This window comes from Candidatus Methylomirabilota bacterium (assembly GCA_028870115.1).
GTDB lineage: Bacteria > Methylomirabilota > Methylomirabilia > Methylomirabilales > Methylomirabilaceae > Methylomirabilis.
This window is the reverse complement of record JAGWQH010000104.1, coordinates 1-55859: the sequence shown is the minus strand read 5'-3', so window position 1 is coordinate 55859 and position 55859 is coordinate 1. Positions and strand designations below refer to the sequence as shown.

Genomic DNA, 55859 nt, shown 5'->3' with positions numbered 1-55859 from the left:
GGTCTTGGCCATCTGCATCATCTCCTTTCGCGTGGATTGTATGAATAACGGAATCAACTTCCGGGTTTCGGCTGGTCAACCATGATCTCGCTGTTACTCCACAGCTAAAGACGCCATCGCCCGTTTATTTTCACGGCGATAGTCGTACCACCGCCGGTTTCTGATTTTGTGTGAACGAAATTCTATCACTTGCCCTATCATCTGTCTAGCGGTTGTTTCGATCCAAAAACAGAGATAGCCATTACTGAGATCACGTTGTAAGCCGATCACGCCGTGTTACGACTCCGTGACCAGCATGGCTCGCCAAGGGCGAGAAGCCTTGCAGGGGTTCACCAGCTCCCGCCAGAGCGTTGTCGCCCCAACCCTCACGATTCGCCGCACGACCGTGGTCGGGCACTGAGCCGAGCGCACTCCTCTATTCTCCTGGGTCATTGCGAGTGCCAGACGGGCGCGAAGCAATCTTGTATCCTACTTACACTCCACCGCCTTGACCGAATCCGAGCCCCGGATCTGCTTGCATGAGCTGGATTGTCAACCGCCTCCTGACGGCTGCACTCCGGGAGCCTCGCCGAGTCACCATCGAGGAAGTGCTGCCCGAAGACCCTGACTGGGAAATCATCCAGGCGCGCCGCCACGAGCCGCTAGCCAACTTCGACATTTATCACCGGGAGCGAGTGAAAAAGAGCGGGCTACGAAAGACCGCACGAGATAGCTGAGGTCTACAGGGTCCGTTTCCGCAGCCGCTCCGTGCGCAAGGAGTTGGACGGGCTGGATGATGAGACTTATCTGCGTATTGTGGCAGCGATCCATCGCCTTCGGGAGAACCCACATCCGCATGGGACCAAGAAGCTCATCGACCGAGAGATCTACCGAATCCGAATAGGCGACTACCGGGTCCTCTACCCGGTAGATGACAAAGCGAAAGAGGTACGGATTGAAGCAGTCCGCAGGCGGGACGAACGGATATATGACTGAGGGCAAGCGCGCGACCTCTCGAAGATCTTCTGGTAACCGGACCGAGCTTTATGCGAAGTGATGTAGCGTTCAGGGGCGTACACGGACGCGATCGCGAGTCACAACGATCATTGCGCCGGACTCCAGCTCAGCCTGATACCGCTCCAGAAGTTCTCGCATCGCGGCTACTTGTTCGTCAACCCGCATCTCCACGAACCGCACGATTGTCTGATGAGGACTACCGTAGACAAAGACGAGCTCCCCGAAGTCCTTGTCCGCGGTCACGGCGATTCGGCTTTCCAACAAGGCGAGATCAAGCAGCGTTTGGTCGTCAGCGCGTGGATCAATGTCCGATGCCAGTCGGACATCATGTTTCAGATCGGTCAGTAGTCGGTGCAGCGAGCGGGAACAGACGCAGACATCGAGCGGGAACTTCATCAGCGATTGGCGACAGGTACCCACTCATGGATTTGCTCACCCGTCACAGACCGGTAAGCAAAGAGCAAACAAGCCTGAATATCCTCTGCTTCCAGAAATGGGTACTCCTTAAGGATGGTCTCCGCCGTCTCACCTGCTGCGAGCATCCCCAGGATGTGCTCTACCGCAATCCGCATACCCCGGATGACGGGCTTCCCGCCGAAGATTTTTGGGTTGACTTGAATCCGCGCCAACAATTCGGCTTCCGCCATGCCTCGTCTCCTCTTCTCTTTCTGCCTCGGATCGCCTTTGATGGTAGCAGCTTTAGGGAGTTTTCACAAACGCGAATAAACTCCGGGTATCAGGTCGTGCAAATCGAACGTGCTTTCGATACGTTGTAGCCTGACCACCATCTCTTCTTCCTTCTATCACTGCAGCGAAGGGTGGTCAAACGGGCTCGTGCCGAGTCGGGTAGCTCTCACGCAGTCCGCCAAGCTTCTTGAATGCACAAGGGGAACGCATCCAGAGGACTACTATAGCAGGCAACCTCAAGATCCGCCGTCTGACCGTCGACCGGCATTGAAACCATCGCATAGACTCAGACGCCAGTCGAGCGCATGGTTGGTACCCGTGCGAGCTGGGACTAGCGCGCTTGACGCTGCTGCCGGTTCCTGATAGGCTCATGGTGCATGAGGAGGATGAGGCCATGACCGTCCAAGTGAAGTTCACCTATAACGATTACCTGCTGTTCCCCGATGACGGCAAACGTCATGAACTCATCGATGGAGAACACTATATGACCCCATCGCCGTCCGAGGGCCATCAGCGCATCGCCATGAATCTCTCGGGGACGCTGTGGCAGTATCTCACCACCCGGCCTATCGGAAGAGCCTACGCTGCCCCATTCGACGTCGTGCTCTCCCAGACCGACGTCGTCCAGCCTGACCTCCTCTTCGTGTCGGCGGCCAAGACGTCCATTCTCACCGCCCGGAATGTCCAAGGTGCTCCCGACCTCATCGTGGAAATCCTCTCCGACACCACCCGCAGGACTGACGAGATCATCAAGCGAAAGCTCTATGAGCGCTTCGGCGTGCAGGAATACTGGATCATCGACCCGGAGCTTGAGACCATCAAGGTCTACCGCATCACCGGTCAGGGCTACCAACGGGTCGCCGAACTGAGCCGCGAGGCAGACGACACCCTCACCACGCCCCTCTTGCCAGACCTGAGGCTCCCACTCTCCAAGATTTTCGAGTAGGTCGGCCAGTCCCCATAGCCTTTGGACCTCCAGACTTCGACAGATCCATCCCTCGCCGGGATTCGCTCGTTGTCATCTCATATCGTTCTCGATCAGCCGCCTCCCGATCACTCTGTCTCTAGCCGCGTCGTCGTCCCTACCTTCAAGATCCGCCGCATGACCGTCGCTGGGCACTAGCCATGCGCGTTACCTGGGGAGTCATTGCGAGGGGCACCGCCCCGAAGCAATCTCAAGGACGTGTCAACCATTATCACTCTTGGCCGCCGATGGTTTCCAGATCGGAAGCGCAATATGGTGGGCCATCAGGTCGAAGTGCTTATCGCAATGAAGAAGGCGGCACGGGTAGCTCAAGACAACAGCAGCGATGAGAAGATCCGTCGTGGGAATTGATAAACCTTTACGTCGCACCGCGTGGGCAATCCCGTAGGCCGATCTCCAGACTGACTTGGTAATCGGGAATTGTTGTAGCGCCTCTAAGTCTTCGCAGATCTCCCGAAACTCCCCTTCTGTCCGTGTGCCGCTGGTAAGTTCCAGGATGATCATTTCACACGTGACTGTCCGCCCCTCAGTGAGCAAACCGTAAACTTGTTGCCGGACAACGGGATTCCCGGTAGGCCGCAGGGCATGGATCCAGGCTGAGGTGTCGATCAGGACCCATCCATCAGCCATCGGCACGCAGCTTGGCGAGTTTTCTCGGAGTTAAGTTCAGTGGAAAGTGGCCCAGTTTTCCAAGGAGACGCTCGATCCGCTGCTGGCGGATAAGGGCCTCCAGGGAGCGGTGGACAACCTCCTTCTTTGTCTTGGCCTTGGTAAGAACCTGCGCCTGCTTGAGGAGCTTCTCGTCAATCTCTAGAGTTGTTCTCATCGCGAACCCTCCTGCATGCAGAAAACTAGACCGACTTTTATGCTATGTCAAGTGTCTTCGGTATTGTTGGTTAGGCCCTCATCTTTCAGCGGGACGTCGGCATCCCCACCTTCAAGATCCGCCGCATGACCGTCGCCGGGCATTTATCCGAAGGTAAAGCCGCCCGGCTACTCCTCTCTCAACCTGGACAAGTACTCACGAGGACTGACGATCTGGATACCCTGAAAGCTCTTGAGTCTTTTTAGATGCTGATCGCCAGAGATGAGATAATCTGCGCTGGTTTCAACCGCACACTCGATGAACATGTTGTCGCTGGGATCATCGCGGATCACGTGAAGACGTCTGGAGGGGAAAGCCAGAAGGATGCGATCGGGATCCTGAAAGAGCGAGAACAGTGAGGCAAGCAGGTCCGCCGATAGGCCTGCCCGCTGCAAAACGACAAGGTACTCGTCCAAGATTGGCGGCGAGACACAGAGCAGGTCCAGGCGATCACGAATCCTGTTAACAATCAGTCTTGGAGGGCCGGCACTGATGAAGCTGGAGAGGATGACGTTGGTGTCCACCACCAACTTGCTCACCGGGCGCTGGCCTTTTCAGTGCCCTGGCCTTTCCCTGCACGAACCGCTCTTACCAGGTGGTCGACATCTCGTGGAGTTCGCACACCCACCTGTTTGAGGGAGCGACCGACTTCCCGCCAAATCCGGTCAAACTCTGTCGCGTATGGCTCCCCCCGCTCAAGCCTGGCCTTGGAGAGCCGGAAGGCTTGCCGGAGCAGCCATGAGACGCTGCGATCCTGTTGAGCGGCAAGACGCTTGAGTTCCGCGAATTCTTCTTCAGCAAGCGTAATCGTCGTTCTCACCATCACTCCAACCTCCTACATCAGTGATATGACTCGATCATACTATATCCTAACAGCTAAGGGTGGTCAAACGGACTTGTGATTTACCGCACGACTGTCTCCGGCCACTAATGCGGATAGAACACACGCGCCGTTGCTAACGTTCAGGAAATCTCAGGAGCAAATCCTACTTTGAAATCAGCGGTTATCCAAATGCCGCCCGATCAACGCCCATCGTTACCCTTCGACTTCCACGGAGCGCGGCGCAGCGCCGCGAGCGTCGGCCACGGGCATTTTGCCGGCCACCTGCCTTCTCCGTGCAGTTCCGCCCTACCCCGGGCGAGCCGGTAAGCGCTCTTTATTTGAGCCGCGGCGGTCTTGACGAGGCTTGGACTGTGCCTGAAGGCGAGATCCAGCATGCTCGATTCATACGTCAGATCATTCCAATCGCCATAGACGTACTCCGGTCTCTTCAGGATCCGGAATGACCGTTCCGCGTGTTCCTCGACCGCATAGCGGTATGTTGCCACCCAGCCTTGCAACTCGTCGCCCAAGGCCTCCACGTCCAACTCCTCGAAGCGGCGAGCGCGGAACGCCTCGAGCTGTCCCTGAAGCCACTTCACGAAATCTACAGGCGATTTCTTCCTTGGCATGTTTTCCCCTGACAGTTGATGTGGACGGTTCTTTGCGCCAGGATATCTTATCGCCCCAGTTTATGAGCCAGCGTGTGTGGCGGCCAACCGGCTGAGCCACGTCAAATGTTCTTGGTGCCCTGCGACCGCAGAATCGAGAAAGGCCTGTATGGTCCTCGTTGCACTGCCGAAGGTCTCAACTCGGCGCGGACACCCGTTGCGATTCGTGAGAATCTCGTCGCCTAGCCGAAACAGTCGCTCATGGGGATCATAACGTCCGCCGAAGAGATGAGCCGCGACTTCCGGCGTTACCTGCAGCCCACGGTCGAACCGGAACGAGCCCGGTCGGCGGCCGGTAATCACGCGAAAGGCACTCCGATCCCCTGCGCCCGCCCATCGTTTGTAATGGGCGTTGGCCTGAATGCGCTGCCGGACGTCGGCGGAGAAGCTCTCTGGCTCGGTTTCTTCCTCCACGAAGATGTTGCTCTCGACTTCGAATAGCCCAATGAAGTAGAAGTTGCTCCCCTGAGCCCAACCCGCCTCGTCATAATTCCAGAGTCTCGCGAGGAACCACAGTTGATCCCCTTTCGTCGCATCACGCAGATTCGCCGATCGAGAACTGACGATATCGCCGTAGGTGAAGGTGTTGAACTCGGGATCGAGATGAGCACGATAGAGGGCAACGCTCTTCGGGACATACGCGGCTAGCGAGTCGGCGCGTCTGGTGTAAGTAGGCAGGTCACAATACCTTGGGATACGTGCGCAGTTAACGAAGTTGCGGTGTTCTTTGATCGGGACGAATTCGAACGTCCCGTCGGGGAAAATGGGGCTCCGTAGACCTCGCCGTGACGCGTCCGCCATGTTAACGCCTACATTTACAACGAATAGTCGCATGAGTACTCTACAGCTCCGTCGCGGTTAGGGTGCCGACGAAGTCGTTGTCAACCACAAGCCCTTTCGGATATCCTTTCCGGCCCAGAACAATCTTCATCCGTTTTCCCAACTCGGGTCGTTCGGAGGCCACTTATGCGGCGCGGCAGCCACTCCGCTTCGGAAGCGGCCATGGACCCACTCAACAAAGGCCCTTGCGCGTGCCTCATCGTGGGTCATAAACCCATACCGCGCCTGGCCACTCGGAATGGTGGGGCGTGCCTCCAGCGGCACCTCACGCGGCTTCCCACCGAAATAATAAAAATTCGAGGAGACAAGTACCCGCCGACCCGACAGATCCTTGATCTTATGGTCTCTATCCTCACAATCATCGGTGGGATTCCAGTGGTTGGGATTCCTGACCTGCTCAAAATCGTCGGGGCCCTGAGGATGGTTTGTCAACGGACGGTAGATGTTATCCCCGGCCCGATAGCGACACTCGGGCCTTACAAGATCGGGAATCTTGGCCTGAAAATCGTGGAGACCAAAGTACTCGTACTGTTCGATTATGTCCGTGATCTGCATCAGAAAGATTAGTCTTTCGTTACCCACCCCATCACCGTTCAAGCTCTGTGAGGTGAATCCTGCTATCCAATCCCCACACCTCTTTGCCTTCCGGATGCCTGGCTTACACGTAGCGAGTGTCAACACTCCAAAAAATGGATTTGGTGCGAAACCGGTATCGTCAGTCAGTTTGTAGGAGAATAGCCTCATAGCGCCCTCCATGCGTCAAGCTACGCGAGGCGTGCTCGACAAGCTTCTGCCAAAGCCTCTATGATCATCCCATTCTGACACTGAGCTGCCGAAGACGTTCCAGGAGTCTGACCAGGCCCCAGGTGTCCTGGTGGCAATAGCGGAGCAGGTTGCTCCGGAGGCGGCCCTTCGCGTTCGGCTCTATCCTGTCCCCATTGAAAAGTAGCCGCTCCAGCTCAAGACTCGCTGTTCCTCCATCAGCGATTGCGAGGTTACTGTAATGAAGCTCAGGCACGAGTGCCGGAAGAACGCTCTTCAGGCTAAAGCTGCCTCCGAAGTCCGGGTGGTACACGTGGTTACGGACAACCGGGAGCGGGTCCACCAGGCGAGCGACGATGCTCCGCAGCGGCGTTGCGAGGGCCGGCAGAGCGTCGGCCATCTGCTCGATGCACCCACGCTCGAAGCTGGCGTTGTAGGCAACGACCGTTCGAGCGGACTCGCACCCCTGGACCAGGCGCTCCGCAAGCGTCGGCCTTGGATCTTCAGGCCCTTCAGCGAGCCACTCGTGATGAGTGACGCGGTCATCGGCCTCCTGGACGTGGCAACTGAACTGGACCGGCACGGCATCGTAGGGGTGGCACCCCTCCCAGACTGGAATCGCCAGGCCCACGGTCTCGAAGTCGAGAAAGGCGATCGGGGGCACGAAGACGTCCAGCGCTCTGGCGAGGGTCGCCTCCACGATAATTCGGCCTTCTTGTACCGCGCGCCGCTGTCGGTCCGCAACCTGTCCGAGCGATACCTCTTTCGGAAGGTCATAAATCGTCCGGTAGCCCTGCCTTTCGAGCTCCGGGGCCCGGCGTTTCATGGCGTAGAGCATGCTCACGTGATGGGGCGGAAGCGTCGGCCAGCATCGCGCCATGAATGGGCAGTCGTGGGGCATTGTGCAATGAGGCCCGATGGCCACGTCAGGAACCGACCCTTCGAGCATCTCGATCTGCTCGGCCACCCACCTCAGCACACTCTCCTCGACCGCTCCAACCGTCTCCGTCACGTCCGACCGCACGAAGAGGTTCGAGAGGTCCGGATAGGCGCATTCACGGTTGAGATGCATCACCTCGCTGCCCACGAGGTCGAGCCCGTTCTGTCGCAGAACGTGCGCCTGGATGGCCACGTCGGAAATGTAGTGGTCCTTGACCGATGTGCTTGACTTCACCTCAATAAGGCGGAAACCATGAGTGTCCCGCTTCAGGATGTCCACCGCAACGAAGACGCCGTCTGCGCGGAATGATGCCTCATAGACCGCCGGCGCGCCGTCTTCGAGTGCCTGCCGGGTCAGTCTGATACGCTCGTCATAAGCATTGTATGGCAGATCGATGACAAGCCCGCCGGGAACATAGGTTCGGGCGAGTTGACCGACGCGGATCCCTCGATCCATCACCGCCTGCGCCATCTCATCCGGTTGAAGCTCGGGCGCTGTCGGCTCGCGCACCATCCACCAGAGGCGCTTATGACACTGCAGCCCCGCCATCACTCGGGACTTCGAGAGACCAACTTGGCGGCTGTGCCCCATCTGTCCTACGGCCTGCTCAGACGGCAAATTTCGCCCCGACGAAGTCGGCGTGGACACCAGCCATCTCCAGCAGGCCTGGGCTCCGGTAAGGATCGATCAAGAGGCATGTTGTCTCGATGCGCGCACTTGAGGAGCGGAACCTACTTGTCACAAGCCCCCGCGCTTTGAGCAAGGCTTCGAGAGTCGCGGCGACATCCTGCATCCGACGCAGATCGTCCGCCGACTTATCTTTCTTGTAGAACCTCAGGCTGATCCCCCACATGCCAGCCTGCCAGTCGAGGCGATAGAAGAAATCGTCGGCTCCTGGGGCGTCGAAATGATACTGAATCCACCAACGCCCCCGGCTCGTACCCTGGAGTAGATACTCCTTACGAGCGCGGTTGTAAAAAGGATGGAAGTAGACAGTACGGTACCCATCGTCTTCCTTCACTTCGACAATGTCACCGAGTTCGACGTGGAAGAGTCGCTTGAACAGGTTGTACTGGTATATGGGATTCGCCCACTGACTATCCCAGAGCTTGTTATCAACCCACTTCCCGCTTGCGATGTCACCAACGTGGACCGTCGCCGCTAGTACCTTCTCCTCGCTTTCTCGATAGCCTCGGTAACACCATTCGGCCCAGTTCGTCAGAATGTCGCTGACTTCAAGGCTTCGCGCCAATAGACCCTCCACCCAGTCCTTGAAGTCGAGGTGGGTCAGCATTGTATAGCTTGGTGGGCACCGAAAATCGAAGTCATAGCCCGTTTTCAAGAGTAACCCCATGATTCGATCTCGCTCAACCCCGCACAGCGGTGGCCACTCATCGGCGTGCGTGGCCGTGTTCTCGATGTTCCGCACGAGTTGATCGTTCCCTGTGAGCAGCGCATCGACCTTGTCCTCAATGACAAGGCAGATCTTCGGTTGTGACACCAACTCGAAGACAACAACGATGTCGACCCCGTGGAACTGTCGCCTGATATGCACCGCGGCGATACCGTCTCGCTGTACGGCCAAGCCCCTCGAACCAAATACCTGCTCGAACAGGCGCCAGCTTGCTTCCGCCACAAGTTGATTGGGATCGTTCAACCAATCCAGGAGCCAACAGAAAAATGCGTCCTGACTCAACTCAGATGTAGCGTACTCGAAAAGGTTTGGCTTACCCATGCAATCCCCTCCCCTCGCGCTTATAGATCGATGCTGCGCTAGATAAGATGCGCTTCACCTCGCGCCTCAGCGCGGCCGGCAGCACGACCTCAGCCGCATCCCCCCAACCGAGGATCCACCGCGCAATCTCGAATCAGCCGCCGGCGCGGAAGGTGAACTCGACCCGGTCGTCGCGCCTATCCCCTCACTGAGGGTGATCAGGGCACTTCAACAGCAACGCAGGCACGTTATTTGGGGAGATTCTGCGTCCGAGCTGGTCGAAGGTTCCATTGCGACCTGCGTGCCCAAGAGGTCTCCCCAAGGCGTCGTACACCCTCACTTCTCCATCCGGGTGCCGCTCGAATCGTCCGATCGTTCGCCCGAGATTATCCCTGATGTGTTCAGACATAGTCTCAACCAGTCGGCCAAGCGATTCTTCGGAGGCCCGCACCACCTGTCCGTCCGGCGCGAGGACAACGGCATGAATAATAAGTGCAACCATGCATGAGGCGATAGACGTGGATATCGTCCTCGCTCCGTACTTTTCGTCGAACGCGAACAGGTTAGCTCCCATCTTATTAATCGGTCTCCATCGTTTCCTACATTACCCCATAGCTGTGGCAGGTAACGTCACACTATTGACGATAGAGGCGGCTTGCGGCCTGGAGTTCTTCGGCCACCAGCCGGCGTAGGGACTTTGGCTGAAGAAGCGTTGCGGCGCTCCCCCAGCTCAGGATCCAGCGGATGATCTCGAAGGCGCCCCCCGCTCGGAATGTCAGTTCCACGCGGCCATCGCGCAGGGTGCGGATCGTCTGGGTGGGGTGCCACTCCCGCTCGCGGACGTAGGGCGCTTGATCTGCGCTGAACCGGACGACGACCTTCCTGGGCTTTTCCCAGACCACTCCGAACGCCTCGGCCTCGTACCGCTTCCAGTCGAACCCAGAGTCCACTGCAAACATCTCGCCAGTCGGCTCAATGGCCTGAATCCTCTCAACAGCAAGCGTGGTCGTGCCCCCATACGCGGATACCTGGCCAATGCAGTACAGCCTTCCTTGAAAATTGAAAAGCCGGTACGGGTCATAGGGAAACCTGCTCGGCTTGTCGCGCCAAGGGGCATGATACGTGGCGAGGCAGCGCCTCCGCTCCACGATTGCCTTCACCAAGTGGAGGATAACGGCCTCGAGCCCCACATAATCCTTCACGCCGCGATCCCGTTCCTCAATCGCCCCGTCTAAAGCCATCGCGAGGCGCCCTTCCTTTGTCGGAACGAGGGCCTGTAGTTTGCAAAGGGCGCTTGAGAGGGAGGTCCTGAATGGCTGCCGACCGCCTGTCTGCTTCACTGCCCAGAGCAGCGCGGCGACTTCCTCGGCATTGAGCGGAACCGGCGGGAGAAACCGTCGGAACGTAGGATCTAGTCGCGGGCGGCTGAATCGCCCAGACTCGTCAGGCATGACCGGGAAACCGGCCTCGTTCAGGGTTCGGAGATCACGGTAGATCGTCTCGCGGCGGGTCTTAAAGCGGGCGGCCAGTTGGTAGACGGTCTGGCTGCTCCCTCCCATGAGCAACCTTGCAAGCGAGATGATGCGCACCATCTGTCGGTCGCGGCGGGAGAGCGCATTCTCTACCATGAGCGCGAGTCTATCTTTACGGAATCGAATAAGTCAAGCGGCCACCGACATTCCGTGGCGTTAGACCGCACAGACCTTCACTACAATAAGCTTAACGTGAGCGTACCTGAGCGGAGCGCAAGGACACCCGCTGGAGCAGGACCACGCACCGCCCTGAAGGACCTGCTCGGAGGAGGTCCCCGAGGGAGAGGGGACTCCTGACACTGACAACTCGGCAATCCCGCACAGAGAAAGGACGTGACATGCTGACCAGACGCCGGTTCTTGAATCTTACCCTTGGAACTACCGTTTTGACCCTCTCTAAGCCCCTCACTTGCTCGACACCAGCGAGCCTTGACCGCGGCAGCATCAAGCGTCGGTGCCTCAAGGTCATCAGCGCAGCTCTTGAAGGCGCCGTGAGACCCCGAGCGCGCTACCACTCGACGATCACACGTGGGGACCATTCCACACGGCCCGGCGCGCACTGGGCGTCCTCGACGCCTATCCTGCCTTTGCGCGCCAGGAAGTGATCATCTCGCATTTGCGTGCGTTGTGCGCCGACCCGCTCCCCGAGCTTCGACTTCGGGCGGCATACCTGTTGGCCAGAAGCGGAGATCCGAAAGGCTTCGACATACTCCGAACCGCCGGCGCAGAGCCGGGAAGCCCTGAGGCGCTTCTCCGGACGGCCTTGCTCGTCAAGGCCGGAGACCGGGCGTCCCTGCCGATCCTCATAGACTTGACGCGGGAGACGCCCGACGCTCTCGAAGACGAGTGGGCCGGATCTTGCGCGATCGACGCCTTGCAGGAGTCCGGCGACCCCAGGGTACTCCCAGTGCTTGGCGAGCTGGCCGATACGGCCTCCGACTACATCAAGGTGCGCGCGGTCATTGCGCTCCGCACCTTCCCGTCTCAGCGCGGTTGCGAGTTCCTGCGGGCGGCCGCGCAGAGAGCGAGTTCGCTACGGACCCGAGTGTACCTCGCGATGGATTGCCGGCGCGACGGGTACCGAGACCTGGAAGCCCTCCTCGAGCCTGCCCTGCTCAGTGACGAGGCGACGGAAGCCGGGCTGGACGCCGTTACCTTTTTAGGTGCCCGTCAGTACATCCCAGCGTTGCGCCGCCTGGTTCTCGACCACAAATGCTGCCCGTATCGGCATAGTGCGGCGCGGGTGCTTACCCTTTTCGGCGATCCCGCCGGTATCACGCACATGCAGATGAAGTGGCAAGACGCTTTCGACGTGGAGGACGTCATTGGCTGCGCCACCCACCTGGAGGATCACTTCATCACCACGTTGACGCAGTCGCCTCACTGGTACCGCCCCATGGTGGGGTTACTTATCAGGACCACCCGCCGCGACCAGACCGCCTTCACACAGCTCCTCACAATCGCCAGGACCGGGCAGACCGGGGAGCTCGAGGGTCTCGCGATTGTCCTGGGACGCGGGGACTGGCGTCGGCCAGAGGTCCTTCCGATATGTGCTGAGATGCTACGGCGTCCGCTTTTCCCAGATACCCTTCGATCCCGACTCTGGGTCGTCATGATAGCCTTGGACACGTTAAGCGGCCAGTTCCACGGTTTCCCGCCCGACCTGGCGCTGTACCCGCATCCCTTTATGCTCACATGCAACCGACGATATGGAACGCCTCGCAGTTGCCGTCAGGTGACGGGCGGCGAGTGTCGGCACCGTGAGGTGTTCACGAGCACAAGGAACCTCTGACGACTATCTACTCACCCGACGATTGAAAGGAGCACCACAGTGGTTACTGGAACGGAGTTGCGTTTTGCCCCCACTGTTGCCGCGATGGAGGCCTTCATCGAGCCACACCGCCCCTGGTTGGAATCTGCGCTGGGATGTCCCTTGTCCGAATCTGTGACTTTCGAGCTCGAGGTGGCGTTTGGCCAACTCGCCGCAGAAGATCTGCGGGGCGGGGTCCCCCTGGACCGGCAATGCCTGGCCGGCGCGGACGCCCTGCGTCCGGCGGTCTCGCGCTGGGCTATTCCGCCTGTGAGCCCCAGGATCACCCTGCGGCCCGGACGAAACCGCCAGGCCCCGATTCTCGCCCGGGACCTCGCATGGGATCCTCATTGGAAGGACACCCCGGTTGTCTTATGGTTTCACGGGCTGAAACACGGTATCGTCGCGATCAACATACCCCATGTCTCGTTCGATAGAGGCCTGAGCCACGACTGGCAAGCTTGGCTGCTCGTGAACCGGACCGAATTGGCTCCAGCCCTAAGCCTGCTGAGAGGGCTGCTCGTTAAGTCTCGCAAGAGTGTGCAGATATTCCTTGGCCAGGATGTGCCACTTCCCCTGAATGGCTACGACTGGAACCAAGTCGTCCTCGACCCAGCCGTCACGCGCTTGGTGCGCGATGACTTCGAGACCTTTCTCCAGCGGGAAGCCTGGTTCAAACGACATCGGTTGCCCTTCCGACGCGGCTACCTGTTCTACGGACCGCCGGGAAACGGCAAAACGAGCGCCCTCCGGGTGATGGCGTCGCATCCGGCGATTTCCGCCCACAGCCTGGATTTCTCCGACAAAGATCTCCGGAACCAGGCACTCACGGCGGTCTTTGAAGAGGCGAGCTATGATGCCCCTTCTCTCGTGATCTTTGAGGATCTCGATCGTCTCTATGGAAAGACTGATACCGGGGACAACCGAACGAAGATTACGCTTCAACACCTCTTGAACTGTCTGGACGGGCTTGCCGAGTACGAGGGCGTGATCGTCGTGGCGACCGCGAACGACCCGACGGCCCTCGATTCAGCCATCCTGCGACGGCCAGGTCGGTTCGACAGGGTTGTACCTTTCCGACCCCCAGCCGCCGGCCTGCGTCACGAGTATTTCCGCCGATTGAGCGCCCGGTCCTTCGACGAGGAGACTCTTGCGAGGGCGGCGAGTGAGGCTGACGGGTTCTCGTTCGCCCAGCTTCGGGAAGGCTATATCCTCGCCGGCCAGCTCGCCTTCGGGCGCGAGGGCGAAGAGGTCCGCCCGGAAGACCTCCTGGAAGGGATCCGCATGGTCCGGGTTGAGGCGCAGACGGTGGGCAGCCGCCTCGACGGTCGAGGCGTTGGCTTTGGGCTCGCCGCCAGCCAAACGCCAGCCGCCTGACCGCACTGGGCGTTTGGGGTTACGAGTCCCCTGTTGGTGCGGAAGTACTGGGCGCCTGGTTTGACCGGGTGGGCTCGCCTTCGGCGGTCCTGGGAATGACGCTGATCCCGCCGTTCTCCTCCAAGACCGCGAAGCGCGCCTGGGCCGGTTCGACCAGCCCGTTGCGCCGAAGCGCCGCCAGCAGTTCGTCGAGGGTGATCCGTTCGCGTCGCAAATTCTCCTGGAGGATGCGTCCGTTGTGAATCAGGAGCGTTGGCTGAGCCTCGAGCAGGCGGCGCGCGCGCTTGGAGCGATACGCCACTTCGGTCACGCCGTAATTCAGCGCAAGGATGGTCACTGCCCCGATGAGCCCGCCCCCGAGCGAGTTGTCGTTGCCGATCACGGCGTTCTGGACCACATTCGAGATAATGAGCAGGACAACCAGGTCAAAGGGGGTAAGCTGGCCCACTTGCCGTTTCCCGGTGAAACGAAAGGCCAGCAGCAGAAAGAGGTAGACGACACCTGACCGCAGTATCTTTTCAGCGATGGAAATCTCAGGAATGAAGAGCGTCCACATGGCGTCTCCCTTCAGGTATGGTTGGGAGGCAATGGATGCCCACGGGAGGGTATATCCTCGCCGGGGGGAGGTTATGCCGAGGTCACGCTCCGGTGATCGTGCCCGGACCCAACAGGGCCTCCACCTGTTGCCTGAGCGACTCGTCCGCTGCCACGGTCATATCCGGCGAGGCGGCAATGGTGACCTGGGCGCCTGGAGTAACGGTCAGGTGGAGCCTGACAGGAACGGGTCCCGGGAATCTCAGCAGCAAGCCTTTTAACTGCTCAAGTTGTGGGTCGGACAGGTGCGCCTCGTCTACCGTAATCTCCACCACCGACCCTCCGTTGCGCCTGGCGGTCGAGAGGGAGCTGACTTCCGTCAAGAGCAACTTGACCACCTCTTCGCCGACATCCACCTGTCCCTTTGCCATAATGGCCGCACCCTTCACCAGATGGAGCAGGTTCGCCTTATACAGCTCAGGAAATGCCACCGCCTCCACCGTCCCCGCCATGTCCTCGAGCGTCACGAAGGCCATCCGCTCGCCGCTCTTTGTGGTAATCTCCTTGACCGCGGATACGATGGCGCACAGCGTGACGGTCTCTTTGTCCTGGCAGGCCGCGAGGCGATCGGTCGTAACGGCCGCAACCTTTGCGATGACATCCCGATAATCGGCCAGCGGGTGGCCGGTGACGTAGAAGCCCAATGTCTCCTTTTCGGCGGACAGGCGTTGACCGGGCGACCACTCCGGGATATCGGGCAGCGCTGCCGCCTGGTGGCTGAGCCCACCCTTCGCCTCCAAGACGTCCAGCAGCGAGACCTGACCCTGGATCCGCTCCCGCTGTGCGCCGGCGCCGGCCTCCATCGCCTTATCGGCCACAGCCATAAGCTGAGCCCTCGCCGCCCCAAGGGAGTCAAATGCCCCGCACTTGATCAGGCTCTCGATGACACGCTTATTCACCAGACGCAGGTCCACCCGCTCGCAGAAGTCAAAGAGAGACCGGAAAGGACCCTTATCCCGCCGTGTAGCCAGGATCGACTGGATGGCCGTCTCGCCGACATTCTTGATGGCCACCAGCCCGAATCGAATCTGCTCTCCCACCACAGTAAAGCGGCTTTCCGACTCGTTGACATCTGGCGGTAGGACGGTAATCCCCATCTGCTTGCACTCGTCGATATACTTGACGATCCCGTCGGTATCAGCCATCTCTGAGGTGAGGAGGGCCGCCATGAACTCAACCGGGTAATGGGCTTTCAGGTAGGCGGTCTGATAGGCCAAGAGGGCGTAAGAGGTCGCATGGGGTTTGTTGAAGGCATATCCCGCAAAGGGGGCCATCTTGTCGAAGATCTTTTCCGCCGTCCGCGCCTGGACCCCTTTGGCCTTCGCCCCGTCGACAAACTTCTTTCGCTGTTGATCCATCATCTCAGGGTCTTTCTTACCCATCGCCTTACGCAGTACATCCGCTTCACCCATCGAGAATCCGGCGAGATCCGAGGCGATCCGCATGACCTGTTCCTGGTAGACCATGATCCCGTAGGTCTCTTTGAGGATCGCCTCCATCAACGGATGATCGTAGCGGATCTTGACCTTGCCGTGCTTGCGGTTGATGAAGTCGTCAATCATCACCATCGGTCCCGGTCGATAGAGCGCCACGAGGGCGATGACGTCCTCCAACCGTTCCGGCTTCAGACGCCGCATCAGATCCCGCATCCCTGAGGATTCCAGTTGGAACACTCCGAAGGTCCGCGCCTCGCCGAGCAGTTGGAAAACCGCCGGGTCGTCGAGAGGGATCTCCTCAATCTGGATCTTACAGCCGCGTCCCGACGCGATCAGCTCCAGGGTATTAGCGATGACCGTCAGGGTCCGCAGGCCCAGGAAATCAACCTTTAGCAGACCGATCTTCTCGATGGCTTTCATGGCGTACTGGGTTGTCGGCTTGCTGCCGGCCTTTGGATCTTTATACAGCGGAACATGCTCGGTGAGCGGGTCGCCGGAAATCACGACGCCGGCGGCGTGGGTTGAGGCGTGCCGTGTCAGCCCCTCCAGACACTTGGCAACCCGCCATAGTTCCCCGACCTCTGTCCGGTTCTGCACCGCCTCGGTCAGCGGCGGGCTCTCGGCGATCGCCTCATCCAGGCTGATATTGATCCGATTGGGAACCAACTTGGCGATCTTGTCCACCTCGGCATAGGGCATTCCCAGGCCCCGCCCGACGTCACGGATGACCGCCTTGGCCCCCATTGTTCCGAACGTGATAATCTGAGCGACATTATCGGCTCCATACTTCCTCGTCACATAGTCGATCACCTCGTCCCGCCGGTCGTCGCTGAAATCGATATCCATATCCGGCATGCTGATCCGTTCGGGGTTCAGGAACCGTTCAAAGATCAGGCCGTACCGGAGCGGATCGATGTTGGTGATGCCGAGGCAGTAGGCAATCAGCGAGGCGGCCGCAGACCCGCGGCCGGGGCCGACCGAGATCCCCCGATCCTTGGCGAACTTAATGAAGTCCCAGACCACCAGAAAGTAGCCGGCGAAGCCGGTCTTCTGGATGACCTCCAGCTCATACCTCAAGCGCGCCTCAACCTCGGCATTTACGTCCGGGTATCGGGCCTTCAATCCCTGCCAGGACAGATGGGCCAGGTAGGACTCCAGGGTGTACCCCTCGGGCACCTGATACTTTGGCAGGCGAAGCTGTCCGAACTGGAGCTGAAGGTTGCACCTCTCAGCCACGGTAATGGTATTCTTGACCGCTTCCGGCAGCTCGGCAAAGATCCGCTTCATCTCCGCTGCCGATTTGAAATAGAACTGGTCGGTGGAAAAGCGCCAACGATCCTTATCCTGAATCGTTTTTCCCGTCTGGATGCAGAGCAGGACCTCATGGGCGCGCGCATCTTCCTTGCTGGGATAGTGCAGGTCGTTGGTGGCCACAATCGGCAACTCAAAGGCTTTAGCGAGCCGAAGGACTCCGTCAGTCACCGTCTTTTGCTCCGCCATCCCGTGATCCTGAACCTCCAAAAAGTAGTTCTCGCGCCCCAGCGCCTCCATGTACCAACCGACGGTCTCCTTTGCCCGTGCCTCATCGCCATCCAACAATGCCTTAGCCACTTCGCAGTTCAGACAGCCGGAGAGGGCAATGAGCCCCTGACAATGCTGGGCAAACAGCTCCCGGTCGATTCGCGGCTTGTAATAGAACCCTTCCAGGTAGCCGGCCGACACCAGCTTGATCAAATTCCGGTAGCCGACCTGGTCCTTGGCCAGCAAGGTGATGTGGCTCGCGCCCTCGTAGCTGCTGTCCTGTTTAGACCTCTCGAAGCGGCTGCCGGGGGCAATGTATACCTCAGAGCCGATAATCGGCTTCACCCCCTCTTTCATCGCGAGGGTGTAAAAGTCGATCGCCCCGAAGAGGTTGCCGTGATCGGTCACGGCCAAGGCGGGCATCTTATACTCTTTCGCCTTGGCCACCAGCTTCTCCAACCCGCAGGCTCCGTCCAACAGGCTGTATTGGCTATGGACGTGCAGATGAACAAAATCAGAATGGTGCATGATTCTCCTAAAAAACTAGAATTTAGGCACTGGATTCGGATCAGGGATTGCCGTGTGCCGGTTTAGCGTCGGACCTCCAGTTGAGCAAGAATCGCATCGATCGATGTCTCATCGCCCGCCAGTTCACGCCGGACAAACTCCCACTGCGCGCGTTCGTGCGCGGCAAGCCCGTGGACCAATGAGCCCTCTTTTCTGAAGACTTCATTCTCTACCTGTTCGAACAATCGGACGGACCATCGTAGAATGATGTTCAGTAAAATGAGCGTCACACGCCACGGTAGGACCCCGACGAAGGCGCCGACGGCGCCGCCAAGCCATGTCCGGACTGCTGAGTCGTACGGCGTGTCACCTGCGCGGGTGAGCGCTGTGCGGAGCCGATCTCTGGTCTGCGCCTCGAGTTGTCGCAACGCCTCCCACTTACGTCGCTGGTCAGGCCGGGGCGCCAGATGCGCGGCCATAGCGTACACCGCCTCCCCGAATACCTCAATATCGTATGCTCGCTTCAGACTCTGCCGGGATGCCATCATTAGCCCAAGTATCCCATGGCCCTAGACCGGTGCAGGCACGCCAAGTTGTTTGCAGATACGGGCGGAGGTAAACTCTGGAATCTCCCTGTGGCGCGGTACCGAAGTCCGGCGACGGGTTACAGGATTTTCCCAGATCGAGTGTTCTGTACCTTCCCGCACGAATCGGCAACCGTGCTGGCGCAAGTGGCGAAGCAGGTCGCGCCGCTTCATCAGGCGGCCGTTTGGGGCACGACGCTGATATGGGATGCTGCGGTCAGCAGTAAATGGATGGGTTCTTCCACATCAGCTTCCGGATCGGTACATGATGGATCAGGCTGTGGGAGCGGCTCGCCGCGCAGTAAGGCCGTTTCTGTCATATCGACTAAGGCGCTTGCCAGCAAGCGCCGGGCTTCTTGCAGTGTCTCCCCAAAGGTAATGGTGCCGGGAAAGTCCAGCACTTCCGCGTGAACCCCACGCTCAAGGAACTTATACATCGCTTTGTAGGTCAACATCTGTTACTGACCCAGACGGCTTGTTGTGATAGCCTGCCTGCGCAAATGCCGTATAGCGCGCAACCTAAGCGAGGTCACTCCCACTCAATGGTGCTGGGAGGCTTGGAGGAGATGTCGTAGACGACGCGGTTGACGCCTTTGACCTCGCTTACGATCCGGCTGCTGATCGCCTGGAGCAGGTCATGGGGCAGGCGCGCCCAGTCGGCTGTCATCCCGTCGAGGCTGGTGACGGCCCGGATGGCGACAACATGCTCATAGGTCCGTTCGTCACCCATGACCCCCACTGTTTTGATCGGCAACAGGACGGCAAACGCCTGCCATAATTCGCGGTCGAGTTTCGCCCGAATGACCTCCGCCTCGACGATGGCATCGGCCTCTGTCAGCAGGTCCAGTCGCGCCTGCGTTACCTCGTCGATAATCCGGACCGCCAGTCCCGGTCCCGGGAACGGTTGACGCCAGAGAATGGCATCCGGCAGGCCAAGTTCCCTGCCAAGCTCTCGAACTTCGTCTTTAAACAGCTCCCGCAGCGGTTCGAGCAACTCAAAATCGAACTGCTCCGGCAGGCCCCCCACGTTGTGGTGGGATTTAATGGTGACTGACGGTCCCTGGACCGACACGCTCTCAATGACATCCGGATAGAGGGTCCCCTGGGCGAGAAAGTCGAATCGCCCCAGCCGCCGTGACTCTTCCTCAAAGACGGCGATGAACTCTGCGCCGATGATCTTCCGCTTCTCCTCAGGATCGATCACCCCTTTGAGCCGGGTCAGGAATCGCTCCCTCGCATCGACCGAAACCATGTGAACACCCAAGTGCTCGCCCATGGCCTGCTCCACCCGGGCAGCTTCCCCCTTTCGGAGCAGACCGTTATCGACGAACACGCAAGTGAGCTTTGAACCGATCGCCCGGTGAACCAACAGCGCGACCACCGAAGAATCGACCCCCCCGCTCAGCGCACAGAGGACCCGGCGATCCCCCACTTGGCGTCGGATCTGATCGACAGCCATCTCGGCGAAGGAATGCATCTGCCAATCCTGGGCGCAGCCGCAGACCCTGAACAGAAAGTTCCCGAGGATCGCTTTCCCGCTGTCAGTATGGGCAACTTCAGGGTGAAACTGGACCGCAAAGAGCGGCTGCGTTCGATGGCGGATCGCGGCGAACGGCGCATTCGTCGTGTGGGCGAGGCGACGAAACGTGTCGGGCATCGCCTCAAGCTTGTCGCCGTGGCTCATCCAGACACTGAGTCCACTGTTCACGCCGGAGAAGAGATCGGCGGTGTCGTCGATCGTGAGGTGTGCCCGCCCATATTCCCGGGAGGTGGCTCGTATCGTGATGGCGCCATAAAAATGACCGAGAATCCCCATTCCGTAGCAGATCCCCAGGACCGGCACGTCCTGTTCGATCACCTCGCGCCGGCAAATAGGAGCATCCGGTTGGTAGACACTGGCAGGACTGCCGGAGAGAATGATTCCTTTGGGGTTAAAAGTCTTGATGTCGTCCAGCGGCAGGTTGAACGGACGGATCTCGCAGTAGACGCCCAGTTCACGGATGCGGCGGGCGATCAACTGCGTGTACTGCGAACCAAAATCGAGGATGAGGATTTTATCCATGAAGGACAGCTTTTAGCGATCAGTGTAGGGGCAAGGCTTGCCCTGCCCAAAGAGGGCGCAGCAAGCAGCGCCCCTACACGACTGATAACTGGAAAGCCGCACTTTACCTAATCCAGCCGGTAGTTCGGGGCTTCTTTGGTGATAATGACGTCATGCACGTGGCTCTCGCGGAGCCCGGCGGAGGTGATTCGAATAAAGCGGCCTTTCTGGCGAAGTTCCTCGACGGTGTAACAGCCGCAATAGCCCATGCCGGATCTGAGCCCTCCAACCAGTTGATACATGCTGCCGGCCAGAGTCCCTTTATAGGGAACGCGCCCTTCAATCCCCTCGGGAACCAGCTTGTGTTCCTCTGTTTCCGCCTCCTGACCGTACCGATCCCTGCCACCCCGCTGCATGGCGCCCAGCGAACCCATACCCCGGTAAACCTTGTAGGTCCGACCCTGAAAGATGATCGTCTCGCCCGGGCTTTCCTCGGTCCCCGCCAGCAGACTCCCAAGCATCACGGCATGTGCCCCGGCCGCAATCGCCTTGGTCATGTCGCCCGAAAACTTGATGCCGCCGTCGGCAATGATCGGGACGCCATGTCTATCGGCGATTTTCGCGCAGTCCGCAATCGCCGTAATCTGCGGGACCCCCGCTCCGGCGACCATGCGGGTCGTACAGATAGATCCCGGGCCGATCCCGACCTTCAGCCCGTCGGCCCCCGCCCTGATCAGCTCCTCGGCCCCTTCGGCCGTCGCAATATTGCCGGCAATTACCTCGGCATCGGGATACCGCCGCTTGATCATCGCAACGGTCTCTATGACCCCGCTGCTGTGGCCGTGGGCGGTATCTACCACCAGGACGTCGACGCCGGCCTTGACCAGCGCGTCCACCCGGTCCGGCGTCTCCTCGCTCACGCCGACGGCCGCGCCGACGCGCAGCCGCCCCAGCTCATCCTTACAGGCGTTCGGATACTTGATCGTCTTCTCAATATCCTTAATGGTGATGAGACCGCGGAGATTGAACGCATCATCCACCACCAGCAGCTTCTCGATCCGGTTGCGGTGCAGGATCTCCTTTGCCTCTTCCAGACCGGTGCCGACCGGCGCCGTGATAAGCCGATCTTTGGTCATCACCTGGGCAATCTTCAGGTCAAGCTTCGTCTCGAAGCGGATGTCTCGATTGGTCAGGATGCCGACCAATTTGCCGTTCTGCGTAACAGGGACGCCTGAAATCCGATAGTGTTGCATCAGTTCCAGGGCGTCGGATAGCTTCTGGTCCGGCGAGATCGTGATCGGGTCTACGATCATTCCGCTCTCGGACTTCTTGACTTTGTCCACCTCAAGGGCCTGCCGATCCGGAGGGAGCGCCCGGTGGATCATGCCGATTCCCCCCTCCCGGGCCAGCGCAATGGCCATCCTGGCCTCGGTGACTGTGTCCATCGCGGCGCTGACGACCGGAATGTTGATAGTGAGACGTCTGGTCAGGTGGGTCCGCACATCGACATCCCGTGGGAGGACCTCGGACTTGGCGGGGATCAGGAGCACGTCGTCAAACGTCAGCCCTTCAGGAATCGAGCGATCAACCATTTCCACACCTCAAGCGATGTTCAACTGTGAACATTGCACCCTGCACATTGAACGCCGGGCTACATATGCATCGCGGTCTTGATCTCCGACAGGGTCTCTCCCGCAACCTTCTTGGCCCTGGCATATCCGTCCTCCAAGACCTCCTGGACGATCTCCGGGCGAGCCGCCAACTCCTGGCGTCGCTCGTAGATAGGCCGTAGCGCGGGGAGCATATGCTCCAACAGCATCCCCTTGCAGTCCAAACAGCCAATCCCCGCTGTTCGACAGCCTGGATCGATGGCGGTGTCCCGCGCTACTTTGGGTGTAAAGATTCTGTGCAGGTCAAAGACCGGGCAGACGTCCGGATTACCTGGATCGCGGCGGCGTACTCTGGCAGGATCCGTAACCATCGGCTTGATCTTTGCAGTCACCTGTTCGGGCGGATCGGCCAGATAGATGGCGTTGCCGTAACTTTTGCTCATCTTACGGCCATCGGTGCCGGGGACCTTTGCAAACTCAGTCAGAAGGGGTTGCGGCTCGATGAGAACCTCGCCGTACAGCGTATTGAACCGGCGCGCGATCTCCCTCGCCAATTCCAGATGCGGTACCTGGTCAACGCCGACCGGCACATGATTGGCTTTGTAGATCAGGATGTCTGAGGCCATCAGGACCGGGTAGCCCAGAAACCCATGGGTACTGAGGTCTTTGGTGGTCAGTTCCTGCTGTTGCTCCTTGTACGTCGGATTCCGCTCCAGCCAGGGGACCGGCGTAATCATCGACAGCAACAGGTACAGCTCCGCATGTTCATGGAGCCTCGACTGCAGAAAGAGGGTCGCCTTCGAGGGATCGATCCCGGCTGCCAACATATCCAGGACCATCTCGCGGATATTGTCCCGAATACCCTTTGTCTCGGCGTATTCAGTCGTGAGCGCATGCCAGTCGGCCACGAAGAAGAAGCACTCATACGCTTCCTGCAGCCGGCGCCAGTTGTCCAGAGCGCCGAACAGGTGGCCGAGATGCAGCCGTCCAGTCGGCCTCATCCCACTCAAGACACGACCCTTTGTCATCGACTGTGGTACTTCCTCTCACAACTACGCGCCGAGCAACAGACCGGCAACAAGCGCGATGGGCGGCCAGATCAGCCGTTCGACCGCCCCGCTGAACATCAGGACCAGCAGAATCACAAAGCCGTACCGCTCCAGCCTGCCATACGAGGCAGCCTGTCGGGGCGGCAAGAGGCCGGCCAAGACGCGGCCGCCATCGAGCGGCAACAAGGGAATCAGGTTGAAGATGGCCAGGGCCACGTTGATCAGCACGCTCTTGTACAACATGAGATGGACCGGCGTCAGCCACCACGCGGACTCACTTATCCCCTCAGTCCCGTCGAACAGCCGAAGCAACCAGGCACATACGGAGGCGAGGATGAGGTTCGCGCCCGGTCCGGCTGCCGCCACCAAGACCATATCGCGTCGCGGATGACGGAGATTGTCGAAATTCACCGGCACCGGCTTGGCCCAGCCGACCGGTGTCAAGATCAGGGCCAGGGTTCCGACCGGATCGAGGTGGGCGATGGGGTTAAAGGTGAGGCGACCCATCAACCGCGCGGTCGGATCGCCCCGCTTGTCGGCAACCCACCCGTGGGCATACTCGTGAAACGTCAAGGCTGCCAGGATGGCCGGCAGCCTCACGCTCAGATTCAGCATAAATTGCGCCAGATCAGACATTTTTTTCGTCGCGCTCTTTCCAGGGAATACAAACTTTATTTACAGTTACCGTAACAAAGGGAACCCCCCTTGTCAATGCCGAAGGCGCGCGCCGAGAAAGCGCTGAAGGATAAACAACGTCTCATCCTCCTTGGTGTGGAGACGCCCGTCCAGCTTGGCTGCGCGCAAGGCGGCCAAGGTCTGCCGGTAAATGGGGCCTGGCTTCAGTCCCAACCGGCGCAGGTCTTCGCCTTTCAGCAATGGTACGACATGCCATGACGTCGTGAGGTATCGGGATACCGCGTCCCGCGCCGATCCGTTGGTAAGTACAGCCAGCAGTACGGCCCTGGCCTCCGGCGAAAGGGGATCCAGCAGCCTGGCCATTCGGCTTTGGCGAAGATCGACGGCACGTGTAAGCTTCTGCGCAGCGTTTCGACATGCCTTGTGATCGGCCGTAAGCTTTTCGGCTATCCGGTGGGGTGGGGTAAGCCTCTTGAGGAGGGCGACAACCGTCTTCGGATGCAGAAAATAGAGCATTCCGAGGAGAAGCGTCTCACCTTCCGCTGTTCCCTCCGGAAACGGCATCGATGAATCCTGAGAGAGCACCTGCCGCACACGCTCGAGCAGACCGAAGGCGGCTCCCGGGAGGGCCAGCCTCGGATGAATAGCCGTCAATACGCCCAGATCTCTGAGCCGCCAGATAATCCGGGGGGCCGATGGTTCCTGCGCGATCAGGTAGAGCTCTCTGAAGATTCTCGGACCGGCAAGATGCCCGACCGCGCCCCCCTTCACTGCGGCCTTCATCAGCCGCAACGTACTTCGAGCAATCATAAACCGATATCGGCCCTCAAACCGGGCTGTCCTGAAGAGCCGGGTGGGATCGTCGATGAAGCTCTGTTCGTGCAAGGCTCTGATCCGACCGTGATCCAGGTCCCGGAGTCCTCCCAGCGGATCGATCAGCGGCCCGAACCGATGACGATCGATACGGGCAGCCATGGCATTGATGCTGAAATCGCGTCGAAGCAGATCGGCAAGGAGTGGGGCCGGTTGAACCTCCGGCAGCGCGGCAGCGTGCGGGTAGCGTTCCGACCTGGCGGTGGCGAGATCAAGCCTTCTGCCTCCAGGGAGCCGCAGATGGGCGGTTCCGAACCTGGGGTGCGGCGTCACCACCGCCTCGAGGGAATGCGCCAGACGTCTGGCTATAGCAATGGCATCGCCCTCAACTACCAGATCGATATCGACATTTCGCCCGTTGAGGAGCAGGTCCCGCACATAGCCGCCGACAGCATAGATCGGCGAAGGGGCGGCGGCCTTGCGCGCCGCCTCAAGTGTACTACGGCTGAGCGGATCGAGTTCCCGGAACCGAGGAAGCTGCCTCACATGCGTTAACACGGTCATGGGTTTGAAGGTCCCCCGTCGTCGGTCATTGCGAAGGAACGGAGCGACTGAAGCAATCTCTCTGCTCTTCGCGCTGCGTTGCGGTAAAGTAGGGTCGTGTAGACAAAGAACGGTTGGATTGCTTCGCTGCGCTCGCAATGACCACTTCGCACGGTTTGGCGCTACGCCCTTGGATGGTATCGGTTGTAGACCGTCTTCAGGTGTGCCCGGGAGACGTGTGTGTAGATCTGCGTCGTGGAGATATCGACATGGCCCAACATCACCTGGACCGCCCGAAGGTCGGCGCCGCGCTCGAGGAGGTGCGTGGCAAAAGAATGGCGAAGCGTATGAGGGGTCACTCGCCGGTCGATTCCCGCCGCTGTCGCATACGCGCGGAGGAGCTTCCAGAAACCTTGACGCGTCAACGGCCACCCCCAGCGGTTTAAGAACAGCGTAGAACTTGATCGTCCTCTTTGAAGGTGCGACCTTGAGGTCGCGAGATACCGGCGAACTGCGGTCTGGGCATCGCGCCCCAACGGCACCACGCGGTCTTTCCCTCCCTTGCCCTGACAATGCACATAGCCTACCTCCAGGTCCACATCGGACAACCGGAGGGTCACCATCTCCGACACTCGCAGGCCGGCCGCGTACAGCAGTTCCAGCATCGCTTTGTCACGAAGACCCAGATGATTGCTGGTAGGCGGCGCCGCCAGCAGCCGCGTGACCTCTTCCTGGCTCAGCACCCCAGGTAGACGGACCCACGGGCTCGACGACTCCAGGTGCGCGGTCGGATCCTCTTTCGCATGACCCTGCGCCAGCAGGTACCGGTACAGACCTCGTAGCGATGAGGTATGACGCGCGACGGTGCGGGGCGCCAGCCCCTCCTCTCGGAGCGTCAAGAGTAGACGTGCGACCTGCCCGCGGCTGACCTCCTGAAATGAGCCGACCCCGGCCTGCTTCAAGTAGCCGGCTATCCGGTGGAGATCCCGTCCATACGCCGCCAAGCTGTTCTCTGCCAGCCCCCGCTCGACCGTCAGGAACCTCAAGTAGTCCTCGATCAACTGCTCCATTGAAGTCATATCAAATGCACGGTGTGAGAACGAGCGTAGTGTTTCAGTAATGGCTTTAGAGTTCCGTTCACCCTGAGCCTGTCGAAGGGTGAATCTTGTTGTAGCGTTCCGTTCATGCTTCGACTGGCTCAGCACGAACGGTAATTGTGAGACACTACACTATTCAAGGATACGTCCTGTGCCAACAGTCGCTCGTAGGCCTCAAGGAGCCGAACAACCGAGGCTTCCGCCGTTATCTGCATCGCCCCCACCCTGCCCTGTTCGGCATAGCGAGTGAGATTCGATCCATCGCGGAGCAGTGAGAGCAAACGCTGGATGAAATCGTCCTCGGCACCATCGGCCAAGGCCCCGTTTACCCCATCTGTGATAAAATCCGAGGTACCAACTGACCGGACGGCCAAGACAGGGAGCCCGTGCGCCATTGCCTCGAGCACCACCAGGCCTTGGGTCTCCGAAACCGACGGGAAAACGAAGAGGTCCGCAGCTCGATACCAGTCGCCCACAGCCTGATGCGGAACCAAGCCTACGAAGCGGACCCGGTCAGCAATTTCCAGATGGGCGGCCAGCCGCTGTAGAGAGCGCTCCTCGTCTCCCTCCCCGACCAGCAGCAGCGTGAGGTGAGGCACAACCCGGGCCGCGGCATGGACTGCCCGCAAGAGCAATCCGAGATTCTTCTCTCTGGCCAGCCTCCCTACGTACAGAAGGACCGGCCCGTCGTTCGGTACACTCAGACGACGGCGAATCCGGGGCCTCGATTCCTCCGGTGGGTCCGGCGGCTCGATCCCTGTGGGGATTACTTCCATGCGGGTGATGACCCCACGGCTCCGCAGCCGCTCCTGCACCCCTGACGTCGGCGCGATAATCAGATCAGCCCGGTTGGCGAAGGCATAGCTCCTGGCCTCCGCGACCCGGGCGACCAGAGGCGAGATCACCGGCACGTAATGGGCATAATGCTCATACAGCGTATGATAGGTGAACACACACGGGACTCGCAGCCGGCGAGCCAGGCGGTGAGCGTAAGGCCCGACAAGGAACGGGTGGTGAGCATGGATGACCTGAAGACCGAGGCGCGGAATCAGACGATGGAGTTCTACGGCGGCGGCTGGAATCGGCAAGGCATAGCGGTGATGCGTGGGAACACGCAGCGATGGGAACCGGTAGGTGTCCGGCTCTACCTCCGGGCAGCCCGGGTAACGCGGCGCAAAAATGAAGATCCGGTGGCCGAGGCGACGCAAGTGAAGTGCAAATTGTTCAATGGAGACAGCGAGGCCGTTGAGCAGCGGGGAGGCGTTGCAGGTAAAAAAACCGATGGTCAATGGCGTGCGGGGTGCGGGGGACTTCGCAAATCGCACAAGGGACCACGCACGGCAAATCCCCCCGTGCTCCCCTTTTGTAAAGGGGGGGTAGGGGGATTTTGTACTTCGCACTCCGGACCCTGTACCACGCACATCACTTCCTGGTAGTCTCCGTGTGCGTAATGGAGATGCCTAGTGCGAGGCGAGCCTGCATGTAAAGCTGTGCCGTGGCCATCAGGAAATAGTTATGCAGGTTAACCGGCGTGAAGGTGAGGCGAGACCACTCAAAGAGTTTTCTGGACTGCCGCCAACGGAGAGGTGGCCGCTGATAAATAATCGGCTTCAGCGTGTGGGGGACTAACACCATGCCTAAGAACATCGAAGCGGTCAGCACAATCGTCTGGAATCGGAGATTAAAGGCGGCAAGTGGACTCACACACAGACCCTTACTCCCGATCCGTAAGGTGAGGACATCAGGCGAGAGGAATACCTGAAACGGCCACAGCTCCCTGACGCAGGGACTGATCCAGGAGATCAGGATCAGTTGCGCCGGTAAAAAGACCATGAGGGGCGGCATCGAGTTGGCAAACAGCGCCCGAAGCGCCAGGAACAACTTCCGTTTCAGCAGCGGCACCCGTATATCGTCAAATCTTCGCGCGTAATTGACTACGAATTTGACGTCGACCGCGCCGCGCGCCCAACGAGCGATCTGACCCCACGACTCCCTGGTGGTGAGCGGCGCCTGTCCCCAGGTTGGCATCTTGACAGGGGCCACGCGAAACCCTTCCATTACCACCTTGTACCGAAACTGCATATCCTCGTTATGACGATTCGGCTCAAAGTAGTCCACCGCGCGGAAATCACGGAAGGGGAGGCTCGTCCCGGGACCAAGGACCAGATAGTCGCCGGCAGTCTGCATCTTTCCCAACTGATACAAGACAAACCCGGAGTTGTGCAGACGAGGCAGCATCGGCACCTTCCAGTAGTTTGAGGTGTAGGTGGTCAGTGACTGCAGGACGACCCCTCGGTCCCCACTGGCCATCGCGCGTTCCGCTTCCTGCCGACGGCTATGCTCCCGGAAGGCAAGGTCCTGTGGATGCAGAATCGTGTCGGCATCGATAATCACAATCTTCAGGTCCTCATCCCGGAGCGCGCCATCATCGATCCGGCGCGCGAGATCACGGCCGGCAGCGCTGATCGATGTCGCCTTACATCTGTTCACGATCCCCTCGGTGGGATAGGTGAAGAGCCGAATCCTGAAGGACTTCTCGAACGTCGGAAGGAGATCGCCCAGCGTGTGAAGCGTCTCTTGATCTTCCGCCTCCACGATAGGAATCAGCGTGATCCGCTCGAGCGGGTAGCGCTGCCTCTCAATCGAACGCATCGTCTGAAACAGCACACGGCGGTTGTTCTCCCGCTTCAGAGGCATGAGGATCGCATAATGACTCAAGGAGTGCCCGGAGGTCTCAAGCCTGCTGCGCCAGTCGGTCTCCATGTTGGCCAGCAGCTCCTGTCGCGTCTTATGAGCGCGGACCTGATTGATGATCAGGTAGCCGATCCAGACTGTGATGACGGCGAATCGAAATACCTCGGCCCAAAACGGATCGCCGGGCAGGTATCGGAGGAGCGGGTAGATCGAGAGGAGCAGCAGGGTCGTGAGAATCGGAAGGATATCCAGGATCCGCTCGAATACCCGGACTGTAAAAGTGGGGTTACCGCCGTACGTCATTGTGTGCTCACAGGTAGAATTTCTACACGAGTTACAGCAGGGTGTCAACACCTTGTCGCTGACGTCACCTGAAGAGGCTCAGGTACCAGTCGATCAACTCATTACCAATAAACAGGGCGACAACCGCGCCGAGTGCCAAGAACGGCCCGAACGGGATCCGGTCTTTCCGCGACAGCACGCGGGCTGCAATCAGTCCCAGCGATAGACAGGCGCCGGAGATAACCGCGACGCCAAAAGAGACGAGCATGAGACGCCAACCAAGGAAGGCGCCAATCATGCTGAGCAGGTTCACATCGCCGCCGCCCATGCTCTCCCGCTGAAAGGCTACCTCTGCATATACCGCAACCAGGTACACCAGTCCGGCGCCAACAAACGCTCCCGTTACGGCTTGAAGCGGCGGCGGATCGTAGGTCAGGATACTGGCGAGGAGGCCAATCGGTATGACGGGAAGACTGAGGATATGAGGAATGATTCCATGGTCCAGATCGATAAATGTGATCACCACCAGCACCGAGAGGAAAAGGAGGAGAAATGCTGTTCGGATAGTGAAGCCGAAGTGTAGTACCGTCATAAGGTAAAGGCCGGCGGTCAACCCTTCTACAAGCGGATACCGCCAGTGAATCGGAGCCTTGCACCGACGGCATCGGCCCGCAAGCCACACGAAGCTGACAAGCGGGATATTATCGTACCAACTTATCGGTCCATTGCACTGAGGGCAATGCGATCCAGGAAAGGCGAGACCTTCGTCGCGCGGGATACGCCATATGCAGACATTCAGGAAACTGCCGACCACGAGCCCCAGCGGGACGCTCAAGATTGCTGATACGCTTTGCAGTGACAGATTGCCGGGCAAGAGAGGCTGGCCTTTTGCGGGGCGTTTTAGGTGCGGGCTTCCAGAAATGTCTTGTCGATTGGAATAAACTTTATCCCGCGATCTTCCAACGACTTTTTTTGTAGATCCAAGATTGTTACGCCAACCACCTGGTCTGTATTTGGGTCTAGTCTGACAAAGACTCCGTCGGCGATCTCACGAGACACGGCTTCCTGTACTTTCTCAAAATACAGGTAGAGCACATCATTTTCAGTATCGTAGTTCAATGAGATGCCCTTCATTTCTTTCCTGCCCATAGCACTGTTCCTCCCTTTGGTTTGTCAACCAAGTGAGCAGTGCGCACTTTACCGTTTACCGACTCTTTATCCACGAACACAATCACCATCACGTATAACTTTGAGTATTTCCCAAATGAAGTGGGCTTGAGCCAATAATACCGTCTGCTGTCACGGTCAATGGGATCAGCCTCGATAAGGGTGGGAGCCTGAATGGCCTGCAAGATGTCACCGAGGCGGTCCCGCATCTCTGGATGGCCAGTGATAATATGTTGCCACGCATTACGATCCAGAACGACGACCAGACCGTGCGGATCTCTGACTTCGCAGAGTTTGCTTACTTTGATTTCTCCTTTCGTCGTGCTCGGAAGAACAACTTATCAACCGCAAGTACACTTTATCAAAAAAACCTTACTCTATCTATATGGATTTCGCAAGGATTGATATGACGGAAGGGGCTACAACCCCCAGGACAGGAACTGGAGCGGGCCTTGAAGGGGCGGGGTAGATCCGCAATTGTAGGTGAGCGTAATATTGCCGCTCACGGTGTTGGCGCTTACAAGGCTGCCTGGCGTATCGGGGGCGTTTTCACCGATGACGAGTCCGTTGATCGTCCCGGTACCGCTGAGGTCGAACTGTTCGTGGGCGGCTATCAGCCCATTGTACCCATTGCTCGGGGTACCTTTGATTTGGACATCACGACCTGCAATAAACAGGGAATCGTGAACAGTATAGGTGGCGTCGGACCCTATCGTCGGATTGCCCGTAACCTTAATATCGGCGGTGGCAATCAGCGTCGTTTTCCACGGATTGGAATCATTCCCCGGACTACTTGCCACCCCCACGGTTCCCTGGAAGTAATACGTGCCGTTACAGGGTGTCCCGCTGTTGAGGTCCCACGTCGCGAGGGGAGAGCCGGCGGTGTACTTCCATCCACACGTAGACGTATCTCCGGAATTCAGGGTCTGGAGCAGGGTGCCGTTGCTGTCGCGAACCTCACCCTGACCGGTCGCGTTCACTGTCATCTGTAATAGATTGCTTGCAGGCAGCTTCGCCTTCGCGGTGTTCAGGAAATCGGTCGGATCGATGTGCGGAACCGTCTCTGTCGCTGTACCGCCTCCGCTGCCTGCACCAACGGTTGGGCTGCCGGTCGTGGTATAGGTGCCGCTGGCGGTGGCGTTGCCGTTAATTGTAACCTTGCTGCCATTCAGGTTAAGATTTCCATTGGCGTGGACGTTCCCGCAGGTCCCACCTGTGGCCAACACGTCTGTGCTCCCCCCGACTGTCAAATTACCGTTGGTCAGGATGGCGTCATTAGACCGAAAGAAGGTGCTCATGATGGCCCTTCGAATCGCTTGAGACCCTCCGGTCGCGCTGATGCCGGTTGACACCACCCTTACGGTATAGTCTCCCGCCGACTGATACTGAACGATATAGCTGCCTGCTCCACCCAATGACGAATTGGAGACGAGAGGCTGAAGGGTGGCATAGGCTGTTGTCACCAGGTTCGGCGGCGTCTGTGTCGAGTTGTAGAGTGTGTTGAAGGCGTGCTCCAGGCCAGCCTCGGCCAGGAACCCGGCCTGGACGGCGCGCAGATGGTTTGACGCGATCTGCGCCTCAGAGCCGCCGATAGACAGAATGGCAGCCGCAAGCGCCCCCAGGACGACGAAGGCCATGAGCGCGAGCGGCAGGATAAGCCCCCGATTGTCATCAAAATTCCTCCTCACTCTCGCCCTCTCCCCCAGAGGGGGCGAGGGGTTAATAATTAGGACTCCTCTCCCCTGTGAGAGAGAGGATAGAGGTGAGGGGGCTCGAACGTTCATGCTCATGGCAGGCTCCTTGGCTTGACCCTGGTGGTCATGTAGCGCGTGCCGCCGCCAGCGTCCTGAACTGTGAAGTCGATCCGGATCTCTCTGATGACACCCAGATTTGGAGGACTGGCGGGCAACGCTCCCCCTGTAGCATCGAAATAGGTAAAAGTCAGGCCTGTCACATTATCGACAATGGTATCGGCGGTGTCTCCGCCCTGAGTCCTGGTGAGGGTATTGTTGCCCGTATTTCTGGCATAGGTGATCATCTTGACATCCCGGACAAGACTGCCCACGGGATAGGTCGAGCCGGTGGCCGATACAAGTGTAAGCGTGTTACTATTTATGCTATTTATCTGCTTGACTTCCCGCGTACCCCCATTGGCGATATAGATATAATCATTCAGAGCGGAATTCACATAGACCTTGAAGGCATTGGCGGTATCCGATGCCAATATGCTCAGGGACACAGCCGTCCCGGTGACGTTATTTGTAGCTGCCGCCTCAAGCGCATTTGCGTTTGCCATGTATAAGTCGTTCACGTTTGCCATAAAGGTTATACTGGCAGGACTGGCAGCCGTGATGGCATTGCCTGCGCCGGACGCCCCGATCCAGTATGAGCCGATCAGCCTCAGTTCGTTCGCCATACGGTCCAGGCCTGCCCTCGCCCCCACCTGCGCGGCCTCCAGAGAGCTGGCTCGGATATAGGTGTCCTGCGAAACCCGGTAGACGCCCAGGATGGCCCCGCCGATCAAACCTGCAATCGCCAGGGCGATCAACAGCTCAATGAGGCTGTACCCCTCTGTCTTTGTGAAACGCCTCATGACCGCTCCCCTTTATGGCCTGGCAGCGACGAGCGTCTTGACGTTTATGCTCTCCTGGTTCGCCCCCTGACTCGTAGGAAGGGTGAAGGCTACCGTGACGGTCACCTGCTTGGTGTTCGGGACAACAGGACCGTCCACAACTCTGACCTGCCGGTTGAAATTAGGAAAGCTGGTGACGGGGCTTTCATCCGGAAAGCCCGGCGGGGGGTTGCCTGGAGCAAAGGGGTCAGCACCTACCTTGTACTGGACTCGTTTCACCTGTTCCAGCCGGTCCTGGGCGAGCATGGTTGCCGTCGACAGATAATAGCCTCGCGTGACGGCGGCCTGACCGAAGGAGAGGCCGCCTGCGCTCCCCCCGCTTTGAAGTATAGTCGTTGCCGCCACTCCTAAGACTGCGACGGTGAGGATCGCGAGGGCAATCAGGACCTCGACAAGGGTAAAGCCGCGCTGCGCCCGCATCTCGCTTCTCCTCACTGGGCTTGCTGGATTTGAACGCGGCCCGCAGAGCTGACGACGACATTCAGGGATGACGTACCCTGCGCGTTCTGCACGGTGATGGTCCCCCCACGGGCGGTCCCGAGGGGGTTAAAGATAATCGGGTTGGCGGGCGCGCCGGTGAGCTGAGATTGATTGACCAGTCGTCTGAAACCCTGCGCATCGGTTCCTGGACCGATCCAGACGTTGCCGGTTGAGTTATCCACAAACTGCAATCGGTTCGCGTTCACATCGATATTTACCTGGTAATTGGTGTTGCGGGCAATGGCCAGCTCCCGGGCCTGCTGGAGCACCGTCGTCAGCTCTTGGGATGCTCCCCGCGTCTTCATCGCGCTGAGAAAGGTGACAAACTGGGGGATAGCCGCCACGCTGGCGATCCCGATGATTGCCACAATCGCAATCACCTCTACGAGGGTAAATCCCCGTTGACCGTTCACTCGATTTCGCCCGAAGATCATCTGAACACCATTCGCCCCAGAAACAACTTACTACCGTGAGACCGCCTTACGCAGTGTGGGCATCTGTGGAAGACCCGGGCAATGGGGAGAGGCTGCGCGCCTCTCCCCGGCCGCGCCCTTGCGGCTGCTTACGGCAGCGTGATGGTCTGCCCATCGCCGGCCGCTACGATGGTGAAGATTCCAGTCCCAGTCCTCGTATATGTGTAGGTCCAGACTGGGTTACCGCCCGTTGGCGGTGTTGGAGCCGCTCGGAGGAACGGCCCCGCAGCAATATTATTGCCATCCGTGACCGCCTGAGTGAGGGGTATGACCCCGGTCCCAGTGATTGCGTTGGCACAGGTAGCGGCCGCTCCCCCTCCCGGGTAGCCTGTGCCAGGTACATCGCCGCAGTGGGCCCCGAAGGCAGACACCGCCTCCGCGATAACTGCGGCATCGGCTTGGGCTCTGCCGACCCGCGCCTTCATCTGCATGCTGGCATATAGCGGGATGGCGATCGCCGCCAGGATGCCAATGATCGCCACAACGACCATCAACTCAATCAACGTGAATCCACCTTTCCGTCCGATCAGCTTCTTTCTTAGCCGTTCCATCTCTCTTCTCCTTTACCGTTTAATGTTAGCCGATACAAAGACAGCCATTTAGCTGTTTACATTGCAGTTGCCGTGCCATATGTGATTCGTTTCCATTAACTGATCATAAATGCAAGCATACCAAGTTCGAATAGGATATATAACAACATATAGAAGTCATTTGGGTGTGAAGCAGCCAATTGAACGTGACAGAAAGCGTCAGTTAACTGACGATTTTGGAGGGATCAGTGAGTCTTGGAGATGCCGTACTTCTTGACCTTGTACCGAAAGGCGCGAAAGGTGAGATTGAGCAGTTCAGCGGCCTTACTCTGGACCCATCCTGAGCGCTCGAGCGCTTGCAGCATCAGATCTTTCTCGATCTGGGAGACGGTGTTGTCCAGGTCGATCCCCTCCGGCGGAAGGGTGAAGGTCCACAGACGCTGCCGCCCTGCGCTCTCGTCCTCCGTACTCATCTGCACAGAAATACTGGTTGGAGTCAACTGATCGGTCGTCTCGAGAGCGACGGCCCGTTCGATGACATTCTCCAGCTCCCGCACATTGCCCGGCCACCGATACCGCACAAGGATCTCCATAGCCTCCGGAGCGATTGAAGCCGGGCCCCTCCGCTGGCGAAGTACACACTGAGCCAGCAACCTGTTGGCCAGCAAAGGGATATCCTCCGTTCGCTCACGAAGCGGCGGCAGATGAATCGGGATCACATTCAACCGATAGAATAGATCTTCGCGAAACGCGCCGCCGGCCATCGCCTTCACCAGGTCCTTGTTCGTGGCCGCGATGAGGCGGACATCCACCTCCAGGTCCTCCGTCCCACCCACCCGCCGGAAAGTCCGCCCCTGCAGGAACCGGAGGAGCTTGACCTGAAGGGCCGGGCTCATCTCGCCGATCTCATCCAAGAGTACGGTACCGCGGTTGGCGACTTCGAAGAGCCCGGCCTTGTGGGAGACCGCCCCGGTAAATGAACCCTTTACGTGGCCAAACAGCTCGCTCTCCAGGAGTTGCTCAGGTATGGCCCCGCAGTTGATGGCGAGAAACAGACGGTCGGCTCGAGGGCTTGCACAGTGGATGGTCCTGGCCACCAGCTCCTTGCCTGTCCCGCTTTCCCCGGTGATGAGGACCGTACTGTCCAGTTCGACAATCCGAGTGATCAGTTTATACAGCTCAACCATCTTCGGGCTGCGGCCGATGAGCCCCGCGGGCTGCGCCTCCTCCATCGCTGCCGACCGGGAGGTCTGATCAGTCGGTCGCCTGGCCTTGGCTAATGCCTTTTCCACAACCAGTCGGATCTCGTCGATCCGGAACGGCTTGGTGATATAGTCATCAGCGCCTAATCGCATGGCCTGAATCGTCGAATCCATGGAGGCGTATGCCGTGACCATGATGACCGGTAGATGCGGATCTGCTTTCCGTATACCGGTCAGAAGGCCGATCCCATCCATCCGTGGCATTCGAACATCAGAGATCACCAGATCCGGTGACTGATGCGCAACGAGATCAAGCGCCTGCTCACCGTCAGAGGCAGTAATCACCCGATATCCCTGATGCTCCAAAAGGACGGTGAGAAGCTCGCGCATCCCCTGCTCATCATCGACGACCAATATCATTTCCAAAACGTGACTCCTCTCACAACCTTCCCGGTTTCTACCCCTGAAAGTCCTCAGCCTTCAGGCTATTCATCCTGGGCCTGTTTAAGTAAGACCCGGAAGGTAGACCCGCCGCCTTCCCGGCTGATCACTTCGATCCGACCGCCGAGATTATCAATGATCTTCTGTGTGATGGTTAGCCCCAAGCCTGTGCCGCCCGGCCTCGTGGTATAGAATGGATCAAAGATCCGTTCGACCTCTTCCGGCGGGATTCCCCGTCCCGTATCAGTCAACTCGATCGCTACCCAGCCGCCGCCGTTCTTAGCTCCGTGATGGCGGACGGCAAAGCTGAGCTGCCCGCCCATTTGCATGGCCTGAATCGCGTTAAGCCCAAGGTTCCAAAGCGCCTGCTTCAACTGATCAGGATCACCGGTAGCCATAATCTCGTCAGCCTCCCGCTGAATGGAAAAGGTCACCGGGTGGGCGCTGTCGCAACTCTTTTCCAGAAGCGAGACTGCTTCTGCGACCAGCGCTCCAAGATCGCATCGTTTCTGCAAAGCCAGGGTCGGCTTGGCGAAATCCAGGAACTGTCCTGTCACCAACTTCAGTCGCTCGGCCTCCCGAAGCACAATGTCGAGCAGTTGCGGTCTGGTCGTTCCCCCTTCTTTTATCAGTTCAATACAACCGCTGATGGCGGCCAATGGGTTCCTTACTTCATGCGCCAGTCCGGCCGCCAGTTGTCCCGCCGTCGCGAGCCGGTCGGCTTGACGGAGCCTGGCCTCCGTCTTTTTCCGCTCCGTCAGGTCCTGAAAGATGCCCACGAGGCCTACGAGTCTGCCCTCAGACGACCTCAGCGGTGTGAGGTTGATTCCGATCGGGATAGACTGACCGGCGTGATTTCGGATCGCAAGCTCCTGGGAGCATCCGCTAAAGGTGGCCGTGGGAGCGGAGAAGAACGTCTCAAGCTCCTGGATCTCTCCAAAAGGGGTCTCTCGCCAGCTCTTATCTCGTATCTGTTCCACCGTGACGCCGATGATCTTCTGCGCGCCCTGGTTAAACGACACAATCTTCCCCTCAAGGTCCAGCGTCACGACCCCGCTTGGGATGTTCTCGACGATGTCCTGATGAAGAGTCCGAAGATTGCGGAGGTCGGTCCGTTGCGCTTCCAGTTCACGACCCGTCTCTTTGAGCCGCTCGGCAAGCCGGCTGCCCAAAAGGGCCACGAGGAAAAAGGTGGCGCCGTTGACGAAGAGCTGGAGGAGTGCGTATGCGGGATCATACGTGGCACCTCCCGTGGCGAGAAACTGCACCCGCTGCGTGAGCCCATAGAGCTGCATGTCAATCAATGCTCCATAGAGCATGGTGCTCCCGCCGGCGAGCAACAGGCTTGATCGTCTGGACAGGAGGATGGCGGCAGCCAGGACGGGCAAGATGTAGACAAATGCAAAGAGACTCCCGATCCCACCGGTGTAGTACACCAGGGCGGTGACCAGGACTGCGTCGATCCAGATCTGCAGACCACAGAGTCGCCTCAGCCGCGCGGTGCGGTTCAGCGCGAGGAGATAGAAGACGGTGAGAAGGCAGGCACAGGCGATTAAGCCGAAGAGAGGGGTCAGCGCGAAGGGGGGGTGCTCTCGGATGGCGAGGACGCCCGCTGAGCCCAAAAACAGGAATGCCACGAGGAGCCGGAGGCCGATCAGCCATTTGACCTGTCGGCCCAGCGCAACATCTTCAGTCGGAAGCTCGTATGTGTCCGCCATAGGTTAAAAAATCCCTTCGGTCATTGCGAGGCAAAGCCGAAGCAATCTCACAGTCTTTCAGAACAACGACGATGAAATTGCCGCGCTCCTGTTGGTCGCTCGCAATGACATATCCCAATGTCTATTTCTGGGTCCCTGTTAACGCCCTACCACTGTTACCAACCTGAAGATGGGCAGATACATCGCCACGATCATGCCGCCTATGACCACTCCGAGAAATACCATCAGTATCGGCTCAATCAGGGCGGTCAGATTTGCGACCGCTTGATCGACCTCGGAATCGTAGAAATCGGCGATCTTTTCCAACATCGAGTCAAGCGCCCCGGACTGTTCTCCAACGCTGATCATCTGTACGACCATCGGCGGGAACACCCCGGATGACTGGAGCGGCGCGGCGATGGTCTTACCTTCGGTGATGCTGCTGCGGGTTTTCACGATCGCCTCTTCTACCACCTTGTTCCCGGCAGTTGTCGCGGTGATACTCAGTCCGTCAAGGATAGGGACACCGCTGGCAATCAATGTCCCCAGGGTCCGCGTGAACCTAGCCACTGCTACCTTCCGGAACAGCACTCCGAATATCGGCATCCGCAGAAACAATCCATCGATGGCCCTCCTGCCCTTCTCTGTTTTATAACTGAACCGGATGCCGACGATCCCTGCGACGACGAGGCCGAGGCCGGCCAGGAGATATCTCCGAACGAAGCGGCTCGCCGTCATGACCATCAGAGTCGGCAGGGGAAGCGGAACCCCCGCCCCCTCGAAAAATCCTTCAAAGACCGGGATCACGAAGGTCAGCAAGAAGATGACGACGACGATCGCAACGACGACGATGGTACTGGGGTAAATCATGGCGCCTTTGACCTTCCGTCGGAGGGTCATCGCTTTCTCGATGTACACCGCAAGCCGGTTCAGGATAGTGTCGAGAAGCCCCCCGGCCTCGCCCGCCTCCACCATGTTGGCGTACAGCGGCGTAAAAACGGTCGGATGGCGCTTGAGAGCCGCCGCAAAGGTCGAGCCCCCCTCCACCTCCCCCCTGATCTCGGTAAGGACGTTCTTGAACCGTTTATTCGGCTGTTGGGATGCCAAGACCTCCAGGCATTGCACCAGGGGGAGTCCAGCGTCGATCATGGTGGCAAGTTGGCGGGTGCACACAGCGAGATCCTTCTCCTTCACCTTCTTGCCGAATCCGGGAATCTTCAGCTCGATCGACTTCGGCTTCGGCTTGACGGAGATCGGAAAGATCCGTTGTTGGCGGAGTTGCGCGACCACAGCCTCCATGGTATTGGCCTCAATCTGCCCGGCAACCACCCGGCCCGCCTGGCTTCGTCCGCGATAGGCAAAGATCGGCATCTTTTCCCTCTACCCTGAACCCTACACCCTATTTTTCTGCTGCGCGCGCTGGATCATCTGGATCAGTTCATCGGGCAGTGTACTCCTGAGCATCGCCTCTTCCAGTGTGATGTTCCGCCTCACGTAATGCCCAAGGAGCGACTGATTCATCGTCTGCATCCCGAATTTCTCCTGGCCGGTTTGCATCGTGGAATAGATCTGGTGAATTTTGTCTTCCCGAATCAGATTGCGGATGGCAGGGTTCGGAACCATGATCTCCAGCGCAAGCACACGCCCCTGGCCATTGCTCCTGGGAATAAGAGCCTGGCAGAGCACTCCTTCCAGAACGAAGGATAGTTGGGCGCGAATTTGCGACTGTTGATTCGAGGGAAAGACGTCGATAACCCGGTTGATGGTTTCCACGGCCGAGTTGGTATGCAGCGTCGCAAACGTCAGGTGCCCGGTCTCCGCGATGGTGAGGGCGGCGGCAATCGTCTCCTGGTCCCGCATCTCACCGATGAGGACCTTGTCGGGATCCTGCCTCAGGATCCTTCTCAGCGCTTCCGCGAACGATCGGGTGTCGGAGTGAACCTCGCGCTGGTTGACGATGCAGCTCTTATGCGGGTGCAGGAATTCGATGGGGTCTTCGATGGTGACGATGTGCTCATGGTGCTCGGAGTTGATCTTGTCAATCATCGTAGCCAGCGTGGTCGATTTCCCGGAACCGGTCGGTCCGGTGACAAGAATGAGCCCCTTCGGCTTCTCACAGAGATCAGCCACGATCTTCGGGAGGCCCAACTCTTCGAATGGGTGAATGGTGTATGGGATAGCCCGAATCGCCATCCCCACGGCTCCTCGCTGAATATAGACATTCGCCCGGAACCTGCTCAAGTCCTTGACTCCGAAGGAGAGGTCGAGTTCTTTCTCTTCTTCAAACTGCTGTTTCTGGGCGTCGGTCAGGACGCTATAGGCCAGGCTTTTCGTTTCTGTCGGGACCAGCGGCAGATCCCCCAAGGGACAGATGCGGCCGTGCAGGCGCAGCATCGGCGGGACGCCGACGGTCAGGTGCAGATCGGAGGCGCCGCGCTCAACCACCTCCTTCAACATCTCATGCAGGTCCATGCCTATCTCCCATCGAGATGTGGATAAGCAAGATCAGTGCCACGTTAACAGCCAAAAAGCTTGGACGCTAAAACGCTGGAAGGTTGGAGAGCCTCTCAGCCTGTCCTAAAAGAGACTGGTGACCCGAACAACCTCTTCGACGGTAGTGACGCCTTCCCGGATCTTCTGCAGGCCGCTTTCCCCGAGGCTCCTCATCCCGTACTGACGTTGAAGCGCGCGAAGCTCACTGACGGAAGCGCCATTCAGGATCGCCTCCCGCATCTGTTCGTTGAGCAGTACCACCTCGTAAAGGCCGACCCGGCCCCGATAGCCGGTGTCGCGACAGGCAATGCACCCCTTACCCTGATAGCAGGTCACGCTCTTCGCCTCCTGCGAACTGAAACCGATGCTCTCCAGCGTGGAGATAGGAATCGATATCTCTGTCCGGCACTCCGCGCAGAGCCGCCGGACCAGACGCTGGGCGAGCAACAGATTGAGCGAGGCGCTTACCAGATACGCCGGCACACCCATACTGATCAGTCGCCCTACCGTACTGATTGCGTCGTTGGTATGGACCGTGCTCAGGACCAGGTGGCCGGTCAGGGCGGCCTTGATCGCAATCTCGGCCGTCTCGAAATCGCGGATCTCTCCCACCATGATGATGTCCGGGTCTTGTCGGAGGAACGACCTGAGTAAGGCGGCAAAGGTCAGGCCGATATCCGACTTGACCTGAGTCTGATTGATTCCGGTCAGGTTGTACTCGATCGGGTCTTCCGCAGTCATGATGTTGGTGCCGATACGGTTCAGCCGGTTGAGCGCCGAATACAATGTAGTCGTTTTCCCGCTTCCGGTCGGACCGGTTGCCAGGATCATGCCGTACGGGGCGAGGATAGCCTTCTCGAACATGGCGAGCGCCTCAGGCTCAAATCCGAGCTTGCTCATGTCCAGTTCGAGGTTCGCGCGGTCCAGGAGTCGCATAACCACCTTCTCGCCGAACAGCGTCGGGACCGTAGAGACCCGAAGGTCCAGCTCCCGTTCTCGCATCTTGACCTTGATCCGCCCGTCCTGAGGCATACGCCGTTCGGCGATGTCCAATCGCGCCATGATCTTAATGCGAGAGGTGACTGCGGCGTGCAGCGTAAAGGGCGGAGACATCACCTCGTAGAGGACGCCATCGAGCCTGAAACGAATACGGAATGCCTTCTCGTAGGGCTCCATGTGGATGTCAGAGGCACCCTTGTTGATCGCGTCGGTCAGAATGAGGTTGACCAGCTTCACCACCGGGGCCTCTTCGGTGGCCCGATACAGCTCGGCCAGATCAATTCCCCTCTGATCCGGCTCAGCGACTCCCAGCTCTTTTTGCTCAAAATCCCTGACCAGGCTTCTGGCGAAACCGGCCGTTTCGTAGTACCTGTTGAGAGCGTTCTGGATGGATGCGTCCGGAGCGACCATCGGTTGTATGTTGTGACCGGTAATGAATCTGATTTCATCGATGGCAAAGATATCGGACGGGTCCGCCATGGCAACCATAAGGAAGCCTCCGGACCGGCCCACGGGGATGAGCAGATGCTTTCGAGCTACTTCGGCAGGAACAAGCTTGAGGAGAGCGGGATCGATCGTAGCTTTACTGAGATCAACGGGCGGCACGCCATATTGGCGCCCCAGAAAGGATGCGATCGCCTCCTCGCTGGCATACCCGAGTTTGACGAGAACCGATCCGATCCGTCCACCGGCGGTTTTCTGCAGCGCAAGGGCGTCATCCAACTGCTCGGGCGTAATCAGGTTAGCTCTTACCAGCATCTCGCCCAATCGCCCGGATGACATACACCTATCCTTTTCTTGTCTTACCTACAACTAGTGCCTCCCAGCTATCCTTGCCAGTCATGATACAGCGTTAGCATACCATACCTCTGAAAAGTTACGCAAGCGCAGCCACGAGGGCGTGCCGCATCGCTTCCTCTGAGGGCTTTTGCCCGGTCCACAGTTCGAAGGCCAGGGCGCCCTGATACAGCAACATACCCAGCCCGCCTAAGACCTGACACCCCCGTCTCTTCGCCTCTCGCAGTAATGCGGTCTCCCGTGGTCGGTAGATCAGATCGTAGACCAATGCGCCTGGCTGAAGGAGGCTCGGGTCGATCGGTGGAGGATCTGAGGGGATAAGTCCGACTGATGTGGTATTCACCACCAGGGCACAGTTTCTCACCCTGGCCGGCGTCCGAGGATCATCAAGCCCCAGTCCGATGACCGGGGTTCCGATTGCCTGGTGTACGAACTCAGCCAGCGACTGCGCGCGCTCGACGGTCCGGTTGACGACGACTAATTCGGCGCCGGCTTCGGCAAGGCTCCAGGCTACAGCCCGCGCCGCCCCGCCTGCCCCAAGGATAACAGCAGGCTTCCCACGCGGCAGAAAACCCGCCTCCTCATGGAGTGATCGGAGAAACCCCGGTCCGTCGGTATTGGCTCCGAGCAGACGTCCGTCTCTCGCTACGACCGAATTGACCGCGCCCACTGCGGCGGCCTCTGGTGTCAGGGTGTCGACCAGCGCGAACGCCTGCTCCTTGTGGGGAATCGTGACATTCGCGCCCCCGAAGTTGTCCATCGCGCGGAGCGACTCGAACGCGATCGGCAAACCGACGGATTTTACCCGCCACGGAATATAGAGACCATCGATCCCGGCCGCCTGGAGCGCGGCATTCTGCATGACCGGCGACAGGCTATGCGCCACAGGATCACCGAAGAGGACAAACACCTTCGCCGCAGCCGTAAATTGCAGGTTAATTGAATCCCTCCGCAAGTACACGCTCCAGTTCGACCCCGATCTTGGCCCTCCGCCCCTCATCGGTCAGCTTGCTCCCGTCCTTATTGGTCACATAGAAGACATCGACGACCTGCTCGGCCTCGGTCGTGATCTTGGCGGAGCGTATATCAACCCCAAGCTGCGACAGGGTGCTGGTGATGAGGTACAGAAGACCCAACCGGTCCCGTGTCCGAATATCCAGGACGGTGTATGCATGGGAGACCAGATTGTCAAATTCCACCTTGATCGGGAATTCCATGCCCTTCTGGATCGGCCGAACCAAGACCTCTTTCCTGCGGCTCTTGATCAGATCATGGACGGCGACCCTGCCCCCGAGAACCTCTCGCAGATCCGCAATCACTCGGTCCCAGACGGCAGGGTCTTCAATGGCCACACCGCTACCGTTATCGACCCTGAAGTGCCGGATGACCATTCCGCTTGACAGCGTGAAAATCTGAGCGCTCAGGATGTTCATCCCGTTTGCGGTGAGCGTCCCCACAACCTGCGCAAATCGCCCGTGACGGCCATACGCGCACACGGTAAACTCGGAGTAGCCGGCCAACGGGAATGCCGCCCATTGGCTGGACGCCTCCTCACCCCGTTGTACGCGCGCAATTACACGCATGTGTGACGCAACCTTGTGGGGCGGGGTCATCAGCAGGTACCGTATTGGGGCCTCCTGCAGGTGCCGTTTCACCGCCTCCACGCCGAACTCCGGTGATAGTTCCTGGGTAAGCTGCGATTTGACCCGCTCGGCGCGGGCAAGGTCGTCCTCGCCCTCCGGGATACCCCGGATGAGGACGGTATGGGTCTTGATATACAGCTCCCACAGCAATGTGCCTTTCCACTCGGTCCAGACGCCGGGCCCGACCGCCTTGATGTCGGCGAAGGTGAGCAGGTACAGCATTTTCAATCGATCGAGCGTCTGCACCTTCTTGGCAAAGTCTATTACGATGGCCTCATCGTCGAGGTCCAGGCGCTGGGCGATATGCGACATCTCCAGATGACGCGCCACTAAGAAGCCGACAGCATCGGCATCGGGCCCCGGGATGCTCATTCGGTGAAGGATCGCTTCAACCAGGGAGGCGCTCTTGGGCGCGTGGTCGGCCCCTTCCCCCTTGCCGATATCGTGGAGCAGCAGCGCCAATCGAAGGATTTCGAGCCGCTTGGCATCCGATGCGAGCGAGCGAAACTCTTCACCGTAAAATCGTGACACCTCATCCAGATGTTCGAGCGTCTCGATAGCCAGAAAGGTGTGTTCGTCTACGGTGTACCGATGGTAGAAATCGAACTGGACCAGGCGGGTGAGCTTCGCGAACTCCGGGATGTAGGCTCCCAGCACGCCAAGTTCATGCATGCTCCTAAGCGTGGCGGCTACCCCCTTCGGTTCTCGCAGGATGGCCAGGAAAAAGCCAAGGGCCCGGCTCGAACGCCTCACCCCCTCATTGATGAGATGCGTCTCGGCTCTGATCTGATCCTGAATCTCCTGACTCAACGTGTATCCCATCTGCTGCGCGTACCAGAACACCTTCAGCAACCGGACGGGGTCATCCTGAAACAGGCCCCGATTCTTCGGCGACACGTAGATGCAGCGATCGATCTCCGTCAGCTCATCGCCGATATCGCGCGCCTTCAGCCTCCGCATCACCCTCTCCACCTGCGACCTCCCTTGCGTACAGCGCGAGATCAACTGCGCCGACAACTGCGAGATATCCTTTGCAGCCAGATAATAGCGCTGCATGAACTGTTCTACGCCGTAAGAGCGAGCCGTGTCCAGAAACCCAAGGTTGGCTGCCACCTGTTCTTGTATAGAGAGCGAGAGTACATCGTTCTTGCCCCGGTACAGGTAATGGAGTTCATTACGCAGGCGGAGCATGAAATCCAGGGCATGGTCCCACCGTTCGCGCTCCTCCTGACCGAGGAGCCTTCTCTGCACCAGTTCGGACGGCGTACCCACCCGCTGGGTGATCCGGGCGATGCAAAGGGCGGCGTGAAGGTCCCTCAGGCCGCCGGGACCTTCCTTGATGTGCGGCTCCTGCACATAGATAGACGCGCCGTAACGGTAGTGGCGTTCATGCAATTCCTGAAGCTTTCGCTTGACGAGGGTATCGGCTTGCTTGTACAAGACCGACCGTCCCAACTTGGCACTGAACGCCTGATAGAGCGCCGGGTCGCCGGCGAGGTATCGGGCTTCCATCATTGAGGTGCAGGAAGTCAGGTCCATCCGGGCCATTCGTACGCAGTCATCGATGGAGCGGCAGCAATGTCCCACAACAAACCCGACGTCCCAGAGGGTGCTCAACACCGGATGGAGGATCGTGTCCAGGTAGGTATCGGCCCTGCGGGGGTAGACAAACATGAGATCCACATCGGAGGCCGGATTCATCTCCTGCCGGCCATAGCCGCCCAGCGCAACCAGCGCACACCCGTCGCTGCGCCGCTTCAGATCCGGATCACAGGCCGTCTCCGCCAGTTGAAAAAGTGTGGTCACCACCGCGTCCGTGAGTGTGGCGATCGATCGAACCACCGCCTGCCCGGTTCCCCCACTCCGATGGATGTGAAGAATCCGGGTCTGCTCATCGGAGATGAACCCTCTGAGGGCGGGAATCAGACTATTGGCCGCATGACCCCCTTGCAGTATGGATTGCAGGGCACCGGCCAGGGCTGAGCACTCGACGGAAGCCGGGGGCACGTCGCCGGCGGGGCTCGCGGCATTCGCCCCTCGGTTTCGCAGTATTGCGAAGCGGCCCTTCGCGATGGCTTGGAATCGTTTCATCCTTCACCCCGTTGGTTGCACTTAGTATAGGCGGGCCGGCTGGACAGGGTCAAGGCCAATTGGAGTTGACACAGATGTCTCATGGGCGTATTTTTCCTACCCGTATATGTCTATATATCGCACAGATGATAAGTCACGATGTTGTAAGGGGGGCAGGTGAGACGCCTGCCCATCATCAAAGGCAACAGTCGACGAGGCAGTGGCATCGGACGCTCAAAAGGGAACAACCATGCTGGGACTTCAGCTTGCGATTCCCTTCCATCTCACCCGAGGGCCGCGACCACGCGAACGGCTCCGGTTGTGATGCTGACCCTGTTCCTCGCCGGAGGGTGCGTGGAGGGGCTGGAAAATAAGTTTGTCTTCTTCCCTGACAAGCGGATTGAAGCGACGCCGAGCGACCGGGGCCTGGCCTATGAGGAGGTCTACTTTAAGACAACGGATGGGTTGCGCCTCAACGGCTGGTGGATTCCCGGGACCGGGTCGCCTCTCACGATCCTCTGGTTCCACGGTAACGCCGGCAATATCAGCCACCGGCTGGATAACATCAAGCTTCGCCATGACCTGCTGGGAGCCAATATATTCATCTTCGACTACCGCGAATATGGCCGGAGCGAAGGCCGGGCGTCAGAGGAGGGAACCTATCGAGATGGTGATTCGGCGATTCGGTATCTGCGTGGCCGAGGGGACATAGACTCGACCAAAATCGTCTTCCTTGGCGAATCGCTCGGGAGCGCCGTGGCGGTAGAGATGGCGACTAGACATGGCTGCGCCGCCCTGATCCTGGAATCGCCCTTCCTGTCCATCCCGGAGATGGCGAAGGTGAGCTTCCCGCTCCTCCCGATCGGTTCGTTCCTTCAGACCAAGTACGACACCCTCTCGAAGATCGGGCAGATCAGGGCCCCTCTTCTGATCGTCCATGGTGAGAACGACGAAATCGTTCCGTTCCGGCATGGTCGACGCCTCTTTGAGGCCGCGAGAGAGCCGAAGGCGTTCTACGGCATCAAGGGCGCCCACCATAACGACCTCTACCTGGTCGGCAGTCAGGCCTATCTGGCTACGCTCAACCGTTTCCTCAGCGGGGTGATCGGAGACACACCCTCATAGTCGTTTACCATCCATTCCCGGACTCGACCGTGGCACCAGTGGGAAGCGTATTGTGAAACTGCTCCCGCGACCTTTGCCCTCCGAGGTTGCCCAGATCCTGCCGTTGTGTAGCTCAATGAGCTGCTTCGTGAGCACAAGTCCGAGGCCGGTCCCATGGTACTGCTTGGCAAGGGCGGGGTCCAGTTGGGTAAAGGGTTGAAAGAGCTTGATCAGATTCTCTGCCGTCATCCCAATCCCGGTATCGGTCACGGCGATTTCTAAGAAATCACCTGTGGGTTGAGGATCCCCGTCTTGTTTTTCTGCCTCCTGCCTCCTGCTTCCTGCTTCTTGATGTCCGGCGTCTGACGCCATCCGTGCAGTAACCGTAACTTGGCCGCCTTCAGGGGTGAACTTGATGGCGTTGGAGAGGAGGTTGTACATAATCTGTTTGAATCGGACGGGGTCGGCAGTGAAGGGAGTCGTAGCGGTTTCAGCGTGCAGCGTGAGGCTCAGGCGCTTGTGGTCGGCCATCGGTCGGACACCGGCAAGGGCGGCCATGAGTGCTTCATCGAGGACGAAGGGCTCCGGGTACAGCTCAAGCTTACCTGCCTCGACTTTAGCGAGGTCAAGGAGGTCGTTGGTGATGGCTAGCAGGTGCTTGCCGCCTGTCTGGATGTGGGTAAGGTGCCGGGCTTGCTGCTCATTGAGCGGCCCGATGGTCGGGTTTCGCAGGAGCTCCGAGAAGCCGAGGATCGCGTTCAGGGGGGTCCGCAGTTCGTGTGACATGTGGGTCAGGAACTCGGACTTATGGCGGGACGCCGCTTCGAGCTGAGCATTGGCCACACGTAGCTCTCTCGTCCGCTCCTCGACGGTGGCTTCGAGCTCGCCGGCGTGGCGTCGCTGCGCCTCCTCGCTCTGTTGCAGGGCGGCCATATCCTGTCTGATCGCGCGGACGAACACCGCCCCAAGCCAGACCGCGAACGCGATCACCGCCGCCATGAAGCCGATCGTCATCATCTGTCCACCTCGCAACGCGGCAATGCGCGCCTCTAACCCTCCTTCCAGGTCGACCATCGCTCTATCGAGTAGCGCGAATTGACCGTCGATCGCCTGGGTGAATAGCGCTAAGTAATCGGTCGGCGAATAGCTTGGCGCCTCGACTTCTACCACCTGGGTTCTGGCGAGATCTATCGCCATCCGCGCGAGCAACATGCTTCCCTGTGCGATATGGCCCAGATCGGATTTCATTTGTGGGTTTAGCGCCACCGCCTTGCCTAACTCGCGCTTCATGTACTCGTGTTGCCTCTCGACATTGCTGATCAGACTGATCAACGCGGTACGGTCCGCAAGTGTAATGCGCTTTTGCGCCAACAGGAGCATGCCGCGCGCCCGCGCCTGGCCGAGGAACTCGGTGAGGGTCGGCATATGCACCAACAGCGCCATGGTCAGATGGTAGTCACGGCCGGTTGGGTCGTACGATAGGCCGAAGTAATCCAACATGAGATCGAGCAGCTTCAGATCTTCGTCGACGAGCGCCGTGTGTTTGGTAAAACTCTCCTCACCGGAGATCGAGCGCGAGGACACGCCGCTCGCAAGCCCCCTCCAGGAGTCGGCCACCCGGCGCCAGTCGGCGACCAACGCGGGATCATGGATGTCGGACTGTACAATCGCACCAAATGCCTCGACCGCCTTGTCAGTTTCAGCTTGCTTGGCGACGCGCTGCACCTCCATCGTCATGTTCCCGCCCAGAACGCCGGCTGAGAGTCCACGATGCTGTTGCTGCAACTGCACCATCCTCAGTAGCGCCTTCGACGGCGCAATTCCAGCGTACTTCAGGCGCGCGGATTGGAGCGCTCTGCTGCTTTGCACCATATAGATGGTAAGCGGCGCCGCCACCAGGGCAAGGCACACCAGTCCAAATCCGAGCAGTAACCTGGCTCGTATTGTCATGCGGTTATTGCGCCACTACGGCCACATCCCATAGTGCCAATTCTACGTCGTTGGAGTTGTCTTTGATCGGCAGGAGTTCCACCAGTACGTTTCTGGATTCCCGCTCCCCGCTTAAAACATGCGGGGCCACGCTTCGCGGGAATGTCATCCATTGTTGCGACCCACGACCTACGTATAGCGGAAGTTAAGAATACGCCTGTGCTATGTAATTGTCACCCGCAAATAGAGGTCCCCGCGCATCCCATTCTCACCCTCAAGCCCTTTGCCTTTCAACCGCAGCCTGGTCCCGGATCGGATGCCGGGAGGGATTGCCACCATCAGCTCCTCGATCTGGTCGCCCCGCATGAAGCTGACGCGCTTGCGCGTGCCGGACGCGGCCTCCTGAGCGGTAACGGTCAGATGATACCGGAGATTCGGACTAGCCTCAGCAGAATCCGACGCTCCGAATATTCTCCGTTTCACCAGGTCACAGCCGGCCTTGAGCCCTCGGCCGATCGCTGACCAGAGGCCCTGTGAGCGGCCCTCTTCCAATGCCTCTTGGCCCAGGGTCCCTTCAACCGTTGACCTGTCTCCTCGGCGATCGACCGCCATGCGAGAGGCGCGTCGTCTGAGCACCCCGATCGGCGCACCCATAAAGACACCGCCGAAGACGAATCCGCGGCTACCGAAGAAGACCTGGCGCACGAAAGCGTCATCGAAGCGGATACCGGCCCTGGCGAATTCACGGTTCATCTCCTGAAAGATCGATGACATGGCAGGATTAGAAAAGAGATCCCGGAAAATCTCTTCCTGGGAGTACCGGAATCCGCCCGCGGCGCCGCCCGCCCCGGCTTGGGTCCCGCGGAAGGCATCGTACTGGCTCCGCTTGCTCTGATCCATCAGAACGGCATACGCCTCGCTGATCGCTTTGAACCGCTCCCCCGCCCTGGGATCTCCCGGATTCTTGTCGGGGTGATGCTGGAGCGCGAGTCGCCGGTAGGCCTTTTTCAGTTCTTCTTCCGAAACGTCTGATGATACGCCAAGGATCGCGTAATAATCCTTACTATTGTCACGCACTCGAGGCACGGCTGTTACTCCGGCGGCTTCGCGCTGTTGTATCAGAAGTAGTAAGCAAGATAATCCTTGATGGCGTCGTGCGCACTGCGGAACGCCAGGTCCTCCCACGGAATCCTGGTTGGGGAGAAGACCTTCGCATCGAGCGCTTCGTCCTTTGCGGCGAGCTCGCCACCGACGACACGCGCCGCGTAGGCGACGATCACGACCCCGGAGTCTTCATAGGAGTAGACATTCAGAAGCCGGTCGATCTCGACATCGAGGTTGACCTCTTCTTTCGTTTCGCGAATGGCCGCCGCCTCGACCCGCTCGCCCTTATCGACGAAGCCGCCGGGAAAGACCCATTTGCCGTACGCCGGGGAGATCGCTCGTCGGACCAGTACGATCCCACCGTCAAGCGTAAACAGGGTGCCTGCCGCCACCTTTGGGTCGGGATACTGGATGAATGAGCAGCTCTGACAGGCCGGCAGCTCTGGCCCGTCTGGCTTCAGCTGCCTGGGTTTGAGCGCCATCCCGCATCGCGGGCAATATCGGAACGAGTCGTCCGTGCGGTGCATATGGCCATGCGCGCGCTTGCCCTCGCCCGATACGTCGAGTTCCGATTGAACTGTCCCCACCTGATCATCGCCATCGGATTCGGTAACCCGTTCGAGGATCACCTCGCCGATCTTTGGATGGACACCCAGCGGCTGTGTGATCCGGCAGGTCACGCCCGGGTGTCGACCGGCCGCCTGCCTGACCAGGTCGGGAATGCCGACGGCGACGTGATGCCCCGCACTCAGAAAGTACGGATGGATAATCACCTCCTCCGCCCCATCAGCAACGCAGGCATCAAACCCCTGTTGGATGGTCGGCTCGCCAAGCTCCATGTGGGCGTAGTGGACGATACTCAGGCCGAACCGTTCCCCCATCAGGGTGGCGACCTGACGGAGCAGATCGTTTGATCCTTCGCGGCGGCTGCCATGATCAACGATTAAAAGGGCTTGCTTCATGTGGTTATTATACTCCCCAGAGCAGTGGGTGACAATCCTGTCCGCTGAGGATTGCTCCAGTGCCACAGTTTGACACGCCTCCGGTGTTTGCGTAGAATAGCCCCAACATGAAGATTCTTCGTCTGGAAGTCCCGCACTGGCAACAATTTAACGGCTTGGTCCACGGCTTTCTTGGCCGCGTCGGCGGCCGGGACCGGCCATCCAATGCCGCCTTTCGCCTTTCATGCGATGATGGAGACGATCCTCAAGCCGTTAGACAGAACTGGTGCGAGCTGAAGATAGCGCTTGGCCTGCGCGATATCGACATTATCACGGCCAAGCAGGTCCACGGCAATGTGATCCTGCCGGTCTCCAGCGAGACCGGCAAGCTGGCCGGGATCGGGGATGGGCTGATGACCGATGCGCCCAATCTCTGCGTAGGGGTGATGGCGGCCGATTGCGTCCCCCTCCTGTTCGTGGAGCCTGTTCGAAAGATTGCCGCTGCGATCCACGCCGGCTGGCGGGGAACGGCCGAAGGCATCGCCCCACGGGCGGTCGCGTTGATGAAAGAGGCCTACCGGATCGACCTCGCCGCGCTTCACGTGGCGATGGGACCGTCCATCGGCCCCTGCTGCTACGAGGTGGGACCTGAGGTCGAGGCGCAGATCGGTGCGAATTGGCGCAAGGAACTCACAAATGCCTGGAAGCCGGACGGCGCGAAAGGTCGCCTTGACCTGAGAGCGCTCAACGAGGCCCAGCTTCTCGGCGCAGGCATTCCTCAGATGCAGATCAACAAGATCGGTCCCTGCACGGCCTGCTACAGTAGGGATTTCTACTCATACCGGAAAGAGGGAAAGAGCGGCCACCAGTTGAGCTTCATCGGCTGGCGAGGGGAGAGCTGATTGTCGCCTCGATCTTGGCCCGTGGCAGCAGATCTATTACGCGAAGTTTGACGAGCAGGCCAAAAAGCGGGCGATTATCAAGGTCATGGGCGAATAGGGAAACCGAAGGTCAGCCCCATCGTGAACAGCCAGTCAGGTGCGCCAGCGCTAAAGCCATGCCTGATCCCCGCATCGAGGAAGGGGCTTGAGGGTGATGGCTGCCAGATGAAACCGACGAGACCAGAGTTATCTGCGGGCCGCCCTCTGGCGCTCTCCCCGTTGACCTCTCCTACGAGCCTGAAGCGTGGGAAAACTGGAAGCTCCACGATCAGTCCCCAGATGACGAATGGATTCGCCTCCGCCCGATCCACGCCTCCTCCAAGGTTTACGTGATAGGTGAAGGGGATAAACCTTCCACTCAGGATCCCGATCCCTTCGAAGCCAAGCCGCCGCTCGCCCTGAACTGTGGAAGGCAAAAGAGGTCCGATCTCGACCGCAACGCCGCTCCCTTCCTGATCCTGGAGGATGCCCTCCTTCAAGACCGCCTTCAGGAAAACCCCGGGATCGACGAGCTGAGCGCCTCGATCCGGAGGCTTTGCGGCCTCGAACTCCCCAACGACCTCCAGGTTTCTGACGATGCCATAGTTCAAGATGACCTTAGGGACGATGAAGGTGCGTTTCCCTCCCGACCGCTCCAGGTTAAAATATCCAAGCTCGATCTCCAACTCTTTAGGGTCGGCGACAGCAGCATCGGTTGAGACGAAGGGCCGGTAGCCCCAGGCCGTGGAAGCAGGCAAGAGCATGGCGAATGCCAATAGCCAGCTTCGGCTCAGGACGGAGGCGGGTGTCATCTTCGCCGTGACGCGCTTCCGTGAGTGTGATGTCGTATGTCATCCCTCATGGCGCTACTCCGGATTTCGGTTCAGCATCCGGACGCTCAGTGAGAATGCGTTCGATTCGGCCAGACCTCATAACAACAATCCGGGTGGCAAGTTCTGCGCTCTCCTGCCGGTCATGAGTGACGAAAAGGAGCGTGAACCCCAAGGTCTCCTGCAAACGCAGAATCTCTTTTCGGAGCCTGCGGTTTAGCTCTTCATCCAGATTGGAGAGCGGCTCGTCCATCAGGAGTGCCTGAGGCCGCAGAATGAGCGCGCGAGCCAGGGCGACCCGCTGCTGTTGGCCGCCAGACAGCTCTGCCGGCTTCGCATTCACGTACGCTTCCATCTCAACGAGCCGTAACAATTCTTGAACACGATGTTTCCGGTCTTGGGAGGGAATTCCTTTGGCCCGAAGGCCAAACTCCAGGTTACCGCTAACCGAAAGATGCGGCCAAAGGGCAAGGTCCTGAAATACCATCCCGAAATTTCTCGCTTCAGGACCTTTTACCGTTTTCCCTTCAGCCGCAACAAGGTCGCCTTCAATGCTGATGCTTCCTGAATCCGGAGCTATGAACCCGGCAAGAAGCCTCAATACCGTAGTCTTTCCGCAGCCGGAAGGACCGAGGATGACGAGACGTTCTCCTTTTTCGATCTCCAGCGAGAAATCGTGCAGTACCGACCGCCCGTTATATGATTTAGTTACCGATGTAATTTTGAGGAATGTCACGATTAAAGCATCCTCGTTTTAAAGGCCGCGGTCAAAATTCCAACCGGGACAAGCGCGGCACAGATCATGATCACGCAGAGTGCCGATGTAAGGCCGGCAGGAGCATTTGCCATAAGTGTAAAGGTGCGGACCGGCAGCGTGTCAAATCCTGGAGGATAGACAATCATGCTGATTCCCGTATCGCGCACGCAGAAGATGAACCCGACAAGCCAGGCAGCCATGAGACCGCGCTTCGCAAGGGGCGCTACGATCAGCGCCATTCTGCGAAACCACCCCGCGCCCGCAACCTGGGCAGCCTCCTCCATTGATGGCGGAATCTGCGTCAGCATAGAGACCGTTATACGGCTGCTGATTGCAGCATACTGGGCGATGTAGCCGATGATAATGATAACCGGCGTTGCATAAATGAAGTTCGTCCATGGCCGGTTCCAGAGGCTGATCAGGCCGATCCCGATGACCGTGCTCGGAAGAGCAAAAAGAAAAATAGTGAGTGAATCAGTGGTCTGCCAGAAGGGAAGCGCGTGTGTGTGGACCAGGTAGCCTGAAAAAAAGCCGATTACTGTCAGCACCGAAGCGCCGATCGCTGCATATATAAGGCTCCTGATAAGGCTGTCACCGGCCTTCGCGATTGCAAGAGAATAGGCATTTACCGACAACGACTGTACGATCAATACAAGAGAGGGCAGGATGACGATAACAAAGCAGAGCAGGGCCGATAATGTGAACAACCACTTTCTGTGTCTCCCGAGTTGGATCCTTTCAGTAAAGGGTGTTCCGTGAGCCGGGCGAACCTGATATGTCTTTTCTCGAAGGAAATGCGATTCGAGGGCAAGGACAAAGAACGTGACAATTGCGAGCGGGATCGCAGCTACCGTGGCAGCACTGAAATTCAGGAAGGCCGAAAACTGGGTAAAGCTTTCGACAGGAAATACATCATAACGCAGAAAGGACGGAACGCTGAACTCTCCTAAACTGAGAAGGAACACGAGCATCACCGCCAGCAGAACTCCGGGAAGGATCAGGGGGATCGTAATGCTTCTTAGAACACCCGGCCAGTCCGATACCAGCCTTCCGGCCTCTTCAAGGCGGGGATTGATGGTTGTCAAGTAAGTAACGGTCAGAAGAATCACGATAGGCAGAAATGTCGAAAAGAGGATCAGGACGCAACCCGGCAACCCGAACAGCCACTTCGAAGTAAGCTCAGCAAGAGATGGGCCGAGCAATCTGCCTACAACGCCCCCTCTGCCCAGTATATAGAACCACGAGATGGCCGTGATGTAAGGGGGTATCAGCAAGGGGATCGCAAAGAGTACAATCAGGAGTTTCCCGAAAGGCAGATCTGTTTTGCCGAGGAGTATACCTAAGGGCAGCCCGATGATCGTCGCAAAAAAAGTCGTCAGCAGTGACAAGGCAACACTGTGACTTATGAGGGTCTGCGCTCGTCCGAGCGTGAGGAGTGCCTTATAATTTTCAAGGCTGAAGCGGCCGTCGAGGATGATGCTTTTAACTCCCATGGCAAGGACGGGAAGCAGGCCTGCCACGACCAACACCGCAAACACTGAGGACAAGACAATGCGTTTGGCCATCAATACCCTACCCAAGTTTTAAGAACGGGCTGGATGTCCTGCATCTTCTTTGCAACCTCGGCATAATCGACCTTCATCGTCTTGATGGTCTCAATGCGCCTTACGACGGGAGGAGTTTCAACGTCCGGACGCAAGGGGATCTGCGCGCATTCCGCGAACGCCAATTTCCGTTCCGTTTCTTTTGAGAGCAGATAGTCTATCAGCTTTTTGGCATTGTCAGGGTGTGGCGCGCCTTTGATGAATACCACCGCGTTCGGAACGATAAGACTGCCAATGTCTGCCGTATCCTGATCCGGGAAAACGACGTCTACAGGCTTGCCCTGTTTCATGCGGCTCGCGCCGTCGTCGCTGTCTACAAGAGCGAAATCAAACTCGCCGCTTGCCACAAGGTCGGCACTCTCACCATTGCTCGTCGAAATCCTGATTTGATTACCCTTCATTGCATCCAGGAACGTCTTTGTTGTGTCATCTCCCCACACAATGAAAAGGGCCGCGATTTCTGCAGTCGTGGTCCCGAACAACGGATTGGCGATAACTGCCCGTCCTTTCCACCGCGGCTCGGTATACGACAGGATCGATCGCGGTTTTTCAGTGAGACTTTTCTTGACCAGCAGTATCCTCGCCCGTGCAGAGAAGCCTGTCCATTGACCTTCCGAATTTTTAAAATTGTCCGGGATT

General features: G+C 58.8%; 54 protein-coding genes and 2 pseudogenes. 8 read left to right on the top strand and 48 right to left on the bottom strand.

Annotation, left to right across the window (positions count from 1 at the left end):
• The first annotated feature begins 518 nt into the window (after positions 1 to 518).
• Positions 519 to 716, top strand: a complete 198-nt coding sequence (locus KGL31_12995) for a hypothetical protein (GenBank protein ID MDE2322805.1) — start codon at positions 519 to 521, stop codon at positions 714 to 716.
• Positions 709 to 975: a type II toxin-antitoxin system RelE/ParE family toxin gene (locus tag KGL31_12990; protein ID MDE2322804.1), complete on the top strand. Its 267-nt coding sequence runs from the start codon at positions 709 to 711 to the stop codon at positions 973 to 975. Before KGL31_12995 ends, KGL31_12990 begins: the two co-directional genes overlap by 8 nt.
• 69 nt (positions 976 to 1044) lie before the next feature.
• On the opposite strand, the gene KGL31_12985 is transcribed toward KGL31_12990, so the two are convergent.
• Both KGL31_12985 and KGL31_12980 read right to left on the bottom strand, forming a co-directional pair.
• Positions 1045 to 1416 (bottom strand): DUF5615 family PIN-like protein, encoded by a 372-nt coding sequence (locus KGL31_12985; GenBank protein ID MDE2322803.1) that lies wholly within the window; start codon positions 1414 to 1416, stop codon positions 1045 to 1047.
• The gene (locus KGL31_12980) at positions 1392 to 1643 is read right to left on the bottom strand and encodes a DUF433 domain-containing protein (GenBank protein ID MDE2322802.1); all 252 of its coding nucleotides are present in this window, start codon (positions 1641 to 1643) and stop codon (positions 1392 to 1394) included. Before KGL31_12980 ends, KGL31_12985 begins: the two co-directional genes overlap by 25 nt.
• A 434-nt stretch (positions 1644 to 2077) precedes the next feature.
• Between KGL31_12980 and KGL31_12975 the strand changes: the two genes are divergently transcribed.
• The gene (locus KGL31_12975; GenBank protein MDE2322801.1) at positions 2078 to 2629 is read left to right on the top strand and encodes a Uma2 family endonuclease; all 552 of its coding nucleotides are present in this window, start codon (positions 2078 to 2080) and stop codon (positions 2627 to 2629) included.
• Positions 2630 to 2869: 240 nt separating this feature from the next.
• Here KGL31_12975 and KGL31_12970 read toward each other — a convergent pair whose 3' ends face one another.
• The 12 genes from KGL31_12970 to KGL31_12915 all read right to left on the bottom strand — a co-directional run bounded on the left by KGL31_12970 (position 2870) and on the right by KGL31_12915 (position 10908).
• Positions 2870 to 3298, bottom strand: a complete 429-nt coding sequence (locus KGL31_12970; GenBank protein ID MDE2322800.1) for a PIN domain nuclease — start codon at positions 3296 to 3298, stop codon at positions 2870 to 2872.
• On the bottom strand, positions 3291 to 3494 hold the full coding sequence (locus KGL31_12965; protein ID MDE2322799.1) for a type II toxin-antitoxin system VapB family antitoxin: 204 nt from the start codon (positions 3492 to 3494) through the stop codon (positions 3291 to 3293). The genes KGL31_12970 and KGL31_12965 overlap by 8 nt, the downstream gene beginning before the upstream one ends.
• Positions 3495 to 3661: 167 nt before the next feature.
• Positions 3662 to 4072 (bottom strand): putative toxin-antitoxin system toxin component, PIN family, encoded by a 411-nt coding sequence (locus tag KGL31_12960; GenBank protein MDE2322798.1) that lies wholly within the window; start codon positions 4070 to 4072, stop codon positions 3662 to 3664.
• On the bottom strand, positions 4069 to 4356 hold the full coding sequence (locus tag KGL31_12955) for a ribbon-helix-helix protein, CopG family (GenBank protein MDE2322797.1): 288 nt from the start codon (positions 4354 to 4356) through the stop codon (positions 4069 to 4071). The genes KGL31_12960 and KGL31_12955 overlap by 4 nt, the downstream gene beginning before the upstream one ends.
• 200 nt (positions 4357 to 4556) lie before the next feature.
• The gene (locus KGL31_12950; GenBank protein ID MDE2322796.1) at positions 4557 to 4985 is read right to left on the bottom strand and encodes a DUF29 family protein; all 429 of its coding nucleotides are present in this window, start codon (positions 4983 to 4985) and stop codon (positions 4557 to 4559) included.
• Positions 4986 to 5045: 60 nt separating this feature from the next.
• Entirely contained in the window at positions 5046 to 5825 is a 780-nt protein-coding gene (locus tag KGL31_12945; protein ID MDE2322795.1) for a hypothetical protein, read from the bottom strand.
• A gap of 126 nt (positions 5826 to 5951) precedes the next feature.
• Complete coding sequence (locus KGL31_12940; GenBank protein MDE2322794.1) at positions 5952 to 6608, bottom strand: hypothetical protein; 657 nt, start codon at positions 6606 to 6608, stop codon at positions 5952 to 5954.
• A gap of 64 nt (positions 6609 to 6672) precedes the next feature.
• Positions 6673 to 8214 carry a DUF2779 domain-containing protein gene (locus tag KGL31_12935; GenBank protein MDE2322793.1) on the bottom strand — a complete coding sequence of 514 codons (1542 nt, stop codon included), beginning with the start codon at positions 8212 to 8214 and terminating at the stop codon, positions 6673 to 6675.
• On the bottom strand, positions 8174 to 9301 hold the full coding sequence (locus tag KGL31_12930; protein MDE2322792.1) for a hypothetical protein: 1128 nt from the start codon (positions 9299 to 9301) through the stop codon (positions 8174 to 8176). Before KGL31_12930 ends, KGL31_12935 begins: the two co-directional genes overlap by 41 nt.
• Entirely contained in the window at positions 9294 to 9428 is a 135-nt protein-coding gene (locus tag KGL31_12925) for a hypothetical protein (GenBank protein MDE2322791.1), read from the bottom strand. The genes KGL31_12930 and KGL31_12925 overlap by 8 nt, the downstream gene beginning before the upstream one ends.
• Positions 9429 to 9485: 57 nt before the next feature.
• On the bottom strand, positions 9486 to 9854 hold the full coding sequence (locus KGL31_12920) for a hypothetical protein (protein MDE2322790.1): 369 nt from the start codon (positions 9852 to 9854) through the stop codon (positions 9486 to 9488).
• A 61-nt stretch (positions 9855 to 9915) separates the two neighbouring features.
• The gene (locus tag KGL31_12915; GenBank protein ID MDE2322789.1) at positions 9916 to 10908 is read right to left on the bottom strand and encodes a WYL domain-containing transcriptional regulator; all 993 of its coding nucleotides are present in this window, start codon (positions 10906 to 10908) and stop codon (positions 9916 to 9918) included.
• A gap of 520 nt (positions 10909 to 11428) precedes the next feature.
• Between KGL31_12915 and KGL31_12910 the strand changes: the two genes are divergently transcribed.
• Positions 11429 to 12604, top strand: a complete 1176-nt coding sequence (locus tag KGL31_12910) for a HEAT repeat domain-containing protein (GenBank protein MDE2322788.1) — start codon at positions 11429 to 11431, stop codon at positions 12602 to 12604.
• Between the two features lie 39 nt (positions 12605 to 12643).
• Complete coding sequence (locus tag KGL31_12905; protein MDE2322787.1) at positions 12644 to 13999, top strand: ATP-binding protein; 1356 nt, start codon at positions 12644 to 12646, stop codon at positions 13997 to 13999.
• A 19-nt stretch (positions 14000 to 14018) separates the two neighbouring features.
• Here KGL31_12905 and KGL31_12900 read toward each other — a convergent pair whose 3' ends face one another.
• The 27 genes and pseudogenes from KGL31_12900 to glnD form a co-directional block, all read right to left on the bottom strand.
• Positions 14019 to 14555 (bottom strand): DUF421 domain-containing protein, encoded by a 537-nt coding sequence (locus KGL31_12900; protein ID MDE2322786.1) that lies wholly within the window; start codon positions 14553 to 14555, stop codon positions 14019 to 14021.
• An 82-nt stretch (positions 14556 to 14637) separates the two neighbouring features.
• Positions 14638 to 18078, bottom strand: a complete 3441-nt coding sequence (locus tag KGL31_12895; protein MDE2322785.1) for a DNA polymerase III subunit alpha — start codon at positions 18076 to 18078, stop codon at positions 14638 to 14640.
• A gap of 62 nt (positions 18079 to 18140) precedes the next feature.
• Positions 18141 to 18605 carry a hypothetical protein gene (locus tag KGL31_12890; protein MDE2322784.1) on the bottom strand — a complete coding sequence of 155 codons (465 nt, stop codon included), beginning with the start codon at positions 18603 to 18605 and terminating at the stop codon, positions 18141 to 18143.
• Between the two features lie 21 nt (positions 18606 to 18626).
• Positions 18627 to 18815, bottom strand: a complete 189-nt coding sequence (locus KGL31_12885) for a type II toxin-antitoxin system HicA family toxin (protein ID MDE2322783.1) — start codon at positions 18813 to 18815, stop codon at positions 18627 to 18629.
• Positions 18815 to 19096 carry a type II toxin-antitoxin system HicB family antitoxin gene (locus tag KGL31_12880; protein ID MDE2322782.1) on the bottom strand — a complete coding sequence of 94 codons (282 nt, stop codon included), beginning with the start codon at positions 19094 to 19096 and terminating at the stop codon, positions 18815 to 18817. Before KGL31_12880 ends, KGL31_12885 begins: the two co-directional genes overlap by 1 nt.
• Before the next feature lie 74 nt (positions 19097 to 19170).
• Positions 19171 to 20703 carry a glutamine-hydrolyzing GMP synthase gene (gene guaA / locus KGL31_12875; GenBank protein ID MDE2322781.1) on the bottom strand — a complete coding sequence of 511 codons (1533 nt, stop codon included), beginning with the start codon at positions 20701 to 20703 and terminating at the stop codon, positions 19171 to 19173.
• 107 nt (positions 20704 to 20810) lie between these two features.
• Positions 20811 to 22274: an IMP dehydrogenase gene (guaB, locus tag KGL31_12870; GenBank protein MDE2322780.1), complete on the bottom strand. Its 1464-nt coding sequence runs from the start codon at positions 22272 to 22274 to the stop codon at positions 20811 to 20813.
• A gap of 59 nt (positions 22275 to 22333) precedes the next feature.
• Positions 22334 to 23320 carry a tryptophan--tRNA ligase gene (trpS, locus tag KGL31_12865; GenBank protein MDE2322779.1) on the bottom strand — a complete coding sequence of 329 codons (987 nt, stop codon included), beginning with the start codon at positions 23318 to 23320 and terminating at the stop codon, positions 22334 to 22336.
• A gap of 24 nt (positions 23321 to 23344) precedes the next feature.
• Positions 23345 to 23977 carry a site-2 protease family protein gene (locus KGL31_12860; protein ID MDE2322778.1) on the bottom strand — a complete coding sequence of 211 codons (633 nt, stop codon included), beginning with the start codon at positions 23975 to 23977 and terminating at the stop codon, positions 23345 to 23347.
• 72 nt (positions 23978 to 24049) lie between these two features.
• Complete coding sequence (locus KGL31_12855; protein MDE2322777.1) at positions 24050 to 25354, bottom strand: CCA tRNA nucleotidyltransferase; 1305 nt, start codon at positions 25352 to 25354, stop codon at positions 24050 to 24052.
• A gap of 161 nt (positions 25355 to 25515) precedes the next feature.
• The gene (xerD, locus tag KGL31_12850; GenBank protein MDE2322776.1) at positions 25516 to 26403 is read right to left on the bottom strand and encodes a site-specific tyrosine recombinase XerD; all 888 of its coding nucleotides are present in this window, start codon (positions 26401 to 26403) and stop codon (positions 25516 to 25518) included.
• Between the two features lie 128 nt (positions 26404 to 26531).
• Positions 26532 to 27755 (bottom strand): glycosyltransferase, encoded by a 1224-nt coding sequence (locus tag KGL31_12845; GenBank protein MDE2322775.1) that lies wholly within the window; start codon positions 27753 to 27755, stop codon positions 26532 to 26534.
• 97 nt (positions 27756 to 27852) lie between these two features.
• Entirely contained in the window at positions 27853 to 29427 is a 1575-nt protein-coding gene (locus KGL31_12840; GenBank protein MDE2322774.1) for a glycosyltransferase family 2 protein, read from the bottom strand.
• Between the two features lie 64 nt (positions 29428 to 29491).
• Positions 29492 to 30241: a prepilin peptidase gene (locus KGL31_12835; protein MDE2322773.1), complete on the bottom strand. Its 750-nt coding sequence runs from the start codon at positions 30239 to 30241 to the stop codon at positions 29492 to 29494.
• A gap of 65 nt (positions 30242 to 30306) precedes the next feature.
• Positions 30307 to 30555 carry a DUF2283 domain-containing protein gene (locus KGL31_12830; GenBank protein MDE2322772.1) on the bottom strand — a complete coding sequence of 83 codons (249 nt, stop codon included), beginning with the start codon at positions 30553 to 30555 and terminating at the stop codon, positions 30307 to 30309.
• 437 nt (positions 30556 to 30992) lie between these two features.
• Positions 30993 to 32261 (bottom strand): hypothetical protein, encoded by a 1269-nt coding sequence (locus tag KGL31_12825; GenBank protein ID MDE2322771.1) that lies wholly within the window; start codon positions 32259 to 32261, stop codon positions 30993 to 30995.
• Positions 32262 to 32359: 98 nt separating this feature from the next.
• Complete coding sequence (locus tag KGL31_12820; GenBank protein MDE2322770.1) at positions 32360 to 33166, bottom strand: type II secretion system protein; 807 nt, start codon at positions 33164 to 33166, stop codon at positions 32360 to 32362.
• A 12-nt stretch (positions 33167 to 33178) separates the two neighbouring features.
• Complete coding sequence (locus KGL31_12815) at positions 33179 to 33625, bottom strand: prepilin-type N-terminal cleavage/methylation domain-containing protein (GenBank protein MDE2322769.1); 447 nt, start codon at positions 33623 to 33625, stop codon at positions 33179 to 33181.
• 11 nt (positions 33626 to 33636) lie between these two features.
• Entirely contained in the window at positions 33637 to 34119 is a 483-nt protein-coding gene (locus KGL31_12810; GenBank protein MDE2322768.1) for a GspH/FimT family pseudopilin, read from the bottom strand.
• Between the two features lie 476 nt (positions 34120 to 34595).
• Positions 34596 to 34685: pseudogene (locus tag KGL31_12805) on the bottom strand (prepilin-type N-terminal cleavage/methylation domain-containing protein).
• A gap of 248 nt (positions 34686 to 34933) precedes the next feature.
• A complete protein-coding gene (locus KGL31_12800; protein ID MDE2322767.1) occupies positions 34934 to 36316 on the bottom strand; it encodes a sigma-54-dependent Fis family transcriptional regulator in 1383 nt (460 codons plus the stop codon).
• Positions 36317 to 36375: 59 nt separating this feature from the next.
• Positions 36376 to 38049 carry a PAS domain S-box protein gene (locus KGL31_12795; GenBank protein MDE2322766.1) on the bottom strand — a complete coding sequence of 558 codons (1674 nt, stop codon included), beginning with the start codon at positions 38047 to 38049 and terminating at the stop codon, positions 36376 to 36378.
• 138 nt (positions 38050 to 38187) lie between these two features.
• Positions 38188 to 39399 (bottom strand): type II secretion system F family protein, encoded by a 1212-nt coding sequence (locus KGL31_12790; protein ID MDE2322765.1) that lies wholly within the window; start codon positions 39397 to 39399, stop codon positions 38188 to 38190.
• A 21-nt stretch (positions 39400 to 39420) separates the two neighbouring features.
• A complete protein-coding gene (locus KGL31_12785) occupies positions 39421 to 40500 on the bottom strand; it encodes a type IV pilus twitching motility protein PilT (protein ID MDE2322764.1) in 1080 nt (359 codons plus the stop codon).
• Positions 40501 to 40605: 105 nt separating this feature from the next.
• On the bottom strand, positions 40606 to 42303 hold the full coding sequence (gene pilB, locus KGL31_12780) for a type IV-A pilus assembly ATPase PilB (GenBank protein ID MDE2322763.1): 1698 nt from the start codon (positions 42301 to 42303) through the stop codon (positions 40606 to 40608).
• A 94-nt stretch (positions 42304 to 42397) separates the two neighbouring features.
• Positions 42398 to 43318 carry a shikimate dehydrogenase gene (aroE, locus tag KGL31_12775; GenBank protein MDE2322762.1) on the bottom strand — a complete coding sequence of 307 codons (921 nt, stop codon included), beginning with the start codon at positions 43316 to 43318 and terminating at the stop codon, positions 42398 to 42400.
• A complete protein-coding gene (gene glnD, locus KGL31_12770) occupies positions 43254 to 46052 on the bottom strand; it encodes a [protein-PII] uridylyltransferase (GenBank protein MDE2322761.1) in 2799 nt (932 codons plus the stop codon). Before glnD ends, aroE begins: the two co-directional genes overlap by 65 nt.
• 156 nt (positions 46053 to 46208) lie before the next feature.
• Between glnD and KGL31_12765 the strand changes: the two genes are divergently transcribed.
• Complete coding sequence (locus KGL31_12765) at positions 46209 to 47156, top strand: alpha/beta hydrolase (protein ID MDE2322760.1); 948 nt, start codon at positions 46209 to 46211, stop codon at positions 47154 to 47156.
• Here KGL31_12765 and KGL31_12760 read toward each other — a convergent pair.
• From KGL31_12760 to KGL31_12750, 3 genes are all read right to left on the bottom strand, one after another.
• On the bottom strand, positions 47151 to 49085 hold the full coding sequence (locus tag KGL31_12760; GenBank protein ID MDE2322759.1) for a nitrate- and nitrite sensing domain-containing protein: 1935 nt from the start codon (positions 49083 to 49085) through the stop codon (positions 47151 to 47153). The genes KGL31_12765 and KGL31_12760 overlap by 6 nt on opposite strands.
• A 201-nt stretch (positions 49086 to 49286) precedes the next feature.
• Complete coding sequence (locus tag KGL31_12755) at positions 49287 to 50150, bottom strand: J domain-containing protein (protein MDE2322758.1); 864 nt, start codon at positions 50148 to 50150, stop codon at positions 49287 to 49289.
• A gap of 32 nt (positions 50151 to 50182) precedes the next feature.
• Positions 50183 to 51130 carry an NUDIX domain-containing protein gene (locus KGL31_12750; GenBank protein ID MDE2322757.1) on the bottom strand — a complete coding sequence of 316 codons (948 nt, stop codon included), beginning with the start codon at positions 51128 to 51130 and terminating at the stop codon, positions 50183 to 50185.
• Positions 51131 to 51237: 107 nt separating this feature from the next.
• On the opposite strand from KGL31_12750, the gene pgeF reads away from it, so the two are divergent.
• Positions 51238 to 52011: a peptidoglycan editing factor PgeF gene (gene pgeF, locus KGL31_12745; GenBank protein MDE2322756.1), complete on the top strand. Its 774-nt coding sequence runs from the start codon at positions 51238 to 51240 to the stop codon at positions 52009 to 52011.
• A 7-nt stretch (positions 52012 to 52018) separates the two neighbouring features.
• Positions 52019 to 52108 (top strand): annotated as a pseudogene (locus KGL31_12740) (YjbQ family protein).
• Here KGL31_12740 and KGL31_12735 read toward each other — a convergent pair.
• The 4 genes from KGL31_12735 to KGL31_12720 form a co-directional block, all read right to left on the bottom strand.
• Entirely contained in the window at positions 52095 to 52841 is a 747-nt protein-coding gene (locus tag KGL31_12735) for a hypothetical protein (GenBank protein ID MDE2322755.1), read from the bottom strand. The pseudogene KGL31_12740 and the gene KGL31_12735 sit on opposite strands and share 14 nt — an antisense overlap.
• 46 nt (positions 52842 to 52887) lie before the next feature.
• Entirely contained in the window at positions 52888 to 53595 is a 708-nt protein-coding gene (locus KGL31_12730; protein ID MDE2322754.1) for an ABC transporter ATP-binding protein, read from the bottom strand.
• 2 nt (positions 53596 to 53597) lie between these two features.
• The gene (locus KGL31_12725) at positions 53598 to 55181 is read right to left on the bottom strand and encodes an iron ABC transporter permease (GenBank protein MDE2322753.1); all 1584 of its coding nucleotides are present in this window, start codon (positions 55179 to 55181) and stop codon (positions 53598 to 53600) included.
• On the bottom strand, positions 55181 to 55859 hold a 679-nt coding region (locus KGL31_12720), incomplete at its 5' end, for an extracellular solute-binding protein (GenBank protein MDE2322752.1). The genes KGL31_12720 and KGL31_12725, both read right to left, overlap by 1 nt.

Coding starts and splice junctions, on each gene's coding strand:
- guaB (MDE2322780.1), bottom strand. CDS start 22,274: ATGGTTGATCGCTCGATTCCTGAAGGGCTGACGTTTGACGACGTGCTC.
- KGL31_12885 (MDE2322783.1), bottom strand. CDS start 18,815: ATGAAGCGGCGCGACCTGCTTCGCCACTTGCGCCAGCACGGTTGCCGA.
- KGL31_12920 (MDE2322790.1), bottom strand. CDS start 9,854: ATGGGAGCTAACCTGTTCGCGTTCGACGAAAAGTACGGAGCGAGGACG.
- KGL31_12815 (MDE2322769.1), bottom strand. CDS start 33,625: ATGCGGGCGCAGCGCGGCTTTACCCTTGTCGAGGTCCTGATTGCCCTC.
- glnD (MDE2322761.1), bottom strand. CDS start 46,052: ATGAAACGATTCCAAGCCATCGCGAAGGGCCGCTTCGCAATACTGCGA.
- trpS (MDE2322779.1), bottom strand. CDS start 23,320: ATGACAAAGGGTCGTGTCTTGAGTGGGATGAGGCCGACTGGACGGCTG.
- KGL31_12820 (MDE2322770.1), bottom strand. CDS start 33,166: ATGAGGCGTTTCACAAAGACAGAGGGGTACAGCCTCATTGAGCTGTTG.
- KGL31_12945 (MDE2322795.1), bottom strand. CDS start 5,825: ATGGCGGACGCGTCACGGCGAGGTCTACGGAGCCCCATTTTCCCCGAC.
- KGL31_12725 (MDE2322753.1), bottom strand. CDS start 55,181: ATGGCCAAACGCATTGTCTTGTCCTCAGTGTTTGCGGTGTTGGTCGTG.
- KGL31_12785 (MDE2322764.1), bottom strand. CDS start 40,500: ATGGACCTGCATGAGATGTTGAAGGAGGTGGTTGAGCGCGGCGCCTCC.
- KGL31_12830 (MDE2322772.1), bottom strand. CDS start 30,555: ATGGGCAGGAAAGAAATGAAGGGCATCTCATTGAACTACGATACTGAA.
- KGL31_12855 (MDE2322777.1), bottom strand. CDS start 25,354: ATGACCGTGTTAACGCATGTGAGGCAGCTTCCTCGGTTCCGGGAACTC.
- xerD (MDE2322776.1), bottom strand. CDS start 26,403: ATGGAGCAGTTGATCGAGGACTACTTGAGGTTCCTGACGGTCGAGCGG.
- KGL31_12980 (MDE2322802.1), bottom strand. CDS start 1,643: ATGGCGGAAGCCGAATTGTTGGCGCGGATTCAAGTCAACCCAAAAATC.
- KGL31_12900 (MDE2322786.1), bottom strand. CDS start 14,555: ATGTGGACGCTCTTCATTCCTGAGATTTCCATCGCTGAAAAGATACTG.
- KGL31_12860 (MDE2322778.1), bottom strand. CDS start 23,977: ATGTCTGATCTGGCGCAATTTATGCTGAATCTGAGCGTGAGGCTGCCG.
- KGL31_12955 (MDE2322797.1), bottom strand. CDS start 4,356: ATGGTGAGAACGACGATTACGCTTGCTGAAGAAGAATTCGCGGAACTC.
- KGL31_12790 (MDE2322765.1), bottom strand. CDS start 39,399: ATGCCGATCTTTGCCTATCGCGGACGAAGCCAGGCGGGCCGGGTGGTT.
- KGL31_12930 (MDE2322792.1), bottom strand. CDS start 9,301: ATGGGTAAGCCAAACCTTTTCGAGTACGCTACATCTGAGTTGAGTCAG.
- KGL31_12795 (MDE2322766.1), bottom strand. CDS start 38,049: ATGGCGGACACATACGAGCTTCCGACTGAAGATGTTGCGCTGGGCCGA.
- pgeF (MDE2322756.1), top strand. CDS start 51,238: ATGAAGATTCTTCGTCTGGAAGTCCCGCACTGGCAACAATTTAACGGC.
- KGL31_12995 (MDE2322805.1), top strand. CDS start 519: ATGAGCTGGATTGTCAACCGCCTCCTGACGGCTGCACTCCGGGAGCCT.
- KGL31_12940 (MDE2322794.1), bottom strand. CDS start 6,608: ATGAGGCTATTCTCCTACAAACTGACTGACGATACCGGTTTCGCACCA.
- KGL31_12880 (MDE2322782.1), bottom strand. CDS start 19,096: ATGTTGACCTACAAAGCGATGTATAAGTTCCTTGAGCGTGGGGTTCAC.
- aroE (MDE2322762.1), bottom strand. CDS start 43,318: ATGAGGGGCGGAGGGCCAAGATCGGGGTCGAACTGGAGCGTGTACTTG.
- KGL31_12970 (MDE2322800.1), bottom strand. CDS start 3,298: ATGGCTGATGGATGGGTCCTGATCGACACCTCAGCCTGGATCCATGCC.
- KGL31_12895 (MDE2322785.1), bottom strand. CDS start 18,078: ATGCACCATTCTGATTTTGTTCATCTGCACGTCCATAGCCAATACAGC.
- KGL31_12750 (MDE2322757.1), bottom strand. CDS start 51,130: ATGAAGCAAGCCCTTTTAATCGTTGATCATGGCAGCCGCCGCGAAGGA.
- KGL31_12810 (MDE2322768.1), bottom strand. CDS start 34,119: ATGATCTTCGGGCGAAATCGAGTGAACGGTCAACGGGGATTTACCCTC.
- guaA (MDE2322781.1), bottom strand. CDS start 20,703: ATGGATAAAATCCTCATCCTCGATTTTGGTTCGCAGTACACGCAGTTG.
- pilB (MDE2322763.1), bottom strand. CDS start 42,303: ATGTCATCCGGGCGATTGGGCGAGATGCTGGTAAGAGCTAACCTGATT.
- KGL31_12890 (MDE2322784.1), bottom strand. CDS start 18,605: ATGATGGCATCCCGGCAGAGTCTGAAGCGAGCATACGATATTGAGGTA.
- KGL31_12840 (MDE2322774.1), bottom strand. CDS start 29,427: ATGACGTACGGCGGTAACCCCACTTTTACAGTCCGGGTATTCGAGCGG.
- KGL31_12975 (MDE2322801.1), top strand. CDS start 2,078: ATGACCGTCCAAGTGAAGTTCACCTATAACGATTACCTGCTGTTCCCC.
- KGL31_12760 (MDE2322759.1), bottom strand. CDS start 49,085: ATGACAATACGAGCCAGGTTACTGCTCGGATTTGGACTGGTGTGCCTT.
- KGL31_12915 (MDE2322789.1), bottom strand. CDS start 10,908: ATGGTAGAGAATGCGCTCTCCCGCCGCGACCGACAGATGGTGCGCATC.
- KGL31_12735 (MDE2322755.1), bottom strand. CDS start 52,841: ATGACACCCGCCTCCGTCCTGAGCCGAAGCTGGCTATTGGCATTCGCC.
- KGL31_12965 (MDE2322799.1), bottom strand. CDS start 3,494: ATGAGAACAACTCTAGAGATTGACGAGAAGCTCCTCAAGCAGGCGCAG.
- KGL31_12950 (MDE2322796.1), bottom strand. CDS start 4,985: ATGCCAAGGAAGAAATCGCCTGTAGATTTCGTGAAGTGGCTTCAGGGA.